This is a genomic window from Paenibacillus roseus (assembly GCF_016424485.1).
Classification (GTDB): Bacteria; Bacillota; Bacilli; order Paenibacillales; family Paenibacillaceae; genus Paenibacillus_D; species Paenibacillus_D roseus.
This window is the reverse complement of sequence record NZ_JAELUP010000103.1, coordinates 580,686-638,356: the sequence shown is the minus strand read 5'-3', so window position 1 is coordinate 638,356 and position 57,671 is coordinate 580,686. Positions and strand designations below refer to the sequence as shown.

General features: G+C 49.9%; 55 protein-coding genes and 1 riboswitch (1 of these 56 only partly in view). Of the genes, 2 read left to right on the top strand and 53 right to left on the bottom strand.

Going from position 1 to position 57,671, the window contains the following annotated elements:
- The 15 genes from ribD to ald form a co-directional block, all read right to left on the bottom strand.
- A protein-coding gene (ribD, locus tag JFN88_RS19880) for a bifunctional diaminohydroxyphosphoribosylaminopyrimidine deaminase/5-amino-6-(5-phosphoribosylamino)uracil reductase RibD (protein WP_233168211.1) crosses the window boundary here: on the bottom strand, positions 1 to 737 show its 5' portion. The gene continues 376 nt to the left of window position 1, outside the view; 737 of the gene's 1,113 nt are visible here — the first part of the coding sequence; the start codon lies at positions 735 to 737; its stop codon lies off the left edge, out of view.
- Positions 738 to 875: 138 nt separating this feature from the next.
- Positions 876 to 1,039: riboswitch (FMN riboswitch) on the bottom strand.
- A 271-nt stretch (positions 1,040 to 1,310) separates the two neighbouring features.
- Positions 1,311 to 1,742 (bottom strand): peptidylprolyl isomerase, encoded by a 432-nt coding sequence (locus JFN88_RS19875; protein ID WP_199021012.1) that lies wholly within the window; start codon positions 1,740 to 1,742, stop codon positions 1,311 to 1,313.
- A 154-nt stretch (positions 1,743 to 1,896) separates the two neighbouring features.
- Positions 1,897 to 3,228 (bottom strand): diaminopimelate decarboxylase, encoded by a 1,332-nt coding sequence (gene lysA, locus JFN88_RS19870; protein WP_199021011.1) that lies wholly within the window; start codon positions 3,226 to 3,228, stop codon positions 1,897 to 1,899.
- Between the two features lie 115 nt (positions 3,229 to 3,343).
- Positions 3,344 to 5,083 (bottom strand): spore germination protein, encoded by a 1,740-nt coding sequence (locus tag JFN88_RS19865; RefSeq protein WP_199021010.1) that lies wholly within the window; start codon positions 5,081 to 5,083, stop codon positions 3,344 to 3,346.
- 34 nt (positions 5,084 to 5,117) lie between these two features.
- Positions 5,118 to 5,549, bottom strand: coding sequence for a stage V sporulation protein AB (locus JFN88_RS19860; protein WP_199021009.1), 432 nt, complete (start codon positions 5,547 to 5,549; stop codon positions 5,118 to 5,120).
- Positions 5,542 to 6,189 (bottom strand): stage V sporulation protein AA, encoded by a 648-nt coding sequence (locus JFN88_RS19855; protein WP_199021008.1) that lies wholly within the window; start codon positions 6,187 to 6,189, stop codon positions 5,542 to 5,544. Before JFN88_RS19855 ends, JFN88_RS19860 begins: the two co-directional genes overlap by 8 nt.
- A gap of 131 nt (positions 6,190 to 6,320) precedes the next feature.
- On the bottom strand, positions 6,321 to 7,076 hold the full coding sequence (sigF, locus tag JFN88_RS19850) for an RNA polymerase sporulation sigma factor SigF (RefSeq protein WP_199021007.1): 756 nt from the start codon (positions 7,074 to 7,076) through the stop codon (positions 6,321 to 6,323).
- A gap of 21 nt (positions 7,077 to 7,097) precedes the next feature.
- A complete protein-coding gene (spoIIAB, locus tag JFN88_RS19845; protein WP_199021006.1) occupies positions 7,098 to 7,544 on the bottom strand; it encodes an anti-sigma F factor in 447 nt (148 codons plus the stop codon).
- Complete coding sequence (spoIIAA, locus tag JFN88_RS19840) at positions 7,541 to 7,894, bottom strand: anti-sigma F factor antagonist (RefSeq protein WP_199021005.1); 354 nt, start codon at positions 7,892 to 7,894, stop codon at positions 7,541 to 7,543. The genes spoIIAB and spoIIAA overlap by 4 nt, the downstream gene beginning before the upstream one ends.
- 149 nt (positions 7,895 to 8,043) lie before the next feature.
- Positions 8,044 to 9,219, bottom strand: coding sequence for a D-alanyl-D-alanine carboxypeptidase family protein (locus JFN88_RS19835; RefSeq protein ID WP_199021004.1), 1,176 nt, complete (start codon positions 9,217 to 9,219; stop codon positions 8,044 to 8,046).
- Between the two features lie 468 nt (positions 9,220 to 9,687).
- On the bottom strand, positions 9,688 to 9,903 hold the full coding sequence (locus tag JFN88_RS19830; RefSeq protein ID WP_199021003.1) for an aspartyl-phosphate phosphatase Spo0E family protein: 216 nt from the start codon (positions 9,901 to 9,903) through the stop codon (positions 9,688 to 9,690).
- Positions 9,904 to 10,067: 164 nt separating this feature from the next.
- The gene (locus tag JFN88_RS19825; protein ID WP_199021002.1) at positions 10,068 to 10,892 is read right to left on the bottom strand and encodes a purine-nucleoside phosphorylase; all 825 of its coding nucleotides are present in this window, start codon (positions 10,890 to 10,892) and stop codon (positions 10,068 to 10,070) included.
- 47 nt (positions 10,893 to 10,939) lie between these two features.
- Positions 10,940 to 11,854, bottom strand: a complete 915-nt coding sequence (gene xerD / locus JFN88_RS19820; RefSeq protein WP_199021001.1) for a site-specific tyrosine recombinase XerD — start codon at positions 11,852 to 11,854, stop codon at positions 10,940 to 10,942.
- A gap of 113 nt (positions 11,855 to 11,967) precedes the next feature.
- A complete protein-coding gene (locus JFN88_RS19815; RefSeq protein WP_199021000.1) occupies positions 11,968 to 12,201 on the bottom strand; it encodes a DUF4227 family protein in 234 nt (77 codons plus the stop codon).
- A gap of 73 nt (positions 12,202 to 12,274) precedes the next feature.
- Positions 12,275 to 13,438: an alanine dehydrogenase gene (ald, locus tag JFN88_RS19810; protein WP_199020999.1), complete on the bottom strand. Its 1,164-nt coding sequence runs from the start codon at positions 13,436 to 13,438 to the stop codon at positions 12,275 to 12,277.
- Positions 13,439 to 13,593: 155 nt separating this feature from the next.
- Here ald and JFN88_RS19805 point away from each other — a divergent pair, with 155 nt between their 5' ends.
- A complete protein-coding gene (locus tag JFN88_RS19805) occupies positions 13,594 to 14,784 on the top strand; it encodes a S8 family peptidase (RefSeq protein WP_199020998.1) in 1,191 nt (396 codons plus the stop codon).
- A gap of 51 nt (positions 14,785 to 14,835) precedes the next feature.
- Here the strand turns inward: JFN88_RS19805 and fur are convergent, their stop codons facing one another.
- The 4 genes from fur to JFN88_RS19785 form a co-directional block, all read right to left on the bottom strand.
- Positions 14,836 to 15,294, bottom strand: a complete 459-nt coding sequence (fur, locus tag JFN88_RS19800) for a ferric iron uptake transcriptional regulator (RefSeq protein ID WP_199020997.1) — start codon at positions 15,292 to 15,294, stop codon at positions 14,836 to 14,838.
- Between the two features lie 125 nt (positions 15,295 to 15,419).
- Positions 15,420 to 16,043: a stage II sporulation protein M gene (gene spoIIM / locus JFN88_RS19795; protein ID WP_199020996.1), complete on the bottom strand. Its 624-nt coding sequence runs from the start codon at positions 16,041 to 16,043 to the stop codon at positions 15,420 to 15,422.
- A gap of 53 nt (positions 16,044 to 16,096) precedes the next feature.
- Positions 16,097 to 17,275: an endonuclease Q family protein gene (locus tag JFN88_RS19790; protein WP_233168065.1), complete on the bottom strand. Its 1,179-nt coding sequence runs from the start codon at positions 17,273 to 17,275 to the stop codon at positions 16,097 to 16,099.
- 27 nt (positions 17,276 to 17,302) lie between these two features.
- Positions 17,303 to 17,875 carry an NUDIX domain-containing protein gene (locus JFN88_RS19785; RefSeq protein WP_199020994.1) on the bottom strand — a complete coding sequence of 191 codons (573 nt, stop codon included), beginning with the start codon at positions 17,873 to 17,875 and terminating at the stop codon, positions 17,303 to 17,305.
- 342 nt (positions 17,876 to 18,217) lie between these two features.
- Between JFN88_RS19785 and mciZ the strand changes: the two genes are divergently transcribed.
- On the top strand, positions 18,218 to 18,364 hold the full coding sequence (gene mciZ / locus JFN88_RS19780; RefSeq protein ID WP_199020993.1) for a Z-ring formation inhibitor MciZ: 147 nt from the start codon (positions 18,218 to 18,220) through the stop codon (positions 18,362 to 18,364).
- Positions 18,365 to 18,428: 64 nt separating this feature from the next.
- Here the strand turns inward: mciZ and JFN88_RS19775 are convergent, their stop codons facing one another.
- The 34 genes from JFN88_RS19775 to JFN88_RS19610 all read right to left on the bottom strand — a co-directional run bounded on the left by JFN88_RS19775 (position 18,429) and on the right by JFN88_RS19610 (position 57,460).
- Positions 18,429 to 19,700, bottom strand: a complete 1,272-nt coding sequence (locus JFN88_RS19775; protein WP_199020992.1) for a competence/damage-inducible protein A — start codon at positions 19,698 to 19,700, stop codon at positions 18,429 to 18,431.
- A gap of 161 nt (positions 19,701 to 19,861) precedes the next feature.
- Positions 19,862 to 20,440, bottom strand: coding sequence for a CDP-diacylglycerol--glycerol-3-phosphate 3-phosphatidyltransferase (gene pgsA / locus JFN88_RS19770; RefSeq protein WP_199020991.1), 579 nt, complete (start codon positions 20,438 to 20,440; stop codon positions 19,862 to 19,864).
- Complete coding sequence (rimO, locus tag JFN88_RS19765; RefSeq protein WP_199020990.1) at positions 20,437 to 21,765, bottom strand: 30S ribosomal protein S12 methylthiotransferase RimO; 1,329 nt, start codon at positions 21,763 to 21,765, stop codon at positions 20,437 to 20,439. The genes pgsA and rimO overlap by 4 nt, the downstream gene beginning before the upstream one ends.
- A gap of 129 nt (positions 21,766 to 21,894) precedes the next feature.
- On the bottom strand, positions 21,895 to 22,383 hold the full coding sequence (locus tag JFN88_RS19760) for a YajQ family cyclic di-GMP-binding protein (protein WP_199020989.1): 489 nt from the start codon (positions 22,381 to 22,383) through the stop codon (positions 21,895 to 21,897).
- Between the two features lie 14 nt (positions 22,384 to 22,397).
- Positions 22,398 to 23,312: a RodZ domain-containing protein gene (locus tag JFN88_RS19755; RefSeq protein WP_199020988.1), complete on the bottom strand. Its 915-nt coding sequence runs from the start codon at positions 23,310 to 23,312 to the stop codon at positions 22,398 to 22,400.
- Between the two features lie 14 nt (positions 23,313 to 23,326).
- Positions 23,327 to 24,085, bottom strand: a complete 759-nt coding sequence (locus JFN88_RS19750; RefSeq protein ID WP_199020987.1) for a YmfK family protein — start codon at positions 24,083 to 24,085, stop codon at positions 23,327 to 23,329.
- Positions 24,086 to 24,246: 161 nt separating this feature from the next.
- Positions 24,247 to 24,495 (bottom strand): DUF3243 domain-containing protein, encoded by a 249-nt coding sequence (locus JFN88_RS19745; RefSeq protein ID WP_199020986.1) that lies wholly within the window; start codon positions 24,493 to 24,495, stop codon positions 24,247 to 24,249.
- 104 nt (positions 24,496 to 24,599) lie between these two features.
- A complete protein-coding gene (gene ymfI / locus JFN88_RS19740) occupies positions 24,600 to 25,346 on the bottom strand; it encodes an elongation factor P 5-aminopentanone reductase (protein WP_199020985.1) in 747 nt (248 codons plus the stop codon).
- Positions 25,343 to 26,629 carry an EF-P 5-aminopentanol modification-associated protein YfmH gene (gene yfmH / locus JFN88_RS19735; protein WP_199020984.1) on the bottom strand — a complete coding sequence of 429 codons (1,287 nt, stop codon included), beginning with the start codon at positions 26,627 to 26,629 and terminating at the stop codon, positions 25,343 to 25,345. The genes ymfI and yfmH overlap by 4 nt, the downstream gene beginning before the upstream one ends.
- Positions 26,630 to 26,634: 5 nt before the next feature.
- Positions 26,635 to 27,918, bottom strand: coding sequence for an EF-P 5-aminopentanol modification-associated protein YfmF (gene yfmF, locus JFN88_RS19730; protein ID WP_199020983.1), 1,284 nt, complete (start codon positions 27,916 to 27,918; stop codon positions 26,635 to 26,637).
- A 142-nt stretch (positions 27,919 to 28,060) separates the two neighbouring features.
- A complete protein-coding gene (gene sleB / locus JFN88_RS19725) occupies positions 28,061 to 28,834 on the bottom strand; it encodes a spore cortex-lytic enzyme (protein ID WP_199021331.1) in 774 nt (257 codons plus the stop codon).
- Between the two features lie 167 nt (positions 28,835 to 29,001).
- A complete protein-coding gene (locus JFN88_RS19720) occupies positions 29,002 to 31,680 on the bottom strand; it encodes an FtsK/SpoIIIE family DNA translocase (RefSeq protein WP_199021330.1) in 2,679 nt (892 codons plus the stop codon).
- Between the two features lie 24 nt (positions 31,681 to 31,704).
- Positions 31,705 to 31,938, bottom strand: coding sequence for a YlzJ-like family protein (locus tag JFN88_RS19715; RefSeq protein ID WP_199020981.1), 234 nt, complete (start codon positions 31,936 to 31,938; stop codon positions 31,705 to 31,707).
- Positions 31,935 to 32,675, bottom strand: coding sequence for a ClpP family protease (locus tag JFN88_RS19710; RefSeq protein WP_199020979.1), 741 nt, complete (start codon positions 32,673 to 32,675; stop codon positions 31,935 to 31,937). The genes JFN88_RS19715 and JFN88_RS19710 overlap by 4 nt, the downstream gene beginning before the upstream one ends.
- Before the next feature lie 134 nt (positions 32,676 to 32,809).
- Positions 32,810 to 34,489, bottom strand: coding sequence for a ribonuclease J (locus JFN88_RS19705; protein ID WP_199020978.1), 1,680 nt, complete (start codon positions 34,487 to 34,489; stop codon positions 32,810 to 32,812).
- Between the two features lie 344 nt (positions 34,490 to 34,833).
- Positions 34,834 to 35,697: a 4-hydroxy-tetrahydrodipicolinate synthase gene (gene dapA, locus JFN88_RS19700; RefSeq protein WP_199020976.1), complete on the bottom strand. Its 864-nt coding sequence runs from the start codon at positions 35,695 to 35,697 to the stop codon at positions 34,834 to 34,836.
- A 77-nt stretch (positions 35,698 to 35,774) separates the two neighbouring features.
- Positions 35,775 to 36,992, bottom strand: coding sequence for an aspartate kinase (dapG, locus tag JFN88_RS19695; RefSeq protein WP_199020975.1), 1,218 nt, complete (start codon positions 36,990 to 36,992; stop codon positions 35,775 to 35,777).
- Between the two features lie 371 nt (positions 36,993 to 37,363).
- On the bottom strand, positions 37,364 to 37,963 hold the full coding sequence (locus JFN88_RS19690) for a dipicolinate synthase subunit B (protein WP_199020974.1): 600 nt from the start codon (positions 37,961 to 37,963) through the stop codon (positions 37,364 to 37,366).
- Complete coding sequence (gene dpsA, locus JFN88_RS19685; protein ID WP_199020973.1) at positions 37,960 to 38,859, bottom strand: dipicolinate synthase subunit DpsA; 900 nt, start codon at positions 38,857 to 38,859, stop codon at positions 37,960 to 37,962. Before dpsA ends, JFN88_RS19690 begins: the two co-directional genes overlap by 4 nt.
- A gap of 165 nt (positions 38,860 to 39,024) precedes the next feature.
- Positions 39,025 to 39,468 (bottom strand): dUTP diphosphatase, encoded by a 444-nt coding sequence (gene dut, locus JFN88_RS19680; protein ID WP_199020972.1) that lies wholly within the window; start codon positions 39,466 to 39,468, stop codon positions 39,025 to 39,027.
- Positions 39,449 to 40,714, bottom strand: coding sequence for a M16 family metallopeptidase (locus JFN88_RS19675; protein WP_199020971.1), 1,266 nt, complete (start codon positions 40,712 to 40,714; stop codon positions 39,449 to 39,451). Before JFN88_RS19675 ends, dut begins: the two co-directional genes overlap by 20 nt.
- Before the next feature lie 49 nt (positions 40,715 to 40,763).
- The gene (locus JFN88_RS19670; RefSeq protein ID WP_233168063.1) at positions 40,764 to 41,762 is read right to left on the bottom strand and encodes a polysaccharide deacetylase family protein; all 999 of its coding nucleotides are present in this window, start codon (positions 41,760 to 41,762) and stop codon (positions 40,764 to 40,766) included.
- 197 nt (positions 41,763 to 41,959) lie between these two features.
- Complete coding sequence (gene pnp / locus JFN88_RS19665) at positions 41,960 to 44,068, bottom strand: polyribonucleotide nucleotidyltransferase (RefSeq protein WP_199020970.1); 2,109 nt, start codon at positions 44,066 to 44,068, stop codon at positions 41,960 to 41,962.
- A gap of 136 nt (positions 44,069 to 44,204) precedes the next feature.
- Positions 44,205 to 44,474: a 30S ribosomal protein S15 gene (rpsO, locus tag JFN88_RS19660; protein ID WP_199020968.1), complete on the bottom strand. Its 270-nt coding sequence runs from the start codon at positions 44,472 to 44,474 to the stop codon at positions 44,205 to 44,207.
- Between the two features lie 160 nt (positions 44,475 to 44,634).
- On the bottom strand, positions 44,635 to 45,624 hold the full coding sequence (locus JFN88_RS19655) for a bifunctional riboflavin kinase/FAD synthetase (protein ID WP_199020967.1): 990 nt from the start codon (positions 45,622 to 45,624) through the stop codon (positions 44,635 to 44,637).
- Between the two features lie 61 nt (positions 45,625 to 45,685).
- Positions 45,686 to 46,588 carry a tRNA pseudouridine(55) synthase TruB gene (gene truB / locus JFN88_RS19650; RefSeq protein ID WP_199020966.1) on the bottom strand — a complete coding sequence of 301 codons (903 nt, stop codon included), beginning with the start codon at positions 46,586 to 46,588 and terminating at the stop codon, positions 45,686 to 45,688.
- Positions 46,588 to 47,580, bottom strand: a complete 993-nt coding sequence (locus tag JFN88_RS19645) for a DHH family phosphoesterase (protein ID WP_199020965.1) — start codon at positions 47,578 to 47,580, stop codon at positions 46,588 to 46,590. The genes truB and JFN88_RS19645 overlap by 1 nt, the downstream gene beginning before the upstream one ends.
- A complete protein-coding gene (gene rbfA, locus JFN88_RS19640; protein ID WP_199020964.1) occupies positions 47,577 to 47,933 on the bottom strand; it encodes a 30S ribosome-binding factor RbfA in 357 nt (118 codons plus the stop codon). The genes JFN88_RS19645 and rbfA overlap by 4 nt, the downstream gene beginning before the upstream one ends.
- A 7-nt stretch (positions 47,934 to 47,940) precedes the next feature.
- Positions 47,941 to 50,520, bottom strand: a complete 2,580-nt coding sequence (infB, locus tag JFN88_RS19635; protein ID WP_199020963.1) for a translation initiation factor IF-2 — start codon at positions 50,518 to 50,520, stop codon at positions 47,941 to 47,943.
- Complete coding sequence (locus JFN88_RS19630; protein WP_199021328.1) at positions 50,513 to 50,836, bottom strand: L7Ae/L30e/S12e/Gadd45 family ribosomal protein; 324 nt, start codon at positions 50,834 to 50,836, stop codon at positions 50,513 to 50,515. Before JFN88_RS19630 ends, infB begins: the two co-directional genes overlap by 8 nt.
- A 2-nt stretch (positions 50,837 to 50,838) precedes the next feature.
- Entirely contained in the window at positions 50,839 to 51,141 is a 303-nt protein-coding gene (gene rnpM / locus JFN88_RS19625; RefSeq protein ID WP_199020962.1) for an RNase P modulator RnpM, read from the bottom strand.
- A gap of 84 nt (positions 51,142 to 51,225) precedes the next feature.
- Complete coding sequence (gene nusA / locus JFN88_RS19620; RefSeq protein ID WP_199020961.1) at positions 51,226 to 52,323, bottom strand: transcription termination factor NusA; 1,098 nt, start codon at positions 52,321 to 52,323, stop codon at positions 51,226 to 51,228.
- 182 nt (positions 52,324 to 52,505) lie between these two features.
- Positions 52,506 to 52,967, bottom strand: a complete 462-nt coding sequence (gene rimP / locus JFN88_RS19615; protein ID WP_199020960.1) for a ribosome maturation factor RimP — start codon at positions 52,965 to 52,967, stop codon at positions 52,506 to 52,508.
- Between the two features lie 179 nt (positions 52,968 to 53,146).
- Positions 53,147 to 57,460, bottom strand: coding sequence for a PolC-type DNA polymerase III (locus JFN88_RS19610; RefSeq protein WP_269846579.1), 4,314 nt, complete (start codon positions 57,458 to 57,460; stop codon positions 53,147 to 53,149).
- Between the last annotated feature and the right edge of the window lie 211 nt (positions 57,461 to 57,671).

Sequence of the window (57,671 nt, the reverse complement as noted above, 5' to 3'; positions counted from 1 at the left end):
AGAATAATCGTTTCCGCTTCCCTGTTATGGAGCATTTGCGAAGATAGCGGCATTCGAAGTTTGGAATCTGCAATAATTCGTACCGGATGAAGAGCTGGAACAGGGAGTCGGGTTGTCAGCTGGGGATCATCGGCCAGTACTGTAGAGACGCCAACCATAATGCCATCGTGTTGATGGCGCATTGTATGAACAAGCTCTCTGGCCTCAGGGCCTGTGACCCATTGGCTGTCACCGCTTTTGGCGGCTATTTTGCCATCGAGCGTACTGGCTGTTTTCAGGGTGACAAAAGGCATACCCGTGACAATATACTTCATGAATGCTTCATTGAGCTTCCTCGCTTCGGCTTCCAGCACACCTGCCTCAACCTCGATGCCCTGTTCACGCAGCCGGGAGACACCGCGGCCGGATACCTTCGGATTAGGGTCGACCATCGCAATTACGACCCGCGCCGCTCCTGACTGGATAATCCGTTCGCAGCATGGCGGCGTCAACCCGTGGTGGCTGCATGGCTCCAGAGTGACATAAACCGTAGCGCCCGCCGACTCGCTGCCTGCCATAGCAAGGGCATGCACCTCGGCATGTCCGGTGCCGCGCTTGAGATGTGTGCCAACGCCTATAATTCGTCCAGCCTTGACAACGACGCAGCCAACGATCGGATTAATGCCGGTCTGCCCTTTCGCTTTAGCTGCCAGTTCAAGAGCCAACCTCATATAGTATTCGTCATTGATACTGTCCAGCAACACAAAAACCCCCAATAGCGTCTTGACGCCTTCGGGGGGATGGTTTGATTGAAAAGAAACTAGAAAGCAAATTCAAACAAGCCTGCAATGTCATTGTAAAAAGACATACTTGCATACTAAAACTTGATCTCCAGCTTTTCCCTTCTCCCATCCAGACTATACTGTCGGTTCTGGAATTGCACCAGATCCACCGTCATCAAAAAGCAAAAGAATGACAACGGGTCACGGACTAACGCCATCAAAAAAATTGATTAGCGATCACCGCCGGTTGGGATTTTCACCCGACCCCGAAAGGAACTAGACTTATTTAATTTTGTGAAATTCATATCCATGCACTGGATCAAGATACTTACTAATCCTATCTGAATAATATCACCGCAATTTAAAAATTGCAAGCCGCTGAACCCGCCCATGTGTTATTTAGACAAATTCCGGGCTGTATACTTCGAATTAATCAAGTAGGGAAAATAACAAAAACGGAGACTATGCCAACCCAAGTCCCCGTTGCTAAATTGTTCACACCCACCAGTGCATGTCTTGCATTTATTATAGCAGTTGCTGGTCGGTCTCTTAGCTTTCGATAATTTCCACCTTTTCCATTTTGTCACGGCCCTGGAATGCATCTACAAACTCCAAGCCTTTAACAACTTTGCCGAACACCGTATGCTGCCCGTCGAGATGCGGCTGCGGTTGATAGCAGATATAAAACTGGCTGCCGCCTGTGTTGCGACCTGCGTGAGCCATAGCCAGTGTGCCGCGCTCATGCTTGTTCGGGTTGATTTCACAATCGATCTGGTAACCCGGGCCTCCGGTACCTGTCCCGTGCGGACAGCCGCCTTGCGCTACGAAGCCTGGAATGACACGGTGGAATACAAGTCCGTTATAGAAGCCTTCATTGGCAAGCTTCTCAAAATTGGCTACCGTGTTCGGTGCATCCTTCTCGAACAGATCAATCAGTACCTCGCCACCGTTTGCCATTGTAATTTTCGCTTGTTTTGCCATAATGATCTTCACTCCTTGTTCTATGCTTATGTACCTTTATCATCATACTACATCCTTGTTTGAGAAGCCAGTTTGCGGGTTTTGAGTTTTTGAAAAAAAAACAGGACGCTCCACTTCATATGGAGCAATCCTGCCATTTCATGCCCTGCGTATTTTATTTGCCTACCGCTGCTTTTTGCAGACGGGCTGGAATAACGTCATTGCCGACGATATCCTGGAAGGATTCGCGTTTTACGACCAAGTCAGCCTGTCCGTCCTTAACAAATACAACTGCCGGTCTGCGGATTCGATTGTAATTGCTTGCCATCGCATAGTTGTAAGCGCCTGTGCAGAATACTGCAAGAAGATCATCCTTCTCTACCTTTGGCAACTCCAAATCCCAAATCAGCATATCGCCGCTCTCACAGCATTTGCCCGCAACGGATACTGTCTCTTCCAGCGGCTCATTGGCACGGTTCGCCAAAATCGCATCATACTTGGACTCATACAGCGCAGGACGAGGGTTGTCGGTCATACCGCCGTCAACAGCGATATATTTGCGAACGCCAGGAATATCCTTGCTTGTTCCAACAGTGTAGAGGGTTGTGCCGGCATCGCCCACAATGCTGCGGCCCGGCTCTACCCAAATTTCAGGGAGCGAATAGCCGGCATTGGTGAAGTTGGTGATGATCGCATCCGTAATTGCCTTGACATATTCTGCCACTGGAAGCGGCTTGTCTTCATTGGTGTAGCGGATGCCAAAGCCGCCGCCCAGATTAATAACCTGGAACGTATAGCCCAGCTCCTCCTTGATTTGAACCGCAAAGCCAGCGACTTTGTCAACAGCCATACGGAATCCTTCAACTTCAAAAATCTGCGATCCGATGTGGGAGTGAACACCCAAAATTTCAACATTGTCGAGCTTCAAGCCTTCTACAATCGCACGGTAAGCGGAACCATTGCCAAGGTCAAAACCGAACTTGGAATCCTGCTGCCCGGTGGAAATGTAATCATGCGTATGCGCCTCGACGCCGGGGGTAATGCGTAACAGAATTTTAACCTTCTTGCCTTTGTCCGCAGCAAGCGCATTAAGCAGGTGCAGCTCTACGAAGTTATCAACTACGAAGCAACCAATATTCGCGTCGAGCGCCATATTGATCTCATCCGGCGTTTTGTTGTTGCCGTGGAAATGAATGCGCTCAACAGGAAAACCGGCTTTCAGCGCGGTATGCAGCTCGCCGTCGGATACTACATCCAATGACATATTTTCTTCCTCAGCCAAGGCGCACATTGCCATTACACAAAATGCTTTGCTTGCATAAGCAACCTGGAATTTCAAGCCGGAAGCCTTAAAAGCTTCCACATATTCACGAGCACGCTGGCGGACAAGCGTCTCGTCCACAATATAAAGCGGTGTACCGAATTCAGCAGCCAGTTCGGTCACATCCTTGCCGCCGATCTCCAGATGACCTTTGTCATTAATTTTGCTAGTTCCATGCAAGTACATGTAAGATTCCCTCCGTTTTCCATTTGCAACCCTAGATTAATTCTAGTTTACAGTATAACGGAAAGTGATCCGAATGCGAAATAGATTATCGCGAAAAACATTTGTATTTTTACGACTATTTTTTGGACGGTATTTTGTTAAGCTGCTGCGGGCGCAGGAAACTCGGGCGGGTTCGATTGTACAAAACCGGCGTTCGCAACATAATATTCCATATCCCCCGTGCGTCAAACGGTATCAGCGGCCACATATACGGGCGGTTGAAAGAACGCTCCATCACCAGTATGATGAACACGAGCGTCGACATCATCACCAAGCCGGGCAAGTGAAGCACAGCAACGGAAATAATAAGCAGCAGCCGTACAATCCGATTCGCAAGGCCCAGCTCATAGCTCGGAGTCGCAAACATCCCGATTGCCGCTACAGCCATATATAAGATCACTTCATTAATGAACAATCCGGTCTTGACGGCGATGTCCCCGATTAGAATTGCAGCAATCAGCGACATCGCCGTAGCCAGCGGCGTTGGGGTATGAACCGATGCCAAGCGCATGAGATCAACCCCGATTTCAGCCACCAGGAATTGCAGAACGAGCGGCAGTCTGCCAAGATCAGAAGGCCCGATAAAATCCAGGGCGGGCGGCTTCAATCCCGGCTCAAGCACATAGAGAAACCAGATCGGCAGCAAAAAAAGCGAGGCAAATATCCCGAGAAACCTCACCCATCGCAAAAAAGTTCCGATAAAGGGCGTCTGCCGATTCTCCTCCGCATGCTGAACCAAGTCAAAAAAAGTGGTCGGCAACAGCATAACGCTTGGCGATGTATCCACAAACACGGCGATATTGCCTTCCAGCAATTGCGCGGCCACGACATCCGGACGCTCGGAATAACGGACGAGCGGATACGGGTTCCAGCCCCGTTTGACTGTTGCCTCCTCCAGTTGCTTGTCCGCAAGCGGCAGACCGTCCAGTTCAACTTCTTCAAGCTTGGATTTAATTGAATCCAACAACTCTGGGTCTGCAATGTCGTTAATGTAGGCGATGCAGACATCCGTCTTGGTCCGCCTGCCAATCTTCATAATCTCGTAGCGCAGACCCGGATCGCGCAGCCTGCGACGAACGAGCGTAACATTGACCAGCATCGTCTCCACAAACCCGTCCCGGCTGCCCCGCACTACTCTTTCCAATGTTGGCTCCTCTGGGTTACGGGCCGGAAAGGCTTTGGCATCGATCAACAGGGCCGCTCCCTCATCTTCAATGAACAAGGCCGAGCTTCCTGCCAGCACCGCATCCACGACGAGATGGAAATCCGATTCCTGAACGACCTGAACAGCCGGTACGTACAGCTCAAAAAAGGAGTGCAGCGCATGAGGCGTTACTTCATCCGGATGCAAATAGGTCAACCGCTTCAATATTTCAGTCAGCACTGTATCCTTTACAAAGCCATTGATAAAAAACAGGGAAGTGCGCCGTTTGCCAAACGTCATCTCGCGGGCAATTACATCAAAACTTTCCCCTAGCCCGACCTCTTTTTCCAAAAGCGCCCGGAACTCCTCCAGTTTTTTAGGAATCGGCTGCTTGGTTTGACTGTTCGGGCCAAGGGCATGCTTGAGATCACCTGCACCCTTGTCGCCCGGATTCACTTCACCTAACTCATGCTCTGCTCCCTGCAGATCGCCATTTTGTTCTTGACCGGATGTTTGTTCTTGATCAGATGCCAGGCGCTCATCTTCCACTTGCCCGGAATCCTGCTCCGCAGCCGTTAAATCTTCTTCTCTCTCCAACAAGCTCTGTTGCAAAATTGCTGGATGCTTGAATTTTGGTTGTCCGTCCGAACCATCAGTACTCCAACCTCTCATTCGTCTTCCCCCCGGATGAATTCATATTGGCTTCTTACCATTGATATACCAGCCAGTCAAACAAGGAGCCAAGCACCTTGCCAAGTACCATAGCCATTACAAGAGCGTGGATAAATCCCCCGATCTTCAGTCGCTTGGCTAAGATCGGCAGAACGTTCATTACCTCGGTCAGCGCCGCGGCAAGCATGCCGATAAAAATGCCGTCCAGAACGCCCATTCCTGCCATTGGAATTTGATGCAGCGGTACAAAGAGCTTCCAATCCAGGAAATCAGCCATGGACCAGTATACGGAGCCGGCCACAAGCGCGGTCTCAAACCAGATTGAATTCCGATAGGCGCATGCAAGCTGGGCCAGTCTAGGAATCAAATCAAAGACAACTAGCAGCGCTACCATCCCGCTCCCGACAGCTACGCCGCCAGATAAACCCAGCAGCGCAACAAAAAACGTAAGGAGAATATCAACCATCCGTATTCGGTTTGTTGTTCCTGTTTTTTTGCTTTTTGCCCATTTCTTCTGCGATGACATACGTATTTACATTTTCCTGATACATATACATTTCCAATTCCAGCGGATTTGGCTCGTCATTTAGCCGTTTGCGAAACAAATGGTTGAAAAATAACAGCATTCCAAGTCCAATTCCCAGCGAATACGGAATCTGGAACCAAAGCGGATGCTCCTGTCGACGCCCGGTCACAAGTTCGGTGATCCGCTGATGAACTTCTCTCATGCTCACATCGGCATGAAAGTTCATAATTGCCAGTCCCGCCCCGAAAAACAGCATTAGCCATGAAAAAACAAGGACAACCTTTTTCGGCTGCCGTGGCTTCCCCGCGATCATAATCAGCACCTGCGGATCGCCATAAGGCTCGACTGTCAGCCCCGGGTATTGCTGCCGTATCGTGTGAATAATATGCAGGATGTCAATAACGTAACGATTCCCGTCCTCCGTCTTATGCTTGTAGAGCACAAGCTGACCGAGTTCCTTGTCCAGGGACGAATGCTGCAGCAGACGCGCGGCCTGACCCAGCGTTACCTCTTCCCCCGGGCGAACGGTGATTCGCTTTCGAAGTCGTAAATATAAGATAGGAGTAGCGATATTCTCCATTCTGCACCACCTTTTATCAACGGATGGTTGGATTGTCCGTTTTAGTATGAGAATGAACAGCGGCTCCTACTCATACCGCAGCAGGAAATTAACGGCATCTTAAAGGTGAAAAGAAAAAGGACCGAATCGCACTATTGCGCGATTTGGTCCTTAATGCACTGCAATATTTTTTTCTCCAGGCGCGACACCTGTACCTGGGAGATGCCAAGCCTTGACGCTACCTCGGACTGCGTCTGATCGCGGTAATACCGCAAATATACAATCAGCCGCTCCCGTTCGGAAAGCGTCCCGATAGCTTCGTTCAGCGCCAGCTTATCGAACCATTTTTCTTGCGAATCGTCCGAAATCTGGTCCATTAGCGTAATCGGATCACCGTCATTTTCAAATACCGTTTCATGAATGGACGTTGGCGGCTTGTTGGCTTCCTGCGCGAATACAACATCTTCGGGCGAAATGCCGAGCTGCTCCGCAACCTCCTTGATTGTAGGCTGCCTGCCGAGTACTTTTGACAGCTCGTCCTTGGTCTTTCTGACCTTGTTGGCTAATTCCTTAAGCGAGCGGCTCACCTTCAACGTTCCGTCATCCCGTAAGAAGCGCTGAATTTCCCCTATAATCATCGGAACGGCATAGGTTGAAAATTTCACATCGTAGGACAAATCAAATTTATCCACGGATTTGAGCAAGCCTATGCAGCCGATTTGGAACAAATCCTCCGGGTCATAGCCCCGGTTCATAAACCGCTGCACTACGGACCAGACCAGACGGATATTGCACTGTACAAGGGTGTCCCTGGCAATCGTGTCTCCGGATTGACTTAGCAAAATAAGCCGCTTGACTTCCGTATCATTCAGATAGGTTTGCGATGCTTGCTTCATATCGACTTCCATGAGGCTCAACCCCTAGACGCTCTAATTATAGAGCGCTTTTTTCGATTCAATTCGCTTTATCATTGAAATGCGGGTACCATGCTCCCTGGAACTTGACACTTCAAAGCGGTCCATGAAATTTTCCATAATCGTAAAGCCCATCCCTGACCGCTCCAGCTCCGGCTTCGACGTGTACAGTGGTTGTCTGGCCAATTCCAAATCTTCTATTCCGTTGCCCTTGTCCTGTACAGTGATGGACACCGTATCGCCTTCAATTGAGGCTTCAATCGTAACAACGCCGGACGGGTCACTGTCATAGCCATGAATAATAGAGTTCGTGACAGCCTCCGATACGACGGTTTTCAAATCATTGAGTTCTTCTATCGTCGGGTCCAACTGGGAGACAAATGCCGCAACCGCAACACGCGCAAATGCTTCATTCTCCGAACGGCTGGCAAACGACAGCGTCATAAAGTTCGTTCCCATCATGATACGACCTCCAGACTTGAGAGCGCCAGTCGCTCATTATCATGAATTGTTAGAATCTTGAACAGTCCTGACAATTCAAGCAGCCGGTATACGCTCGCATTAACGTCACAGACGACCATTTTGCCACCTCTGCTCTTGAGCAGCTTGTAACGGCCCAGTATGACCCCAAGCCCTGAGCTGTCCATAAAAGCGAGATCCTTCAAACTGAGAATGACATGGTCGCTGGTCCCTCTGATAATTGCATCCTCCATTTTTTGTTTCACCGTTTCCGCCGTATGGTGATCGAGCTCTCCCCGCAAGCGGACGATCAATACATTGCGGTAATGCTCCAGCTCAACTTGAAGACTCATAATGTGTTCACTCCTTCCGTTGTTAGATCAGAGTGTTCTACACCGGTCTTGTGCATTCCTGCTTCACGACAAAACTAGAAGAAGCCCGCTAGAAGGTGACAAAAAATGCTATCCAAGTCCGAGCCTAACTGTCAATTCTCCCCTTTGTTTCAAGAGAACAGTTGCGTGCTCGCCCGCTTGAACAGCGTCCACCAACCAGCCTTGTCAACATTGACCGGCGATTCCACATCAAATTGGGCCATTATTTTATCACCCTGATAGACGGTGAGCTTGCCGAGCGTTTGTCCGGCCTTGATCGGCGCCTTCAGTGAACCTTCAACGGTCAGTTCATGACGGATATTATCCGTCTGGCTTCCTTTTTTGAGCAATACGCTGTATGGATGCTTGGCCGTAATCGGAAGCTCGGTAAGACTGCCTTTCTCCACCTTTACATTGCCAAGCGACTCGCCAGCCTTGAAGATCGGATGATTCATGTATTGAGCGAAGGAATAGTCGAACATTTTGCTAACCTCCGCATTGCGGGTCTTCGTATTCGGCTCCCCCATAACGACTCCCACTACACGGAGCGAGTCTCTCACAGCAGTTGCCGTCAGGCAGAATTTCGCTTCGCTGGTATACCCGGTTTTCAGACCGTCAGCTCCGGCATAGAAGCGTACCAACTTGTTCGTATTGACAAGCCAGAACGGTTTTTCCGAATCTTTACGCAAATAATCCTGGTACTGTCCGGTGAACTTCGTAATTTCAGGATGCTTCAGCAATTCTCTGGACATGATGGCAATATCATGAGCCGAGGAATAGTGATTCTCTGCAGGAAGTCCGTTGCAATTGACAAAATGGGTGTTTTTCATTCCCAACTCTTGTGCCCGTTCATTCATTCGTTTGACAAACGCCTCTTCCGTCCCGGAGATTTTCTCGGCCATCGCAACTGAAGCATCATTTCCCGAAGCCAGCGCAATGCCTTTAAGCATCTCCTCCACAGTCATTTCCTCACCAGGCTCCAGAAAAATTTGGGAACCTCCCATTGAAGCGGCATATTCGCTCGTTGGCACTTTATCCGTCCATTTCAATTGGCCTTGGTCCAGCGCTTCCATAATAAGCAGCATTGTCATTACCTTCGTAATACTCGCCGGCGGCAGCCTGTCATGACTGTTCTTCTCATAAATGACTGTGCCGCTGTCGGCATCCAGCAGAATCGCTGACCGGGCAGACGGCGCTAGATCCGGCGCTGCCTCCTTTCCGCCTTCCTTGGCAAGCACGAATGACGGGAATAACAGCATCGCTGCCACCCATAAAGTCAAACCTTTGAGAACATACGATTTCTTCATTACGGTCTCCTCCTGTATAAATGTCGGGGAGAGGCGCCTTCTTGTCGGCATCCTGCTCCGCCGCATCGGACTGGATTCTCTTCAACAGTGTCGACCGGATCAATGAAATATATTCCATTTTTTTGAAATATAAAAAAACCACAAAGTAATACCAGCATCCGGCAGCATTCGCAGCAAAGTTCCTTTTACAGCATAACTGACCAAAGTTGTCCCATTTGATCTCTTTTTGCTAGTGAAAGTCGCTTTTTGAATGATGTATGATTCTGATATTATTCGTAGTTTAATAAAAGTTCGGCATCAAATGCCATGATAGATGTGGAATTTAGCCAACGTGCGAGGGAGTATCGAGGTAATCCGTGAAGAGACGCCCTTCTTCGTGCCAAAGCCTTTCGATCAGCTACGCGATAACGGGGTACGTAGCGAAGCAACAAGCGGCCCAGGTGATGTCTGGCTGCAAAGTTCCTGTTCTTAACGCACAGCCGCTTCCTCGGGCTCTCTGGCATAATGTTGCTTCAAGCCCGATTTGCGCTTGGCACACTTTTCTCTTTGCACGTTAATAATCATCTGATCGAGCATCTCGCTTAAATGAAGCACTTCCCGGTGAAGCAGCGATTGCTCCTGATTGGCAGTTTCTACCATTTTCCGCCGCAGCATTTCAAGCTGCGCAGTTTTAAGCTTGTCCATTTTTGTCACTCCATTAATTGATTGTCATGGACAGTATACGACGATTTCGATACAAATGTTGTCACAATGGGTCGAATCAATTTTTACAATTTTGTAACAAATTCCGACTCTATTGCCACCACCGAAACTTTCCTCGCACGCGCTTTGAAACTGTATTAAAACGGCTATACAGCGGGAATCACAGCGAGAATCAAGCTTAAAAATTGCGCTTGAGCTTTATCGGTTGTCTCTATAACCTCCTGGTGAGACAGCGGCTGGTCAAGAATTCCGGAGGCCATATTGCTTATGCAGGAAATGCCCAGCACCTCGATTCCGCTATGACGGGCGGCAATCACTTCAGCGACCGTTGACATGCCTACAGCATCAGCCCCCATTGTCCGCATCATCCGGATTTCCGCGGGTGTCTCATAAGACGGTCCAAGCACGCCCACATACACGCCCTCACGAAGCCCAAAGCCAAGTTTGGCCGCTTCGTCCTTCGCAATGGCCCCCAGCCTTCTGCTGTATGCCTGAGACATATCTGGAAAGCGGTCTCCCAGTTCTTCATCATTGCGGCCGACAAGCGGATTGCGTCCAGTCAGATTAATATGGTCGGTTATCACCATCAAATCGCCCGGCTTGAATTCGATATTAATGCCGCCCGCTGCGTTGGTTACGATCAAATGCTTGACTCCAAGCGCCTTCATCACTCGCACGGGAAATGCCGTCAGCTCCGGGCCGTAACCCTCATACATATGAAAGCGCCCGCTCATCAGGACGACGGTTCTTCCAGCGAGTTTGCCGATGAGCAGTTCTCCCGCATGGCCTACTACCGTTGAAATTGGAAAATGAGGGATTTGATGATATGGAATAATGGTTGCATCTTCAATATAATCACTAAGAATGCCAAGACCGGAACCCATAATGAGCCCGATCTCAGGCTGATCGGATGTCAAAGATGTAATGTATCCAGCAGCTTCTTGAATATGAGATGCTGTAATTTCATGCATATGTATTTCCTCCGTACCGGTTAAATTATAGTCTTACAGGCTGCCGCTCAGTTCTCCGCTTCCGCCACGCTGCCTGCGCGGGGATGAGCGCGCTCATACACTTCTTTCATCGGTGACTTGTGAAAACGCAAGTAAACCTGAGTGGTGGAAATGTCCGAATGGCCCAGCATCTCTTGAACAGAACGCAAATCCGCCCCGTTGTCGAGCAGATGAACGGCAAAAGAGTGACGCAGTGTATGCGGGGTAATAGCTTTCGTAATCCCAGCTTCACGGGCATATTTTTTAATGATTTTCCAAAAGCCCTGACGGCTCATGCCAAACCCCTGATGATTCAGAAAAAGCGTATCCTCGGGCTTGTCCGGTTTGACAAGCTCTTGCCGAGCGCCTGACAAATAGTTTTCCAGCGCTTCAGATGAAATTTTACCCAGCGGGATAATTCGCTCCTTGCCTCCCTGGCTGATACATCTTACAAAACCAAGCGCCAGATTCAAATGATCGATCTGAAGGGCAATCAGCTCAGAAACCCGAATTCCGGTTGCATACAGCACTTCCAGCATCGCTCTATCGCGAATGCCGCCCGGCGTTCCTGACAGCGGAGCCTCAAGCAGACACATTGTCTCTTCGACGGTCAGCACCTCCGGCAGTCGTTTCTCCGGTCTTGGCGCCTCAAGCCCCAGCGTCGGATCTTTGGCTATTGCGCCTTCCTGTACAAGAAATTGAAAAAATGCCCGCAACGAAACATGACAGCGGGAAATCGTGGCGGCTGCCCGGCCCTTTTGCTTCAGAGAGCGGAAATAGAGCGATAGCTGATGCTTCTGCACGTCTTCCAGCCGATCGATTCCCTGCTCTGTTGCATAGTCCAAAAAAGCTTCAAGGTCTCTTCTATAAGAATCGAGCGTACTGGCGGACAAGCCGCGTTCGTAAGTTAAATGCTGAATAAAGGATAACAGGTGTGACTTCATAACCGCTCCCTTTCTTTTGCCGGGCAGATGCGTCAAAAGCGCATTCATTCCGGCATATAGAAGCTATATTCCACACCGGGTCCTTGTAATCCTGCATCCTTCTCCAAAATTCGTCATTCCCCGTATAAATAAAACCAGCGCAGACGATCGGAGATTGATGCTTTCTCCGGTTCCCCTCCGTTCGGCTGAAATACTTTAAGCGCCTGCCCATGCGGAGCCTCATAAGGGTCTACGAGCATAAGCTTTGTCATAAAGAAACGATAGCCTCCAAAAACCAGAACCGTCAGCAGGACGAACAATATGAGAAAAGCAAATCGGGACAGCCATTTACGCAGTGAAAAAACCATAGCCTGCTCCCTCCCATCCTATGCAACGGCTGTCAGTTGCCGCCCCTTTATATGTATGAAGCACAAAAGGGCTTTATGACAAGCCCCCCTGTGCTATCGTAGTTGGATCATAAGGAACGGAATGGAGCAGATGCTCAACAGGCGTATAGGGCAGCCCGGCCGCTTCTGCCACCTGCGGATGCGTAATATGACCCCGATAGGTGTTCACTCCCTTGCCTAGCGGTTTATTGCCAGCAATCGCGCCTGACAGCCCTTTGTCCGCCAATTCAAGCACATAAGGCAACGTAACATTGGTCAAGGCAAAGGTCGAGGTTCTGGGAACAGCCCCCGGCATGTTGGCCACCGCATAGTGGAGAACGCCGTACTTCTCATAGACCGGCTGCTGATGCGTCGTGACGCGGTCAATGGTCGCTATGGAGCCTCCCTGGTCTACCGCTACGTCGACGATGACGGCCCCCTTCTTCATCGTCTGCACCATCTCCTCCGTTACCAGCCGCGGTGCGCGGGCCCCTGGAATCAGCACAGCCCCGATCAGCAAATCTGCTTTGCGGACGGCCTGAGCAATATTGTACGGGTTGGACATCAATGTGCGTATTTGCCCGTGGAACAAGTCATCAATTTGCCTCATCCTGTCGGCGCTGCGCTCCAGAATAACGACGCTCGCTCCCATTCCGAGCGCAATTCGCGCCGCATTCGTGCCGACAATGCCACCACCCAAAATAATAACCTCTGCAGGCGGGACACCTGGCACACCTCCAAGCAATATTCCTTTTCCTCCGTAAAAAGCCTCAAGGAATTGTGCTCCAACTTGCACCGCCATCCGACCTGCCACTTCACTCATTGGGGTCAAAAGCGGCAAAGCGCCATTTGGCAATTGAATCGTTTCATAGGCGAGAGCGCTCACCCCCTGATCAATCAGCGCCCTTGTAAGCCCAGGGGCAGCGGCCAGGTGAAGATAGGTGAAGAGCAGCAGTCCGTTGCGAAAATAGCCGAATTCTTCCGGGAGCGGCTCCTTGACTTTCAATATCATTTCCGCTCCGAGCCAGACCTTGTCTGCCCCTTCAATAATTCGCGCTCCTTCCTCGACATACTGCTCATCTGTAAATCCGCTGCCTTCTCCCGCCCCTTGCTGTACAAGAACTTCATGACCAGCCGCACGCAACATGCCTGCGCCTGCAGGAGTCAAAGCGACACGATACTCACTGCTTTTAATTTCCTTCGGTACGCCAATTATCATTCGAATTTCCCTCCCCGATACGGATAAAGATGAATCTTCCTCTAGCGATACCTTGTCCTTCGACAGGAATAAATATGTATCTGAACGGCGAATACCCAAACATACAACGCGCCTTCTCCATACAATTAAGTAAATTACGGGCAGGAGGCCACCTCATGAAATATGTGAATGAATTGCTTTCTCATTATACTTGCCGCAAACCGAACCCATACTCCCGTCGTATGCTGATTGGCCTGAAGAACCGCTCCCTTCATGAAAGCTGCTGCCGCTATCTACGGCAACAGGGTATTGAACCGGTTAAAAACATTGGCGAGTTGGCCCTTGTATGCTGCCATCTCGATACTCGAAAAAACATCGAAGCGCTGAAGCGTCATCCTCATGTCGCTTTTGTGGAAAAAGACATCAAGATCCGCGCTCATGCAAGCAAACGCCACAAACCTGCTTCTACTTCCGGCGGCAGTAAAAAAAGTAGCCAGCGCATCATCCCCTGGAACATCAATCGAATCCAAGCTCCGCAAATATGGAAGACCACCCAGGGTCGTCCCGTGCGTCTTGCAATTCTGGATACCGGTATTGCCAAGCATCCGGACCTGAAAGTCCGTGGTGGGACCAACACGCTCGGAGGCGCCTCATACCGGGATAACAATGGACACGGCACGCATGTCGCAGGCATTGCCGCAGCTCTTGGTATTAAAGGCCTCATCGCCGGCACGGCCCCTCAGGTTCGCCTTTATGCCGTCAAGGCGCTGGATCGTCAGGGCCTGGGGTATCTATCGGATATTATTGAGGGTCTTGTATGGTGTGTGAAACATAAAATGAATGTTGTAAATATGAGCCTTGGCATTCCTCATCAAGTTCGCAGCCGTGTCTTTGAAAAAGCGGTCGCTCTGGCTGCCAGAAACGGAATTGTCCTTGTGTGCTCAGCGGGAAATGACGGCAACTACTCGGGCGGGATTGATGCGCCTGCTAGTTATCCGGGAACGATCAGCGTCGCCGCTTCCACTCGAAGCAACCGAATCGCATCGTTCAGCAGCCGTGGACGGGGCATTGATATTACAGCGCCGGGGAATGAAATACGCTCCACATGGCTGCGTGGAAAATATGCCTACCTATCGGGCACCAGCATGGCCTCGCCACACGTTGCCGGAGGGGCAGCCCTGCTCATCTCCTACTTCCCTGGACTTACACCGGCAGCTGTTCTGCGGGCAATAAAGAATGGGGCGCTTAAGCTAAAAGGCATCTCCAGCCTCGCACAAGGCAGCGGCCTGCTGCAGCTTGAACGCTCGGTACGCAGGCTGAGCAAGCTTCCTATCGGCAAGGCGAGAGCTGTCAAGATCTCTCGCTAAAATTAAATGCGGCTCGTCCCTGTAAAAGCAGGTAGCGAGCCGCATGTTGTATTATTCTTTTGGTGGATCATTCTTGTCCCGGCATCGATGGCAGATACCTTGGAAGTCGAGTCGATGATCAATAACGGTAAATCCAAATTCCTCGTCCAGCCGTTCTTCAAGCGATCCCAGCCAGTCATCCATAATTTCATCCATCGACCCGCACTGGACACAAATCAGATGATGATGGTGATGCTTGCTGGAATCTGTGCGGAGATCGTAACGGGCCACCCCGTCACCAAAATTCAGTTTCTCGACAACATGCATCTCGCTGAGCAGCTCAAGCGTTCTGTAAACGGTCGCCAGGCCAATCTCGGGAGCCTTATCCTTGACAAGCATGAATACGTCTTCCGCACTTAGATGATCTTCTTCATTCTCAAGCAGTACAGACACCGTAGCTTCACGTTGAGGAGTCAACTTATAGCCCTGTGACTGCAGCTGCTGTTTAATTTTATCGATCCGGGCTTCCATGATTTCCCCCCTTACGCCGACACCGCGCCCATTGTCTAATACTTTGCTTTCATTATATGGGGAAAAGAAGAAGAAAGTCAAACCTTTTGGAGGAAAATAGCAACAGGCGCACCCAAGGCAGATCCTTACAAAAATCGCGAGGCCCATCCCATAATCAGCGGGGAGACATAAGCTTCAAACCAAGCGGCGGCCCATAAAACGGCAAGCATACAGACGGCCGTCAGCGTGTGGGCAATCAGCGGACGAGCCAGAGAACCGTTTTTTTGCAGCAGTCTGACCTTCACAAAATGAGCGGCGAACGACAGGCCCGCCACGCTGGCAATTAACAGAGCCGGTACAACCAATACATTTTGCGGAGCTACTGCGATCAACCAGAATAATACGCCGCTCCAGGCATGCTGGCCAATGAGCAGACCCATTGAGAACCCTACCAGAGCGCCCTTGAGAAAATCCAGCACAAGCAGCAGCGGCGTCCCGATGACAGTCAGGCCGAGCAGCCAAATGAGCAGCACCCATTTTGTATGAAACCACGCCCGGTCCCAAAAGGAAGCTGTCTTGTCCGGTCCCAGCCCGGCATTGAGCAGCTTGACAAAATGCTCCACATCCCCGGTCAAATCCTGCTGCTGTTCCAGCGTGAGCGCCCCTGCCATCACGACCCCGAATACAACGCCGACTATAAACAATACCCCAACAAAAATATAAAGCGCGAGCTGATCCTTTACCAGCGGCTGCAGAAAGGGCGATTTCACCCGCTTCTCCCCCTCTTGTCCGAATAGTAAAGTCTATGATCAAGCTGTCTACTCTATGACCTTATCTTGCCGTATGTGCCGCCCCCGCCCGATTGCAGGGCAAGCTTACCTTCTCTGGCTCCGCATATAAGCGAAGCCAGCCGACTCCCCGCCTCATCGGCCAATGCCTCATAGGACGCCTCATGCAAAATATTCATCTCCGTCCCGAACCTGCCGATCAGACGATCCAGCAGCCTGGGGCCAAGGCCTGGCATAAAATCAAGCGGAACCTGATACAGATAGGGCGGTCTGGAGGATGCAACCGGCTGCTCCCTGCCGGCTGCATCGGCGAGTTGCTCGATCCGGTCCATCACGCCGCTTACCAGCTTTCCGCTGCCGCAAACCGGGCAGCTATCCAACACAGTGGACTTGTCAGCCAGCGCTCCGCAGGCTTTGCAGTAAGTTCGGTGATATTTGCCAAGCAGCGGATTGAGACCGTAATTGGCAAGTATGCCCCTGCCTTCAAGTCCCTGAAGTGCGAGCTTCAGCTCCGCAAAAGAAGGCTCCAGCATACTCAGGGCATTATACTCCCGACCAATCTTGCTTAAGGAATGCGCATCGGAATTCGTCAGGAACGGATACTGATCCAGGTCGGGAATCCAGCCTGCCATTGTACTATCGGCGCTAAGGCCAAGTTCCACCGCGTCAATAAGCTCAGGGTCAAGCACATCCTGGATTCGCATGGCTGCACTGCCAAGCAGGCTCTTATGGGGAGTAAAAATATGCGCTGGGATGAACAAGCCTCCCCGCTTCCTTGTTTCCTCCTGCAGATGCCGCCCGGTTACATAAATCCGCTGGGAGCTGAGCTGAACATTTTTCATATATCCGCTCATCCACTCTGTAAATGACTGCATCGCATCGAAGCTTGGCATATAACATAAATAATGGGCTGGACCCGTCATCTCCCGATCACGCACCTCAATTTCCGCCCCGAGCAGCAGAGTTACATCCCGGTAACGGATTCCCCCTGAAGCCAGTTCCGCCATTTCCCCACTGTCCAGCAACGCGGCAATGTCCTGCTGTACCCCTGGGGAATGGGCGTCAATAACACCCAGCAGACTAATCCCTTTGCGGGCAGCCGCTTCGTGGGCAATATTGCGGAAGGTCAAGTCCTTGCTGCCGCTGATTTTGACTGGAAGCCCGCTCCCTGTGCGTCCGATATGCAGATGCAAATCGGCATATATTCTTTGCATGACAGCTATCTGCTGGAGAGCTTTCATCTACAATTCGCCTGTCAGCTTGTACAACCGCCAGGCATAGACAGCCACTATCGTCTTGGCGTCGCTGATTCTTTCCTCTTGGATATATTGCAAGGCCTCTTCCAATGAAATGGTTCTGACTTCAAGAAACTCCTCGTCATCCAGTTGCATCCGTCCCGGCTCCAACTCATCGGCAAAATACAGAAACAGCCTCTCATCCGCAAAACCGGGGGAGGTGTAAAAGCTGCTCACCGGACGCAGCGATTTGGCCTTATAACCGGTCTCCTCTTCCAGCTCACGGAAGGCCGCCTCCATCGGGTCCTCACCGCCGTCCAGCTTTCCAGCCGGGATTTCGACCTGAAGTTTCCCTAGCGGCTTACGGTACTGCTCCACGACAAGCAGCTTGCCGTCCAGCAGCGCCATAACCGCCGCTGCGCCGGGGTGCCGGACAATCTCTCTTGTTGCAGTCTTCCCGTCCGGGAGCTGTACGGTGTCTACTTGCAGCGAGATAACCCGCCCTGTAAAGATCGGCTCCGAATGAATGGTCGGCTCTGTTAAACTTGCCTCTTCGTGCTGCTTGGACTGCTCGGTCATGCTGACACTCTCCTTTATTTTCCATAATAAAATTTAGGCTCCAAACCAAAATTAGTGCTTGACCTCCAGGAGGCGAGGAACGCTGCGGGGCAGAGGATTCTTCCGATCGCTGTTAAAGCCAGATTCCTTTATAGGATAGAGGTTAGCAGGGGGAATCGGGCTTTAATAGGCGACCACGTTCGTTTCTCCACAATTCCTCTGCCCCTTCGCTGCTTTCTCCTGTTTGTCAAGCACTGATTTTAAGGCTGAGTCAAAATGTATAAAGTTTGCTTCATACGGGGATAACTTGTCCTTCTCTTGCATATGTTTCATTATATCAAATTCGAAAGGCGGCGCCTCAACATGATTAAAGTGATGGATAACAAGCAGCTAATGATGTCCGGGAAAGCCTGGGAGATCCGTTATATGCTAAGACAAATGAAAAAAACGGCTAGTGCCCAAAGCACGCTCGGCGATTACCTTAAACATAAAGGCGGCACTCGCTCTTAAACCCTTATTTAAAAAAAGCTGTCAGTCCCTCGAAGGAACATGACAGCTTCTCATTCAACTTATATCATTTTGCGGCATTGGGCAGTTCATTTTCATTGAGCAGCTGCCATAGCCGGTAAAAGGCCGCCTTCGCCGCCCGCAGACGGATTATGCTGCGGTTGCCGCTTAAATTAAGCGTATAGCTTAAGGTAGCCGCACCTTTTGGCGCGATGGCGATATAGACAAGGCCAACAGGCTTGCCCTCGCTTTCAGCCGGACCGGCAACCCCTGTCAGAGCGACGCCGATGTCGCTTTCGGACAAATCCCTCACTCGTTCAGCCATCAGGCAAGCCGTCGACTCGCTGACCGCTCCCGGCGCCTGCGGTCCTTCCAACTGGTTCAGCGGGATACCCAGCAAGCGGTGCTTCATTTCATTCGTATAGGTTACGATGCCGCCATTGAACTCACTGCTGCTTCCAGGTACACTTGTCAGCAGTTCGGCGAACAATCCTCCTGTCAAACTTTCAGCTGCAGCAATTTTTTTCATTGATTTTCTCAGCAGTCTGACGACCGCCTCCTCAATCGGAATATCTTCCTTCGCGTACAAATATTGACCTACTCGCGGCTCAATGAGCGCGATCACCTCATCAATTTTGGAGTAGGCTTCCGCCTCATAATCCGCCTTCGTGGAAATTCGCAGCGCGACTTCTCCCTCCTTGGCATACGGAGCAATGGTAGGGTCGGTCTGGGCATCGATCAAATCAATCAAAGCCGCCTCCAGATTGGATTCTCCAATTCCGGCAAACCGCAGTTGTTTGGAATACAACGGTTTTCCTATCGTCAGAACCGATCGGAGCCATTGTTTCACCGGACCGTCAAACATCGGTTTCATCTCCCGCGGCGGCCCGGGCATCAAAATATAATGGGTACTATCCTCGATCAATGCGTTTCCGACAGCAAGCCCAGTCTCATTATGAAGTGGATCGCTATGCTCCAGCATCAACGCCTGCCGGCGATTACTTTCCACCATATGAACGCCGCGGGAAACAAACAAAGCTTCGATTTTGTCCATAGACGGCTGATGGATGATCAGTTGTCTCCCTAACATGGCGGCAAGTGCATCTTTAGTCAAATCGTCCTGGGTCGGTCCAAGTCCGCCGGTAAACAAAATAATATCCGCTCTGCCTTTGGCAATGCGAATGGCATCCTGGAGCCTGTGCGTGTTGTCGCCCACAACTGTTTGAAAGTAAACATCAATCCCTAGATCGGCAAGCCCTTGGGCTATGTATTGCGCATTTGTATTTACGATTTGTCCGAGCAAAAGCTCAGTGCCTACTGCAATAATTTCAGCTCTCATCGTTACATCCCCTTTGAAATACGTTCTGCGTAAACGTCACTCTCTGGCCGCTTATCGAGACAGAGAGTTCTTTCGACCGCTGTGAAAGTAACAATTCTGTTTCTTGCTGCAAAAACATCATCCCAAATTGGGATGATGTTCATAGGCTTGTTTCTATTCAGCTACTCCGAGATCGGTATCAAATCTTTGTTTTTTACAAAATAATCGATACCCGAGTAAACCGTAATAATTGCCGCTGCCCACGTAACAATCAGATCAAAACGCAAATCGATCAACGCAAATGGGAAATTGTTCAACAGCAGGGCAATGATCATTGTAATTTGCACAGCGGTTTTCCATTTCCCCCATGTGCTTGCGGCAAGCACCTTGCCTTCCAGCAGGGCGATCTGGCGCAGGCCTGTAATCGCGAACTCACGGCTAATAATAATGACGGCAATAACCGCATCCAGTCTACTCATTTCGACGAGCGAAATGAGTACGGCAGCGACAAGCAGCTTGTCGGCAAGCGGGTCAAGCAGCTTCCCGAGGTTGGTCACCGTCTTGTTCTTCCGTGCGATATAGCCGTCAAGCCCGTCCGTGCTTGCTGCGATAATAAAAATCAAGGTAGCAACAATTTGATTATAGGTGATCGAGAAATCCTGAAACGTTATGGGTTCCACATTTAGGTTTACCAAGAGGAAAAACATAATGATCGGGACTAAAAAAATTCTCGCCATCGTTATCCGATTGGCCAGATTCATGCAATTCCCTCCCCGGATAAGTCAAACTCGTAAGCATGGGTAACCCGTACTTTTTGAATCTCGCCAATTTGTGATGAACATTTGGAAATATAGACTTCCCCGTCAATTTCCGGAGCATCGTATTGAGAACGTCCAATATAGACATCGCTGCGTCCGTCATAGCGCTCGACCAGCACTTCAATCTCGCGGCCGACATATTTGCTGCCGTTGTCCTTGGATACCTCGCGCTGAATTTCCATCAGCGTGTTCGCTCTCCATTGCTTGACATCATCCGGAATATGGTTCGGCAGACGCGATGCCGGTGTGTCCTCCTCGTTGGAGTACGTAAATACGCCAAGACGGTCAAACTTGATTTCACGGATGAAATCACACAGCCGCTCGAAATCCTCCTCGGTTTCACCCGGGAAGCCAACGATAATTGAAGTCCTTAACGCGGCTTCAGGAATACGGTCGCGGATTTTGCGGATCAACTCGCGCGCGTCGCGCTGTCTGCCAGGTCTGCGCATCCGTTTCAGAATGGTGTCCTCACTATGCTGCAATGGCATATCGATATATTTGCAAACCTTCGGATTGGCTGCAATAACCTCCAGCAACTCATCGGTAAAGAAGCCCGGATACGCATAATGCAGCCTTACCCATGAAATGCCCGGAATCTCGCTCACCTTATTGAGCAGTTCCGGCAACGCAAAATAATCGTATAAATCGGTGCCGTAGTTGGTCGAGTCCTGCGCGATCAGGCTGACCTCCTTGACTCCTTGCGAGGCCAGATTCTCTACTTCGGCAATAATCGATGCAATTGAGCGGCTGCGGAATTTACCCCGCATAATCGGAATGCTGCAAAACGTACAAGCATTGTCACAGCCCTCGGCGATTTTCACAAAGGCGGTATAACGCGGCGTCGATACCTGCCGCGGCAGCGCCTGCTCGTAGTCGAATACCGGATTGCCGACCTTGACTGGCTTCTTCCCGCGCAGTGCTTCGTCTACAATTTCATTAATATGATGGAAATCGCCTGTCCCGACAATCCCGTCAATCTCCGGCATCTCCTGCATAAGCTGTTCCTTGTATCGCTGTGTAAGGCAGCCGGACACGATCAGCGCCTTCAAACGCGCGGTCTCCTTGAGCTCGGCCATGTCGAGAATCGTATTAACCGATTCCTCCTTCGCCGCGTCAATAAAGCCGCATGTATTCACAATAATAACGGTAGCCTCCTCGGCTTCCTCGACCAGCTCATAGCCGCGGCCATGAATCAGGCCGGACATAATCTCAGAGTCAACCAGGTTTTTCTCGCAGCCTAGCGTGACTACCTTCACTCGTTCTGTCATAAGTATGAATTCCCCCAGATCTCTAACCGTAAAACTATTTAGTCAAGTATAATACAACCTGCTTTCACGTGTCAAAAATATGAAAATCCCTTTTAGCGCCCGGTCAAGCGATAAAAGGGATTGCTCCATTTATCGGAAATTCGTGAATTGAAGCTCAATCGGAAGGTCTGCGCCGCGAAGAAGCTGCATAACGGCCTGCAAATCATCTTTGCTTTTGCCTGTCACACGAAGCTGGTCCCCTTGAATCTGACTTTTGACCTTCATCTTGGAATCGCGAATCAGAATGTTTATTTTTTTGCTGACATCCTGTTCAATCCCTTGTCTGAGCTTAATCCGCTGCCTGACAGTGCCGCCGGAAGCCGACTCGATCTTGCCGTAATCCAGGTTTTTAATCGGCACGCCGCGCTTGATCATTTTGGATTGCAAAATATCGATGACACTGTTTAACTTATAATCATCATCGGAACCCACGACAACATCCTCTTTCTCAAGTTGAATGCTGCTTTTGCTGCCCTTGAAGTCAAAGCGCGTCTCAATTTCCCGCTCCGCCTGAGAAATCGCATTCACCAGTTCCTGCATATCTACCTTCGATACAATATCAAATGAATATTCACTCATTGTTCTCTCTCCCTTTACTGCTGCGTACCTGTCTGACCTGTGGCTTCATTCGTTGCAACATCAATTTGTATTTTGCGGGTTGTGCTCTTCGTCGGCTCAAACTCCAGCACTTGCCCGTTCACTGTGATTTCGACATAATCCGAACGGCCAAGGCTAAAATAGATGCCTCCATTTACATCGAAGCTGTACTCCGCGCCTGAATCGTCAATTCCGGAGCGCAGCACTTTACCACTCTGGCTTCCTTCATTAATTTGGCTCCACGCTCTGTTGTTTACTTTAAAAGTGTACTTGGCTGTGCCAGTAGTATTGATGGTATAGTACTCGGTCTTGCCCTTCTTCTCGACAAAAGTCAGCTTCAGATCGCTGTTGTTTTGCGGAGGCTTGGTTGGCTGATCGGTCTGCCCCGTACCAGATTGGCCTGTAGGGTTCCCCGTATCCGTTGCTCCATTATTTGGCGTGCCCGGTTTGTTATCTGCAGGAGGCTTGCTCTCATTCGTAATATTCGTGTCCTGATCAGCTGTTTTATTGGCATTGTCTTCTGGCGTCCTAAGCACAAAAATATAAAAGATCACCACGATTAAAATAAAGAACAGCCACATCATCAATGTAAAGCCCCATTTATTGAACCGGTCCGCTGTACGCGAAGCCGCCCGACGCGGCATCATTACAGGGTCTGGAGTAGGCTCTATCGTAATTGACGGAACTTCTTTCTTGAACAATTCAAGCATATCCTCGGTGTTCAGCCCGACGGCTTCGGCATAGTTCTTGATAAAGGCGCGAACATAGAAATTGCCGGGCAGCACCTTGTAATTTCCTTCTTCAATCGCTTCGAGATAACGTTTTTGAATTTTCGTCAAATTCTGTATATCATCAAGTGTAAAACCTTTTTGCTCTCTCGACTTTCTAAGCAATGCTCCCAGTTCCGACATCTTTTCACCTCCAATCAAAAATCATAGCTGGTAAATGTCTCATACGTAATTTCTTCTTCAGGGTTGTTGCGAAGCTCGATAATACAATCAAAATGACTATAGTCAAAATGAGATTCCTGTATGAAAATATCGGGATGTTCAATGACCTTCGTAGAAGGCATGGACATAATTTGCTGAAGCAGCATATGGTGCTTTTCATTGGAACGTATCGTACTGACAATTCCGTCAATAATGAAAATATTATTCGCATTCATTTCTTCATCCGAGAGCTGGCTGCGAACCGTTTGACGTAGCAGCGTGGAGGAAACAAATGTCCACCTTTTATTCGAGCAGACGCTTCCGGCAATAATCGATTCGGTCTTCCCGACACGAGGCATTCCTCTCAGTCCGATAACCTGATTGCCATCCCTTTTGAATAATTCACCCAAAAAGTCTACAAGTAAACCAAGCTCATCTCGGGTAAAGCGAAACGTTTTAAGATCATCCGAAGCGCGTTCAATATAACGGCCATGCCGAACAGCCAAAATATCAACCAGTTTTGACGGGCGAAGCGCATTAACGGTTATGTTATGGACTTTTTTAAGCATTTTGCCTAACAACTCGATTTTCTCATCATCATTGGTTTGCAGCAGCATTCCGCGAGTTCTGTCTTCTACCCCATTAATGGTAATAATGTTAACCTCAAGCATACCAAGCAGGGAAGCAATATCACCCAGCAATCCGGGACGGTTATTATGTATTTTGTACTCCATATACCATTGTTTTTGTTCCATATGTATTATACCTCGAAGAAGGAGATTGGAAATCATTAAATTATGGCAGCAAACATTGCGTTCTAATATAAATAATTCTACAAATTTCGCCAGTCTCCTGCATCCAATGTTTAAAAACATTACAGAAAGCCTCCATAATGGAGGCTCCCTGTAATGAACGCTTACTTCTGTACAAGCTTTACCATGAGTCTGGCAATTGTTTTGCGTTCTTCTTCGTCACCGACATCCCAAATTTCCTTGAGCGCACGCTGCTCGTCGTTTTTCGGATCAACCCGCTCTTCGAGGAAACTTCCAATCTCGTAAGCAAGCTTCGAGATCGTATCTTCGCTCAAACCGATTTTTTGGGCCTGTTCTATCCGCTCAGCTAGAAATTGCTTCCACGTATCAAAATTAGTCAGTACAGTTGACATGCCATGTCGCCTCCTTTGGAATTTGAAACAAGGGAATGATCAACCATACTTATTGTTAGCGTGGGAAGGGGTTGTTATGCAAAGAGAACGTCAAGGTAAAAATGTCAGGTAACCCAGCCTCCGTTCGGGCTAATAATTTGTCCGGTAATATAGCCGGATTCAGGAAGCGACAAAAAATAAACAAGGGAAGCGACTTCATCCGGCTTGCCGAAGCGACCGATCGGTATTTCTTCTGCAAGCGCCGCTTTTTCATGCTCATTCAAGTTGTTGTTCATTTCAGTATCAACAGCGCCCGGAGCGACCGCATTGACGGTAATTCCCGAAGGGGCAAGCTCCTTGGCCAATGCTTTCGTGAAGGCATTCATTCCGCCTTTCGTTGTCGAATACAGAACCTCGCAGGATGCGCCCGACATGCCCCATACCGAGGAAACATTGATGATTCGCCCGTATTTGCGTGAGATCATGGATGGCATAAATAATTGGCAGCAAAGGAACATGCCCTTCAAATTTATCGCCATTACATGATCCCATTCTTCATCCGTTACATCCGAAAGCATTCCATAATGCGCAATTCCTGCATTATTAACGAGAATGTCCGGCATCATATCATGAATTTCCAGTTTTTCTCTCATCCGTTCCAATTGCTCGCGCGAACGCAAATCTGCGCTAATCGTCATCACATTGGCGCCAACTGCCATACATTGACGAGCTGTTTCATTTGCTTCTTCATGGGATTGCAAATAATGGAGTACCAAGTTCATGCCTTCAGAGGCGAATCGCTTGGCAATTGAAGCTCCAATTCCCCGGCTCGAGCCGGTTATAAGTACGGTCATTTTGTTAAAAGGCTTCATTCCTGCTCCTTGCTTACAATGGATACCGCCGCCTGCTCCCAGTCAAAATGCTGGCGCAATCTGGCATTTATTTCTTCAAGCGTCACCGTTTCATAAATTTCCAGCAATTCAAACAAGTCTCCGCCGCGGAACTTATGACGTGTAAATTCATTGGCAATGGATTCCGGAGAATTCAGCATTCTTAAATATCCGCCAATGCGCTTCCTTCTTGTCCGCTCAAATGCGTCGGATTCAATTCCTTGCTGCAGCAGGTCATTAACAGCCTTTTGAATACGGCCAAGCAACTCATCAGGACTACGGGTCTCGCCCCCAATAATGGAGAACGCATATCCCGAACCCGAATTGAATTCATAGCCAAAGGAGTCAGAAATAAGCTGGTCATCATAGAGCGACTGGTATAGTACAGAGCTTGGTCCGAATATCGCATCGAGCATAAGCTTTGTTACAATATCGCGCCGCTGCAGCTCATCAGGTTTTTCCGATAATTCTTTATCCTTGATCCCAATCAGGCATTTGGGCAAAGATACGGGCAGCGAAATTTGTTTTTTTCTTAATTTCACACTTGTTGGCTCGGCCTCGAAAAAACGATTGATTTCCCCCAACTGTTCGAAGCTTTTCCGCTGCTGATTTTCCCGGACCAATCCCATAATCTGCTCTGGATCAATACCACCGACAACAAACAAAATCATATTGCTCGGATGGTAAAAAGTGTTATAGCATGCATAAAGGCTTTCCTTGTCGATCTGCATAATGGAATCAACGGAGCCGGCAATATCAATATGAACCGGGTGCTTATGATAAAGCGCATCAATAAGCCCAGTGTAAACCTGCCAATCCGGATTATCCTTGTACATATTGATTTCCTGCTCGATTATTCCCTTTTCCTTATTGACATTTTCGTCTGTGAAATAAGGATGCTGCACAAAATCAAGCAAGGTTTGCAAATTTTCAGGAACTTTCTCTGTAGCCGAAAACAAATAAACGGTCCGGTCAAAGCTGGTAAATGCGTTGGCAGAGGCTCCCTGAGAGGCAAACGTAGCAAATATATCGCCAGTAGGCTCCTCGAACATTTTATGCTCCAAAAAATGAGCTATGCCATCCAGCACTTGATTGACAGGTCCGTCGCCAACCGAGAAACGATTGTCAATTGAGCCGAAGCGGGTGGAGAACGTCGCGTATGTCTTCTGAAATTCTTCCTTTGGCAAAATATAAACCTGTAATCCACTCGGCATGACCTCATAATGCAACGTTTCCTTAATATGGGGATAGTAAAGCTGCTGCATATTTATTATGCCTCCTTCCGGTCGCTCAAGAAATAGATGGTGTCCAGCTCTACTTTTTGAGCGGCTTGCACCACATCCTGCGGCGTTACAGCTTGAATGTCGCTCATTAATTCGGCATTGGAGCGAACTCGTCCTGTGAGAATTGAATTAAAATCATAAGCAATCATCTCAAAGGCTGAATCCTGCAATTCCCGAAGATGGTTCAAAATCATCGCTTTGGTCTGATTTATTTCAAGCTCAGACAATTCTCCTGCCCGCATACTGTCAAGCTGCTTGCGGATAATTTCCGCAGCGCGTTCGAAATTTTTAATTTCGATCCCGGACTGAATGGTGCACAAACCTTTGATGCCGTCCAGTCTGGACGCTGCATAGTAGGCAAGCGACGCCTTTTCCCGTACGTTCATAAACAGCTTGGAATGGGGGTAGCCGCCAAGAATGCCGTTATACATCAACATGCTTGCATAATCGTCATCCGCGTAGCCTGTATTTGTCCGCAATCCCATATTGAGCTTGCCTTGATTGACATCCATCTTTTCGATTACAGTTTTGACATCGGATACATGGCGGCCACCGGATGGCTTAGCATACGTGCCAGGCTTGCCTTCGCCGGTCTGGAATGCCTTCGCCGCAATCGCTTGTACTTCTTCAAGACTCGTATCGCCAACAACATACAAATCAAAGCAAGCATTGCTTAGCCATTGCCGATAGGATTGATAAAGCGATCTCTCATCAATCGCTGCCAAATCGGAAATTTGTCCGAGCGCATGAAAACGAAAGGGGTCTCCGGCGTACATTTCTTCAACACAACGTTCAGCCGCATAACGAATTTTATCATTAATAATCGCTTCCAGACGCTGCTTGAGCGTCGTCTTCTCGGCAGCAACATATTTGGCTCGAAGCGCGTCCTCGTTCTCTTGCGCCGGAGAGGTCAATACTTCCCCAAGCAGTTGCAAAGCAGCTTCCAGCAAGGACGCCGATGAGGAAACAAACTGGTCGTGGATGACATCCAGACGAAACTGCACAATCTGGGAATCGCCCCGTTTATAAATATCAAAACCAAAGCCGGCCCCATACATGTTGTCCAAACGCTCGCGAAAAGCAATGGTTTCCGGAGTTGCATAGGTCCCTCTTCTTAATACAAAAGGAGTCAGAGCTGTAGCAGTAACGGTATCTTCAGCCAAGGGCACGCCTGCATATAGCGATATTGCAAACGTCTTGAACCGTTTCGTAGGCAGAACATGCAGCCTGACCCGATCAAACAAGCTTCTTTCAAAAGGCGTTACTGTCACTTGTGCATAGCCCCTTCCATCCTTAAATTACGTAGTCAATTTATTCCAACTTGACGATTTCTATACCATTTTAACCCACTCGAAATGCAAGAAGCAACCCGCATTCCGGGATGGGCGCGGGTCACTTCTTCATAGGTGCATATTAGATACAGAAAATATGTTTGCCGATGGTTTTGACTTGCTGTCGAGTCCAAATCCATTTGGAAGTCGCGGTCACCGGATTGAAGTAATAGAGGCAACCGTCGCTTGGGTCCCAACCGTTAATCGCATCCTGAACGGCCTGACGGGCACGCTCATTCGGCTCCAGCCAAATCTGGCCATCAGCTACAGCCGTGAAGGCTCCCGGTTGAAAAATAACACCGGAGGCTGAATTCGGAAAGCTAGGGGATTTGACCCGATTCAAAATCACCGCGGCCACCGCTACTTGTCCTTCATAAGGCTCGCCGCGCGCTTCACCATATACAGCATTTGCCATAATTTTTAAATCATTGGCAGACAGACCCAAGCGATTGGATTGCGCCAGATTGGATGTACCGCCTTGATTGCCGGAGGTGCCGGAGGATGTGTTACCCCCTGTATTCTCATTGCCGGGCTTCCAGCTTTTTGTCGCTTCCCAAAGCTTCAGCTTTGTCTTGGCGCCTACGACTCCATCTGATTTCAATCCGAATTTCCATTGAAACCAAGTGACGGCGTTCTTAGTCTTCGAACCAAACTGACCGTCTATCTTGCCGTCGTAATACCCTAAAAATTTCAAACGCCCCTGAAGCTCATTTACATCCTGACCTGTAGCGCCAACCGTCAGGGTCGCATTGCTGAACGTTTCAGTTGTCGTCTGATCCCCTGCCTGCTTCAACGCAAAAGCTCCAAAGAGCATGCATACGATGACGGCAGTCATTATAACCAATCGTTTCTTCATGCGTTCCAATCAGCCCTTCTCATCCTTTAGTCATTCGCAAGGAATGCGAATGCCGCTACAGGTAGTATGAGAAAGTGCCAATCCTTCTATGCATATCTTTTCCCCTATTGGAGGAAGGCGTTAGCGCTGGGAGGAACACCTTTAGGCCAGCAACGAGACGCTAACGGCTACGATGTGATTTTGCTGGCTTGGTACTGCTCCAGCGTAGTCAATACCTCGCGAGGCTTGCTGCCCTCATAAGGACCAACAATGTTGCGGGCCTCCATCTGGTCAACGAGCCTTGCCGCACGCGTGTAGCCTACGCGCATTCTCCGCTGAAGCAGTGAAACGGAAGCTTGCTTGGACTCCAGGACAATTTGAACAGCCTGCTCAAACAGTTCGTCCAGGTCATGGTTATCGGCTTCTGCCGTTTCCTCAATTTCCGGCACCAAATCTTCCTTATACTCCGCTTCCGCCTGACCTCTGACATGATTGACAATGAACTCGACCTCTTGATCGGACAGGAACGCGCCCTGAACGCGAATCGGCTTGGACATGCCGACCGGAAGGAACAGCATATCTCCGCGGCCAAGCAGCTTCTCGGCCCCGACCATATCCAGTATCGTACGGGAGTCTACCTGAGAGGAGACGCCAAAAGCAATCCTTGACGGAATATTAGCCTTGATTACACCTGTAATAACGTCAACTGAAGGGCGCTGAGTCGCGATAATCAGATGGATACCGGCGGCGCGGGCCATTTGTGCCAGCCGGGTAATCGCATCCTCTACATCACCCGCCGCGACCATCATCAAATCCGCAAGCTCATCAACAATAACGACAATATAAGGCAGAATAGCTGCCGGATTATCCTTCATCAGCGTGTTATAGCCTTCAATATTTCGTGTCCCGGATTTGGAAAACAGCTCATAACGCTTTTCCATCTCCACTACAATTTTCTTGAGTGCAAGAGAGGCGCGGCGCGGGTCCGTAACAACAGGTGCGAGCAAATGCGGAATGCCGTTATATACATTCAGCTCAACCATTTTTGGGTCAATCATTAAAAACCGCACCTCATCCGGCTTCGCCTTGTAGAGAATGCTTGTAATAATTCCGTTAATACAAACCGATTTCCCCGAACCGGTTGCACCCGCAACAAGCAAATGCGGCATCTTGGCCAAGTTCCCGACAATAGGCTGCCCAGAAATATCACGTCCAAAGGCAATCGACAATTTGGAAGGTGCATGCTGGAAGGCTGTCGTTTCCATAACCTCGCGCATCGTAACCACCGATACTTCCATGTTCGGCACTTCGATTCCAATCGCCGACTTGCCGGGAATCGGCGCTTCCATCCGGATATCCTTTGCGGCAAGCGCAAGCGCAATATCATCGGTAAGGGCAACGATTCGGCTAACCTTTACCCCTACGCCAGGCTGAACCTCGTAACGGGTTACCGCCGGCCCTCTTACAACATCCAGCACCTTCGCTTCAACGTTAAAGCTTTTGAGCGTCTCGGTCAGGACATTGCGTAGATTGGCATCTGACAGCCCCTCCGGTCCACGGTTCTTCGGCTTGGACAGAAGCGCCAGACTTGGCAGCACATAAGGTTTAATGACCTCAGTAGGCGGAGTTGCAGCCGTATGGCCATCCTGATTTGCAGCTTCCGCAGCGCGCCCCGTTTCCTCCGTTCCTTCTTCCAGGCCGTCTTGAACACCTGAATCCACACCCATATCATGTTGGTCTGCCAGAGAATCAAGCACATTCGGCAGTTCCTCATCAAATGCAGGCTCCGCAAGCGATTCCGGCCAGGAATCTACTTTATGCGGCTCTCCATCTGTCGACAACCCGGACTCAGGAGGCCATGCATCAACAGCGGCAGCGGCGTCAGAAACCTCGTACGGCGCTTGCGAGACAGACCAGCCCTTTACGGGCTCCAGCGGAGAAAGCGGCTGCTCGATCTCCTGATTTGGCAAATTCGGTTCATGATTTACTGGAGGACCTTCACCCTTGTTTCTTCCCCAGCTAAACAAATTAAGCAGTTTCTTTTCCCTCTTGTCCGCCGATGCTGAGGGAAGGTCTTCTATGTAGTCCGGCTCGCCATCCTCAAAGTAATCCTCGTCATCATCGCCTTCTATAACAGGAGCCGGGGCTGCTTTCGCAGGCTTAGGCTTTTGCTGCTTGACCTTCTGGGCAAGCATTTTGGCGCGCGCCTGCATAGCCGCTTTCCATTTTTGTTTGAGAAGCACATACAGCCTTCGGCCTCGCTTAACAATAATCCTGATAAACTCGACATACGATTTGCCTGTTATAAGCATGATGGATATGGCAAACATAACAATCAAAATAAACTGTGAGACCGTCAAACCAAACAGCATATGGAGCAATGATAATTGAATCGCACCGAGGTAGCCGCCGCTAATCGCTTTTGAAAACATTGGCGTATCCTGGGTACCCATTACGTCCAGCTCACTGCGAATGTTCGAACCAAGCACAGACAGAATCGAAGCCGAATCCGCGGAAGGCATCCCGGCCAGCTTCAGTTTGATTTCATTAATGGCACTCAACAGCGTCAACGCCATAATAAGAAGCAAAATACCGCTCTTGCGTCTGGACCAGCCTGACGGCCATTCCCGCTTTACCATAACCGCCAGACCGACACAAATAAAGATAAGCGGCAACACAAAATAAAACTTTCCTAATATTAATGCAAACAGTTTGGAAAGTGCGCGTCCTACTGTCGCTTCTCCTGATAGCGCAATCACAGATATCGTAATGATAAGTATCCCGTAGACTTCATATTTCAAGCTTGTGCCTACCGATTTTTTCTTGCGTTTTCGTTTTGCCACATCAGTCACCTCTTGGTAAAACATTATACCATAGGTGGACAAATGTTCCTACGTGTTTGGGGAATGGATATTCGCATATATAATTGTTCGACCGGGGCTGAGCTCCGGACGTAAATAATCGTCGAGAGATCCGTTGACAATGCGGATAATTTTACCGATACCGTGGCCGATCGGCTCTATCTGCATCATGACGCCGTCCATCTGTATTTCAATCCAAGGCTCGCGTTCCTGATCATACCCTGACAGCACCAGTTCGAGCGGCATGCTTGTATATAGAGTCATTGGATTGTCCCTCCGGGAATTTCCGCTTTACGGCGCTCAATTGCCGTGTTTAGCTCCCTGATTGCCTCTCCGACACCGCCTACAGCATCAATCAAGCCATGGCGGACCGCATCCGCGCCGATGACGGTAGTACCGATATCCCGAGTCAATTCGCCTGTCTTGAACATCAGCTCCTTGAATTTCTGATCGGTTACATTCGAATGGGCGGTTACGAATCGAACAACCCGCTCTTGCATTTTGTCCAAGTATTCGAAGGTTTGCGGGACACCAATGACAAGCCCGTTCATACGAATGGGGTGGATGGTCATCGTCGCCGTTTCCGCTATGAAGGATTTGTTGCCGGCTACCGCAATAGGCACGCCAATGGAGTGGCCTCCGCCAAGGACAAGCGTTACTGTCGGCTTCGACAACGATGAAATCATCTCCGCGATAGCAAGCCCAGCCTCGACATCTCCGCCTACCGTATTGAGTACAATCAGAATGCCTTCAATTTTGGCACTTTGTTCGGCTGCAACCAGTTGAGGAATAAGATGCTCATATTTAGTCGTCTTGTTTTGCGGCGGCAGGACCAGATGCCCCTCGATTTGTCCGATAATGGTCATGCAGAAAATATTGGATTCCGCAGTTGGCGCAGGCAGAGCGCCGAATTGCTGAATGGACTCATTAACAGCTATTTTCTTCCGTTCATCCTGTACCTCCGGCTCCTCCTGCTTCTGAATCAGATTGTCATGAAACATGATTTAACCCTCCCTTGGCATAAGCTTGTCATAGTATGGGTTACCTAGCTGCTTTTATACAGTCAAAGCCCATGCCGGGCGCAGAAGCAAAAAGCCTCCGGTTCTCGGCAGAGAACTGAAGGCTTTAAAGTTCATTAAACTTCCATAATAATTGGCAGAATCATTGGACGACGGCGAGTTTGCTCATAAAGGAAGCGTCCGAGCGCATCTTTTACATTGGTCTTCAGCGACGCCCACTCATTCACTTTATCATTCATCAACTTGTGGAGCGTCGAAGTAACAATACGATTCGCTTCCTCCAGCAAGCCTTCCGATTCTCTAACGTATACGAAACCGCGTGAGATAATATCCGGGCCGGACAGAATTGTTCCATCCTGTTTGCTCAAGGTGACCACAACAACCAAAATACCGTCTTGGGACAACAGCTTACGGTCGCGCAGTACAATATTGCCTACGTCCCCTACGCCAAGTCCATCAATTAGCACATTACCGGCTGCCACTTTGTTTCCTTTGCGGGCAGTTCCGCCCTGGAACTCAACGGTATCTCCGTTGTCGAGCAGGAAGATATTTTCCTTCTCTACGCCGACAGACTCACCAAGCAGCGCGTGGTGACGAAGCATCCGGTACTCACCATGGATCGGGATGAAATACTTCGGCTTAATCAGATTAAGCATCAGCTTGAGCTCTTCCTGGCTGCCGTGACCGGAAACGTGAACACCCGATACAGAACCTGGACCGTAGATCACGTTGGCGCCTAGACGGAACAGTTCATCGACTGTGCGTCCTACATATTTTTCATTTCCGGGTATTGGTGTCGCGGCAATGATCACCGTATCCCCTGGCAAAATATCAACCTTGCGGTGAGTGGATCTGGCCATGCGCGTCAGCGCTGACATAGGCTCACCTTGACTCCCGGTTGACAGAACGACAACACGGTCTGCAGCCATCTTATTCACTTCATCCGGCTCGATGATCATTCCCTCAGGAATTTCAAGGTAACCGAGATCTGAAGCAATGCTGACGACGTTCACCATACTCCGTCCAATAACTGCAATTTTCCGTTTTGTCGCCATCGCGGCATTGATGACTTGTTGAATACGATGCACATTGGAAGCAAAAGTAGCAACAACGATGCGCTGGGAAGCTTTGCGGAAAATATCCTCAAAGTTCGCTCCAATCATGCTCTCCGATGGCGTAAAACCCGGACGCTCTGCATTTGTGCTGTCAGACAGCAATGCCAGTACGCCTTGGGAGCCAATTTCAGCGATACGCTGCAGGTCGGCATACTGATCGTTCACAGGAGTGTGGTCAAATTTAAAGTCTCCCGTATGCACAACCCGGCCTTCCGGCGTATCCAGGCAGACTCCTACAGAGTCCGGAATACTGTGATTGGTCTTGAAAAAGCTTGCTTTGATCGAGCCAAGCTGGACCTCAGAATCGGCGTTGATCAGAATCCGCTTCGTCTCGCCCAACAAGCCTGCTTCCTTCAGCTTGCCTTCAATCAGTCCAAGTGTTAGTTTCGTACTGTACACAGGGACATTCAGATGCTTGAGGACATACGGAAGAGCACCAATGTGGTCTTCATGCCCGTGGGTAACGAGAATGCCTCTCACTTTATCCCTGTTCTCCGTGAGATAGCTGATGTCCGGGATGACAATATCAATGCCGAGCATGTCCTCTTCCGGGAACTTCAAGCCCGCATCTACAACAACAATGTCATTTCCGTGCTGGACAACGTACATATTCTTACCAATTTCACCGACGCCGCCCAGTGCAAAAATAATTAATTTATCCTGGTTGTTCTTCTTTGACAAGTGTATCTATACCTCCTAAAGTTGTTCAACGTCGATCCAAACGTTTATTCAATTTTCAATATTTTTTATTTGCCGCACTCAGTCACTTGAAATCATTATACATGATAAAATTGTCAAAACACAAGTCAAGTCATTCAAGAATTAGAAGCCGCCTCTATGGCCCTTATATAAATAAGGACAACCAAGGGCAGTTCCATCTTTCGCAGCCGGACTTTCCTTTATATATAAACTGAGGTAACCCGTTAAAATTTATACCTCATGCAAGGGAATTCTCTGCCAAAAAAAACGGCTGCGATCGTCCATTGAAAAGGACAGCAGCCGTTTTCACAGGTCTTTTTGCAAGTTTAAAAAACTTGCTTCAGAGCGTTTGCCTCTTCTTCATTCACCCATACCAGCGGCAGTCTCACACCACCGACAGTAACGCCTCGCGACTCCAGCGCAAATTTAATTCCAACCGGGTTCGGCACTGTAGAGAACAAAGCTTTGAAGATTGGATGAAGCTGCTGATGTTGTTTGGCTGCTGCCTTCACATCCCCGCTCAGATAAGCGTTTAGCATGTGCTTCATTTCCTTGCCGACGATATGGCTGGCTACGCTGATAACCCCATGTCCGCCCACTGCGAGAACCGGCAGAGCGGCGCCGTCATCACCGGAGTATACGTGGAAGCCTTCCGGAGCGCCGTGAACAATTTGCGTCACTACTTCAAGAGACGCGCATTCTTTGGTACCTACCACATTGTCCAGCTCAGCGAGCCGCAAAGTGGTCTCCGGGGTTAAGCTGATGCCGGTTCTAGCCGGTACATTGTATAGAACTACAGGAAGCTTCGTGGATTCGGCAACAGCCTTGAAATGCTGATACAATCCGTCCTGGTTCGGACGATTATAGTAAGGCGCTACCAGCAGCAAAGCATCCACGCCCGTCTCTTCAGCTGCCTGCGTCAAATGGATGGAATCGGCCGTATTGTTGCTGCCCGTTCCCGCAATGATCTTGCATCTGCCCGCTGCACGCTGCACGCCAAATCGGAATAGCTCCAGCTTCTCCTCATCAGAAAGTGTAGGCGATTCACCTGTTGTTCCGGCAAGGACGATACCATCATTTTGCTGCTCATCTATTAAGTAATCAATTAATCGTCCTGTTGCTTCCCAATCAATTTGACCTTTCGTGTCGAACGGGGTTACCATTGCGGTCACTAATCTTCCAAAATCCATATTGACGTCCTCCGATTATTAAATATGATAATGAGGAAAAAACCTCACCGTTTATGAATAGTGCAACTTCTATAATTTTATAAATGAAGTTCGAACTTGGCGTGCAGCGCCCTCAGCGCCGGAACCATATCATTTTGCCGCACCAATACCCAGATCGTGCTGTTGGAATCCGCCGATTGAAGAATCGGAATATCTTTCTCCGCCAGCGCCTCTACAATCCGGGCCATAATTCCGGGGACACCGTTCATGCCGCCGCCAATAACCGATACTTTCGCGCAGCCTGTTACTGCTTTCGGTTCATAGCCGATAGCTTGCAAAACAGCCATCGCCTGCTTGGCATCATGATCAAATACGGTATAGACTGCACCGCCTAGGTTGACGTTGATGAAGTCCACGCTGATCTGATGGCTCGCCATCGCCTGGAATACCTGCAATTGAACGTCAAAATCCTTATCCGGCTGTGCCTGTACGGATATTTGGGTGACCCCTTCAACATGGGCAATTCCGGTTACATGCCGATCTTTGACCGCTACATTGGGGGATCCGTCCATGTAGGTGACGAGCGTGCCTTCATCATTCGAGAAGGTGGATCGGACACGCAACGGCACCCCGGCCTGCTGTGCAATTTCTACTGCCCGAGGATGTATAACCTTTGCTCCCTGTCGAGCCATATTGCAAATCTCTCCGTATCCGACGACGGATAGCGGCTTCGCATTCTCCACAATTCTCGGATCGGCGGTCAATATGCCGTTCACATCCGTATAAATATCCACCCGCTCTGCCAACAAAGCTGCCCCTAGAGCGGTGGCGGAAGTGTCGCTGCCGCCGCGCCCAAGCGTTGTCAGTTCCCCATCTGCTGTTCGTCCTTGAAATCCGGCAACAATGACGACGGATTGCTCGGCCAAATGCTTCAGGATTGCTTGCGGCTTCAACTCGACAATTTTTGCTTGGCCAAACTTGGCATCGGTAATGATCCCGGCCTGACCTCCGGTTAGCACCACAGCAGGAATCCCCCGCTCATGTAAAAGTGAGCACATCATGACAGCCGATATGATCTCTCCACAGCCCATCAACAAATCCCTTTCGCGTGTAGGAATCTGCGCCTGTCCGCTTCCGGCCGCCAGATTAAGCAAAGTATCCGTTGCGTAAGGCTCGCCCTTGCGTCCCATTGCCGATACAACGACAACAAGCTGATAGGCAGCCTGTCTCTCTCTCTCAATATGAGCAAGAACCCTCTCTCTTGCAGAAGCTGTCGAAAGAGAGGTGCCGCCAAATTTTTGAACCAGAATCGCCATGTGGCTGTTTCCTCCGTAACGTAAAAGAAGCTTTTATCCACTTTACGCTACTGCAAGCCAGAGGTGTACCCGCTGGCAATGTGCTCTGCATGCCGAAGCCGCTTCCGGCCGACTTCTTGAGCAAAAAACGTCGGATATGATCCATTCCTTCAGTCCGAGTCCGTTGTCCAGTTCGCAGCACATACAGCCGGCAAGCGCTTCAAGTTTGCCGGCTGGTTCGATAGCCGGAGGTATGCGAACATGATGACCATATACGACAAGACTACGCACGCAACACGCAAGTTGCAGTAACGTCGATGAACAAGACTTTCGTGTCAGACCGCTGAAAGGTTCTTCCTATCGCAGTCGTTGCCGGATTTGCATGATGTTGTTCAGCTTATATCATTAAAACGCTCTACCAGCATCGGTTGAAGCTGTCTGCCTTCCAGAGCGGCTTCACATGCTTCAACTATTAACTCCATTCTGGCCACCAGGGAATTAGGCTTGCGGACAGGATCGTCCTGGCCGAATGGCACGAAATAAATATGCTTTGCAGCAAGCAGCTTTGCGATATTCGCCGCATTGAGTCCAAGACCATCATTGGTCGACACCGCCAGCACAACCGGCCGCTGGTTTCTCATTTGCGCCTTCGCAGCCATCAGTACGGCGCCATCGGTCATGGCATTGGCAAGTTTGCTTATCGTATTGCCCGTACATGGGGCAATAACAAACACATCAATCAGTTTGGATGGTCCTAGCGGTTCCGCCTGGACGATCGTAGAAATCAGATCATTGCCGGTCAACTGCTTGAGTTGCTCCTGCCAATCCTCCGATTTGCCGAATCTAGTATCGGTGGTCATGATTGTATTTGAAACAATCGGAATGACGTTTGCGCCTGCCTCAATAAATCGTTTGATTTGCGGCATTACTTCCGCAAACGTACAATGGGAGCCCGATAAAGCGTACCCGACCGTTTTTCCCTGCCAACTCATTGTCCATCCCCCCGTAATCGTACATCATCCAAAATCAACCGACTTAAACAGTCCGCAAGTATGCGTCCAGCAGTTTTGGGAGCGACGATGCCCGGGAGTCCGGGGGCCAGCAGCGCTTTGATTCCACGTTTTTCAGCAAAACGGAAATCCGTACCGCCCGGCTTGGAAGCCAGGTCGATAATAACAGCGCGTGAAGGCATTTTCGCAATAATTTGTGCTGTGACTATCATAGTCGGAATTGTATTAAAAAGCAAGTCAATGTTGCCAACATGCAGCTGCAAATCCTTGATATAGAAAGGATTTAACCCCATCTCCTCAGAACGTGCAAAGTGCTCCACACGCCTTACTCCAACCTGAACTTTTGCCCCTAATCCCTGCAACGTCCTTGCCATCGTAAAGCCGGTCCTTCCGATTCCGAGCACGACCGAATTTGACCCGTGGATGGTGATGTCCGTATTTTGAATGGCCATCATTATCGCGCCCTCTGCCGTCGGTATCGAATTGTAAATGGCCACATCATCGCGCTCCAGCAACTCGACTAGCTCAAGCCCGTGCTTGCTGCACAACTGGCGCAGATACGGCTTTGCCATCCCGGTATAAACCTTGCAGTGCTTGGGCAGGCGCGATACATGCGCATCAGTCAGCTTTAACTCCCTATCGCTGAATACAGCCGTTATTTCCCCATTGTCATCCGTCCCGACAACAGGCAGTATAAGAGCATCGACCCGCTCAAACAGCTCCTCCGTTAGTTCCGCATGCACGGCGCCATCGAACGGCGTATGCAAACCGTCGAATCCTGCCAAAGTAACAGCCGCATCAAGCTCAGCCAGCTTGCGGATAACCTCCAGCGCTCTCGCATCCCCGCCGAGCAACAGAACATGAGTCCCCGTCAGCATATCGCTTCACTCCTTTCTCGCGCACCAAATATACGTTATCCTATGCCGCAGCCCAAAGGAGGGTGAAAAACAAAAAAAGGCAAAGCAGGAAACAAATCTGCCTTGCCTTGCTTATTTAAAGGGATTATTGCCTATAATTGCGGGAGAACGCTGCACGCCAGCGGCTTATACGCCCGTATGACCGAAGCCGCCGCTGCCGCGTACCGTATCGGACAATTCTTCTCTTTCTTCCAGTTGAACCTGCGGCACTGTCTGGAAGACCATCTGGGCAATCCGCTCGCCGCGGTTAATGACGAACGGCTCCTGACCCAAATTAATGAGCAATACCTTCACTTCACCGCGATAATCGGCATCAATCGTCCCCGGTGAGTTCAGGCACGTAATGCCATGCTTGTACGCCAGGCCGCTGCGCGGCCGAATTTGCGCTTCCAGCTCTATTGGCATGGCTAACGCAAATCCGGTCGGGATCAATATGCGCTGACCGGGAGCCAGTGTGACAGGCTCTTCGACAGCAGCTTGCAAGTCAAAACCGCTGGCTGCCTGTGACATTTTGCGAGGCAGGTCAAGACCGTTGCTTCCGGGAAGTCGTTTAATTTGAACTTGAAACAAGTGAATCTCTCCTTAATCCCGCCGCTGCATCATCACTCGCGCCTACCATTGCCACAGCAAACGGAACAGACAGCATCCGGCTTGTAATTTCACGTATATCGGCATCCGTAACCTGATCAATCCGCTCCAGCATTTGATCCAGTGTATAATGTCTTCCGAGCATCAACTCGTTCTTGCCAATTCGGTTCATACGGCTGCTCGTACTCTCCAGACTTAAGATCAGACTTCCCTTGAGCTGCTCCTTGCCGCGATGAAGCTCAGCGGCCGACAGCCCGTTAACCGCCAGGTCACCCATCATCTCTACAGTCAGATCGAGCACATCTTTGGTCTGCTTCGGCGCAGTCCCCGCATAGATTGTGAAGAGGCCTGTATCGGCATACGAGGTATGGTAGGAGTACACAGAGTATGCTAGACCGCGCTTCTCGCGAATCTCCTGGAACAGGCGCGAGCTCATGCCGCCGCCAATGGCGTTATTCAGCAAAATCATCGCGTAAAGCTTCTCGTCCGAAATGGAACAGCCCGGGAATGAGATGCAAATATGATTCTGTTCCGTTTGTTTCGAATGGAACAAATAATCGCTCTGGAACACGGGTAATGTAGTCGACTCGGCAGCTCCAGTGTTATCGAATGCGCCGAAATAGCGGGTAAGCAGCTCGAGCACAGCCGGATCCTCTACATTGCCTGCTACACTGATGACGGTATTGTCGACGCGGTAGCAGGATTTCATATGATTGATTAAATCTGAGGAACTCATGTCCAGCAGACGTTCCTCCAGCCCGAGAATGGAATAGGCAAGAGAATGGACACCGAACGCCGCTCTGGACGCCTCGTCATGCACCTTGTCATCTGGCGTATCCTCATACATCGAGATTTCTTCCAGAATGACATTTTTCTCTTTGGCGAGTTCCTCTGCATCAAATTGCGACTCGAAGAACATATCGGCAAGCGCTTCTACTGCAAGCGGCAAATGCTGATCCAGCACTTTCGCAAAATAGCAGGTGTACTCCTTGGATGTAAATGCATTCACATTGCCTCCGATACCATCGAACAAATCGGCGATATCCTTGGCGCTGCGCTGGCTTGTGCCCTTAAACAGCATATGCTCTATAAAATGTGAAATCCCGTTGTTATCAGGTGTTTCGTTACGTGATCCCGTTTTTACCCATATGCCAAAGGAAACCGATCTGCAGGTCGGGATATTTTCCACAACCACACGCAGTCCATTCTTTAATGTATATTTCTTCATCAGGTCCCCTCCTCAAATCAATGATACCACTATATCAGAATTATGGTGCTCACTCAACTTCGGGTACCCGCTTCTCGGAGAGAGTTTCGCTTACTGTGCCGATCGTCAGCCCCTTCTTGCGTATCTCGCGGATCATGCCCGGCAGCGCCTCGCTGGAGGATGCCGTCGGATGCATCAATATCAGTCCCCCCGGCTCTATGCGCAGCCGGATTTTTTGTACAATGCTTGAGGCCGGCGGCTTCTTCCAGTCTACAGTATCCAGCGTCCACAATACCGTTTTCAGACCTTGCTCAGCGGCTACTTTCACAGTCATCTGATTGAAATCGCCCGAAGGAGGGGCAAACCACTTGTTGGCTACATTCAGCTCGCTTTTTAGCAGCGCTTCCGTCTTGGAAATCTGCTGATAGGCCGCCTCCCTTCCCAACCGGCTCATATCCGGGTGGGAATACGCATGATTGGACAGCTCATGCTCTTCCAACTGGATACGCCGGGCAAGCTCGACGTTCTTCTTCAGCCAGCTGCCATCCAAGAAAAAAGTTGCCTTTACCTTCTCTTCCTTGAGCGTCTTTAGAATGGGTTCCAAAAATTCATTGCCCCATGCCACATTAATCATAAAAGAGACCATTGGCTTATTCGGATTGCCTTTGTAGATCGGGTGCTCGCCCAAATTTTCAAGCTTGACCTTTGGCTCAACCTCGTAATACTGATATCGGATTGGCGCTTCCGGCGACGCTTTGGCCAGACGATAGGTCTCCTCAACGTCAACTTCCAGCCCATTATAACCGGGAATCGCCTTCCATACCCGATCGACAGTTGCATTCACCGGGGCCACTCTGCGCTTGATTGCTTCTCTGCTGATTTGTTCGTACAGGGAATCCAGCTCTCCCTTTGCTTTTCCGGCCTCCGCAGGCGCGTCCGCATACGCCGTCTCGATTCTATTGCCGTTCTTTAATTGTTGAATATAATCAGCGATACCGCCTTGAAAAGCTGCCGCAAATCCGAATAGCAGCAGCGTTGCCGCCATAGCCGTCCATTTTTTATCGACCATTGTCCTTTCGCTCCTCTCATTCATTTCCATCCTATGAACAGGAGGACGAGATTATGAGGACAAACAAAAAGAGACAGACTGTATCTGACTCTTTGTGGGGTCATAAAATATAACCAGGCATCCGCCATATGCGCCCTATGTCCGAAACTGGGAGAACCCAGTGTAAGGGAACATGGAAGATGGCCTGTTCGTTTAACTTAATTTTCGGCTTTGTCGGTAACTTGAGCAGCCAGCACGGCTTTTCTCGACAGATTAACGCGGCCCTGCTGATCGATCTCCGTAACCTTAACGGTAATCTGATCACCTACTTTGACGACATCTTCAGTCTTGGCAACACGCTCGGCGGCCAATTGGGAAATGTGTACAAGGCCTTCTTTATTCGGCAAAATTTCAACGAACGCCCCGAACTTCTCAACGCGTTTTACCGTTCCAAGATAGATTTCGCCAACAACGACTTCTTTCACGATACCTTCAATAATTTGTCTGGCCTTCAGATTCATCTCTTCATTGGAAGAAGCGATAAATACGGTGCCATCCTGCTCGATATCGATTTTTACGCCGGTTTCCTCAATAATTTTGTTGATGATTTTCCCGCCCGCACCGATAACATCACGAATTTTATCCGGGTTAATGTGCAGAATGAGAATTTTAGGCGCATATTGTGACAGACTGGCGCGCGGCTGTTGAATGATCTCCAGCATTTTACCCAGAATGATCATGCGGCCTTCACGAGCTTGCTCAAGCGCTTGAGTCAAGATACTGCGGTTAATACCGTCGATCTTGATATCCATCTGAATAGCAGTTACTCCCGCTGCAGTACCGGCAACTTTGAAGTCCATATCACCCAGATGGTCTTCCAGACCTTGGATATCAGTCAAGATTGAGAAATGCTCGCCTTCCTTGATCAATCCCATTGCTACACCAGCTACAGGCGCTTTAATTGGAACCCCTGCATCCATCATAGCCAGCGTACTCGCGCAGATGCTCGCCTGTGAAGAGGAACCATTCGATTCCAGAACCTCGGATACAAGGCGGATCGTATACGGGAACTCATTTTCCGGCGGAATTACTTTGGACAATGCGCGCTCACCAAGTGCGCCATGCCCGATTTCACGGCGTCCAGGAGCGCGAAGCGGTCTTGCTTCACCTACGCTGAACGGAGGGAAATTGTAATGATGCATAAAGCGCTTGGATTCCTCAGGGCTGATACCGTCCAAAATTTGCACGTCTCCCAACGCCCCAAGCGTACATACGCTAAGCGCTTGTGTCTGCCCTCTTGTAAACAGACCGGAACCATGGGTGCGCGGCAGCAGTGAAATATCACAATCGATCGGTCTGATCTCATCGAGCGCACGACCATCAGGACGGACCTTGTCCACTGTAATCAAGCGTCTGACTTCTTCTTTTACAATATCATGAAGCACTTCTTTGACATCATCCAGAAGAGACTTGTCCTCTGCATAAATTTCGTCAAAGTGTGCTACAGCTTCAGCCTCAATCGCATCGATAGCATCTTGTCTGGCATGCTTTTCCGGAATCCGAATGGCTTCCACCAGACGGGCTTCAGCATATTCGCGCACAGCCTGATTGACATCCGGGTTGACCGCATGAAGTTTAACTTCCATCTTCGGTTTCCCTGCAATGGCAACCAGTTCCTCCTGCTTGGCAACGATAAGCTTGATTTCGTCATGTCCGAACATGATCGCTTCCAGCATCACTTCCTCGGAAACCTCATCAGCCTCCGCCTCTACCATCATGATGGCATCCTTGGTGCCGGCTACAACGACATGAATATCACTCTTTTCTTCTTCTTCCACGGTCGGGTTGACAATGAACTTGCCATCCACACGGCCAACAATAACACCGCCGACAGGACCGTTGAAAGGCACATCTGAAATCGACAACGCAGCGGAAGTACCGATCATTGCCGCGATTTCAGGCGAGCAGTTCTGGTCCACACTCATAACCAGGTCCAAAATCTGCACGTCATTTCTGAAGCCCTCAGGGAACAACGGACGAATCGGGCGGTCAGTCAAGCGGCTAGCCAGAATCGCTTTTTCACTTGGACGTCCTTCACGCTTAATGAAGCCACCCGGAATTTTACCAACTGCATAGAGGCGTTCCTCATAGTTGACAGTCAGCGGAAAAAAATCCAGATTCTTCGGTTCAGAGGAAACTGTGACTGTACACAATACGACTGTATCTCCATATCGAACCGTGACAGCAGCATTTGCCTGCTTGGCTAAACGACCGGTTTCAAGTACAAGCGGACGTCCGCCCAATTGCATTTCTACACGTTGAAGCATAGGATTTCCCTCCTTATCTAAAATAGTTTAGACAACCTTACGAACATTCCGCAAAGCTTATGTATCCAATACTTAAAAGCCTGAATATTTTAAAAAGCAACCCGGCTTGTACAACCAGGTTGCTTTTTTCCCCGTATTAACGGCGAAGACCGAGTTTTTCGATCAATGCGCTGTAACGTTTAACATCTTTGTTTTTCAGGTAAGCAAGCAACTTACGGCGCTGACCTACCATTTTGAGCAAGCCACGACGGGAATGATGATCTTTCTTGTGCTCCCGAAGATGCTGCGTCAAATTAACGATGTTCTCAGTCAGGATAGCGATTTGCACTTCCGGTGAACCGGTATCACTTGCGTGAGTCTTGTGCGTGTCGATCAGTTCGTTCTTGCGTTGTTGAGTAATTGCCATCCTAGTTTCACCTCCTTGAATAGAAATCGCCAGCAGCCTCGCCGCCGATGGTGAGAGCGGTCGACCAAGCTACGGTTCTGTCGCAGACACTTTTTCAGCCCACAACATTATCCATTATAACACATATGAAACCGGAAAGTAAATCTTCGCTGCCCGGAACTTATTTTCCCTCTGTTGGGCTGCCTGCCCGCTCTTTAGCGAGTACAGGCTCCACCAACTTGCGGGCGTTATCGGAATCGGTCTTGATTCGATCAATAAGTTCCTGCACAGAGTTGAAACGCTGCTCAGGACGAAGAAAGGACAGCAAATCCACTTGCACCTTCATCCCGTAAATATCCCGGTTAAAATCAAAAATATGAATTTCATAGGTTGGCTCAGCTAGGTCGGTCTCGAACGTCGGTTTGACGCCAACATTCATTACCCCACCGAACACTTCGCCTCCGGTATGAAACAAGACCGCATATACACCCAATTTCGGCAGGGCGTAGTTGCTGCCAGGAGTTACGTTCGCGGTAGGGAATCCGATCGTTCTCCCGCGTCCGTCCCCATGCTCTACCGTGCCGACGATGCTGTAAGGTCTGCCCAGCAGAAGCGCAGCCTGATCCACGCCCCCGGCTGCAATGTACTCGCGAATGCGCGTACTGCTTACTTTCGTCTCTTGAATCAGGAATGGCTCTACAATATCAACCTGCATAAAGGAAGCCCCCAGCTTGCTTAACAACTCAGGCGTGCCCGAGCCGAGATGACCGAAGGAGAAATCGAAGCCGACAACAGCCCGTTTCACCTGCAACTCGCGCAATACTTCCTCAACAAACTGCTCGGGAGAAATTGTCGCAAATCTGGAATCAAAATGAAAAATATAAGCTGTATCAATACCCAGGCGTTCAAACTGCTCCAACTTGTCATGAAGCGAGGTCAAACACGAAATATTCTGTCCTGCCTGCCCGAGCACATCACGAGGATGCGGATCAAAGGTCATGACGGCCGCCTTTAGCCCGGCTTCGCGCGCCTCGGCAACGGCAACGGAAATCACCTGCTGATGTCCGAGATGTACGCCGTCAAACTGGCCGATCGCCAGCACTTGCGGCTGGATTGCGCCCGGAAGCCCTGACTCTGCGGATAGCGGGTATTTTAATGAAATAATCTCCACTGCTGTCCCACCTGCAATTCTATATGAACTTGAGCTTGCAAAGCCTTAAAATTCCGTTTCATTAGGAGAACACCTTGACAGGCTTAACAATTCCGTCTTCCGGTATCGTCTGGAATATGCCTAGAAACAAGCCAGATTCATTATACAGTCTGCATAGTCCATGTTCCAAAGCCACTGGCAGCAGCACATCCAGCTTCACCTTCTGGCCTTGAAGCAGCCGGTCCCCCGAAGACGAGTCTACCGTAAAAGCCGGCATATGGGCAAGCGCCCTATCCGCCGGGAGCAGCCGATCACCGATTGTTCCCTGTTCCTGCAGTAGCTCAATTTCATCGAGCGTAAGGCAATCCTGCTCATGCAGCCCGGCGGAACTGGTCCGTGTGAGCTTCGCCATCGCTGCTGGAACACCGAGCGCTTTACCCAGATCGACACATAATGTGCGGATATAGGTTCCGCTGGAACACGTAACAGAAAACGTAATTTGGGGATACGGACGCTCAAGCTCGGCAGCCAACAATACCGTTTCAAAAATTGTTACTTTGCGTGCCTTGCGCTCAACCACTTTGCCCTCACGGGCAAGCTCGTATAGCCGCTTGCCGTTGACTTTTACAGCAGAGTACATTGGAGGCGTCTGCTCGATTTCTCCGGCAAAGGAAGCCAAAGCCTCCCGGATGCATTCAAGAGAGAGCGACACAGGCCCTGCATCCTCAATGACTTGACCGCTTAAATCCTCCGTGTCTGTCGCGATTCCGAATTGCAGCACCGCTTCATAGCTTTTAGGCTGATGCTGCATATATTCCACAACTCGCGTAGAACGTCCGATACAAAGCGGCAGAACGCCTGTCACATCCGGGTCCAATGTGCCCGCATGACCGATTCTGCGGGTCCGCAGCAACCGTCTTGCCTTGGCAACAACATCATGGGATGTCCACCCTGCAGGCTTCCATACCGCCAAAATTCCATCCATTATACCAATACCCTTCTCACAGCATCCACGACCTTAGGCATTGCCTCGGGCAACCCGAGTTCCAGCCGGCAGCCCGCCGCCCGCACATGGCCGCCGCCCCCAAAAGATTGCGCGACGGCCGCCACATCAATTCGTCCGGCAGAACGCAGGCTTACTTTGGTCTGGCCGTCCTGTGTACCCTTGAATAGCATCCCGACTTCTGTGCCATCGATGTTGCGGGCGTAATTCACAAGGCCTTCCAGATCTTCTGGATCAGCTCCGGTTTCTTCCAGGTCAGCAGGCGTAATATAGAGCCAGCCAATTTTGCCATCCTCCGAGAAGGACAATCTGGACAAACCGCGTTGCAGCAGCATCAACTGCGGGCGGGTCATTTTCTCCAGCAGATGGTCTGCCAAATCATTTCCCTTGACCCCGAGCTTCAACAGTTCCGCAGCAATTGACATGACATGCGGTGTCGTATTTGCATAGCGAAACCCGCCCGTATCGGTCATCAGCCCGGTATAGATGGCAGTCGCTGCGTCTCTATCCAGAGCAATGCCTGCATGTTCAATCAAATCATATAAAATCTCAACGGTTGCCGCAGCATCCGAGCGGATGACATTCACGCTGCCAAAGCTGTCGTTCGTCGGATGATGATCAATATTAAGAAGTTTCGTACCCGGTGGGAACGAGGAAGAAACCGTTCCAATTCGCTTGTAATCCGCGCAATCAATGCTGATTACACGGGTAAATTCGAATGGGGGCGCCTGTTCATCGAAGTGTTGAATCGTATCTGCCAATGTTAAAAAACGAAGACGTGACGGCAGGTCGCTCTCATTTAGTAGAACATAGCGCTTGCCAAGCTTGCCAAGCAGCCAGCCGACAACCACTGTAGAACTGATCGCATCCCCGTCAGGCTGAACGTGGGAGACGACTAGAAAGTCATCCCCTTCATTCATGAAAGCCAGTGCCGCTTCCAGCTGTTTCCTGTAAGCAGATCCCGGCTCTGTCATACAGAGCCGCCTTTGCTGTTAATCTGCTCCAGCAGCGCTTCAATATGGCTGCCGTATTCAATGCTGCCGTCAAAATTGAAAATAAGCTCAGGAGTGTGGCGGAGCTTCACCCGTTTGCCAAGCTCGGAACGCAGAAAACCCGTCCCTCTGCCCAGCGCCTTGAGCGTTTCTTCTTTTTGCTCCTCAGAGCCAAGGACGCTCAAATACACTTTTGCCTGGGACAAATCGCTGGTCACTTCAACACCGGTTACAGTGATAAAGCCGATGCGCGGGTCTTTCAACTCTTGTTGGATAATAAGACTCAGCTCTTTTTTAATCTGCTCCCCAACGCGTCCTACCCGGAAATTCGCCATTCTTGAATCACCTCTCTACCGTTTCCATAACGAAGGCTTCGATAACGTCCCCTTCTTTCAGATCGTTGAAACGATCCAGGGTAATTCCGCACTCATAGCCTTGCGCAACTTCCTTCGCATCATCTTTGAACCGCTTGAGGGTTTCAATTTTACCTTCGAATACAACAACCCCTGCTCGAATGAGACGGGCTTCGGCATTGCGGGCAATTTTACCCGACGTTACCATACAGCCGGCGATTGTTCCCACCTTGCTCACTTTAAAGATGTTGCGGACTTCGGCATGCCCGATTACGCTCTCCTTGTAGATCGGATCCAGCATCCCTTTCATAGCTTGCTCAATTTCGTCGATTACACTATAAATGACACGGTGCAGACGAATATCAACCTTCTCCTGCTCTGCCGTTGACATCGCTTGCGGCTCAGGACGGACGTTAAAGCCGATTACAATGGCATTGGATGCAACAGCCAGATTGATATCGGATTCGGTAATCGCGCCGACACCGTTATGAATGATTTTAACGCGTACGCCTTCAATATCAATCTTGTTCAGCGAGCCTTTAAGCGCTTCGAGCGAGCCTTGAACGTCTGCTTTGATGATGACGAACAAGTCTTTGATCTCTCCGTCTTTAATATGCTGATACAAGTCGTCAAGGGTAACGCGGGTATTCGAGCCAAGCTCGCTTTGACGATGCTTGATTGCACGGCGCTCCGCGATCGCGCGCGCCTTGCGCTCGTCCTCAAATACTAGGAACGGATCGCCTGCTTGCGGAACCTCGGTCAAACCTGTAATTTCAACCGGCGTAGACGGCCCGGCTTCTTTCATACGGCGGCCTTTGTCATTGACCATTGCACGAACACGTCCGAAGCAGTTGCCCGCTACAAACGCATCGCCGACGCTAAGGGAACCATGCTGTACCAGTATACGGGCTACCGGACCTTTACCTTTATCCAGTTCCGCTTCCAGTACAGTACCTCTGGCGCGCTTGTTCGGGTTCGCTTTGTAATCGTTCACTTCTGCGACAAGCAGAATCATTTCCAGCAAGTCTTCCAGACCGATCCGCTGCTTCGCGGACAGGTTGACGAAAATCGTATCGCCGCCCCACTCTTCCGGAACCAGTTCATACTCAGTGAGCTCTTGCTTGATTTTGTCCGGATTCGCTTCCGGCTTATCGATTTTGTTGACAGCTACGATAATCGGAACGCCTGCCGCTTTGGCATGGTTGATCGCCTCCACAGTCTGTGGCATAACACCATCATCCGCTGCAACAACAAGAATCGTAATATCGGTTACCTGAGCGCCGCGCGCGCGCATCGTCGTAAACGCTTCGTGGCCCGGCGTATCCAGGAAAGTAATTTTCTTATGGTTGATTTCAACCTGGTAGGCGCCGATATGCTGCGTAATTCCGCCAGCTTCGCCGCCGGTTACATTCGTATGCCGGATAGCGTCGAGCAATGTGGTTTTACCGTGGTCAACGTGCCCCATGATTGTAACAACCGGCGGGCGAGTCTCCAAATCCACCTCTTCATCTTTTTCCTCGATGGTCTCGAACTGATCCTCTTCTACCGGAATCTTGATCTCAACTTCTACTCCGAATTCGGTAGCTACCAATTGGATCGCATCCAGATCAAGCTCCTGGTTGATCGTTGCCATTACCCCGAGGAAAATCAGCTTCTTGATAACTTCGGAAGCATCCTTGTGCAAAAGCTTGGCCAAATCGCCAACCGTCATACTGCCGCGGACAATGATTTTCTTCGGCGTATTATCGATTTTTTCACGACGTTCCGGCGCAGACGCCTGACCGCCCCGTCCGCGGTTGTTTTTGCCGCCGCGGTTGTTCGAACCGCGGAAATTGCCGCCTCCGCCTTTGCCATCCTCAAAGCGCTTCTGGCCCTGGTTTTGGGTGGGTTTATTTTTGTTCTTGTTATTATTGTTGTTGTTGTTGAATCTGCCTTGCTGGCCTCCAGCGTTGCTGCTTCTGGAATCGCCGCCTGTTGCTGCTGGACGGTTGTCATTGGAGCGTGGCGGCTGCTGGGAGCGACCTGCTTCGGGACGCTGGCCCTGAGCTGCGCCTGGGCCGCCTTGTCCTGGGCGTCTTCCACCTTGCTGGCCTCCGCCTTGTCCGCCTCCGCGCGGCGCATTGTTGGAGCGGGGTGCTCCACCCTGTCCGGAACGTTGTCCTTGACCGTTATTACCGTTATTATGGGAACGCTGTTGTCCTTGTGACTGACCTGACGGCCGTTGTGATTGGGTTGAGTTGGTTTTGTTTTCTGTAGAATTCATAGGCTCCTGTGTATCTGCTTTATTTTTATTTTTTTGCTGGTTCGAGCCGCCCTGCTGCCCAGAGGTTGACGCAGCGGGAACAGAGGAAATCGTCGCTTCCTGAGCGCGTTTGGCGGCCGCATTAGATTTAATATCCTTGAAGAAACCTTCCACCTTGCTAACCATTTCATTCTCCATGACACTCATATGGTTGTTGACCGGAAGGTTTAGCCTTTTTAAAATCGTGATGATTTCCTTGCTGCTCATGTTGAGCGATTTGGCATATTCATAAACACGTAACTTGTCTTTGTTGTCCTGTTTAGTCAATATACTCCACCTCCGTTATAGACTTTAGCCCGCCTTCGATCATCGATGCAAAGCCCTGGTCGGTTACGGCAACGAGCACTCTCTCAGATTTGCCAATGGCGCCTCCAATCGATTCTCTATCCAAAGCAACTACTATAGCAACGTTATAAGAATTGCACTTATCACGGAATTTTTTTTTCGTATTATCTGAAGCGTCGCCTGCTACAAGAACCAGCTTCGCTTTGCCGCCTCGCACAGCCTTAAGCACAGTTTCATCGCCGGTAACCAGCTTCCCGGCGCGCATCGCCATTCCCAGACTGGATAACACTTTATTCACGGTCACTCCAAAGTCCCCCTGCCAGAGAGAAATTCATCCTGAACACGAATAAAATCCTGCTCAAGCTGGTCATAGATTTCAGGCTGGACGCTTACTTTCAACGCACGGTCAAGCGCCTTGCTTTTCTTTGCTAGCTTAAAGCAATCCACTTTCCCGCACAGGTAAGCGCCACGGCCGGCTTTTTTGCCAGTGAGGTCGATCAGGGTTTCCTCGGAAGGCGTGCGGACAACGCGAATGAGCTCTTTCTTGGGCTTCATCTCTTGACAGGCCACACATTTGCGAAGCGGTATTTTTCTCTGCTTCATCGTTCATTCCCCCTGACATTACGAAGTTGAGCACCGGCATGCATAACGGCTAATACCGAATTAAACCGGAAGCTTGCCGCAAGATCAATCGATCGATACGGAATCCTGATGCATAGCGTCGCCTTCCGTCCGTGGACGTCCGAACTCCTGCTCTGCCTGGGTCTCGCTTTTAATATCAATCTTCCAACCTGTCAGCTTCGCTGCCAGTCGGGCGTTCTGTCCCTTGATGCCGATTGCCAGCGACAATTGATAATCCGGGACAATTACACGAGCCATCTTTTCCTGTTCAAATACGATAACCTCCAGCACCTTGGACGGGCTGAGTGCATTGGCCACATAATCTTCCACCGCTTCGGACCAGCGGACGATATCGATTTTCTCTCCCTTAAGCTCCGTAACAATTGTCTGAACCCGAAGTCCCTTCGGCCCTACGCAGGAGCCTACCGGATCGACTTCTTCATTGCGGGAATAGACTGCAATTTTGGAGCGGAAGCCTGCCTCGCGCGCTACCGAGCGGATTTCCACGACGCCGTCATAAATTTCGGGAACCTCAAGCTCAAACAAGCGTTTGAGCAAGCCAGGATGCGTTCTGGACAAAATAATTTGCGGGCCCTTGGTCGTGTTCTCCACCTTGGTAATGAAAGATTTGACACGGTCGCCGTGCTTGAATTTATCTGTCGGCATTAATTCGGTCAGTGGAAGCACTGCTTCCACTTTGCCGAGGTCAACGAACAAATTGCGCGTGTCCTGCCGCTGCACAATACCGTTTACGATGTCTTCTTCCTTGTCGATAAAGGCATTGTAGATCAAACCGCGCTCCGCTTCACGAATCCGCTGCGTTACAACCTGCTTGGCCGTCTGAGCTGCGATCCGGCCGAAGTCCCGCGGCGTCACCTCAATCTCAGCGATGTCATCCAGATGATAGTGCGGGTTGATTTCACGGGCCGCCTCGACGGAAATTTCCAATCTCGGGTCCAGAACCTCATCCACCACATTTTTGCGGGCGTACACCTTGATTACCCCCGTATGACGGTTAATATCCACCCTGACGTTTTGCGCCGTGTTAAAATTGCGTTTGTAACTGGAAATCAGGGCCGCTTCAATCGCTTCAATCAGCACATCCTTGCTGATTCCCTTCTCCCTTTCAATTTCCGATAACGCTTCAATAAAATCCATGCTCATTGGAAATGAGTTCCTCCTCATAGACGGTCAAGTGTAAAACGAGACAAGCGGCGGCGGATGTCTTGGGACCTCGCTAACGCTTGCATCCTGAAATATACAAGGATCATATCCGCGTACGATCTGATAGAACCCTTATATTTCAAGAAGAGCAGGCATAATGCCTGCGCCTTCTCTAGTAAACGTTAGAATTGGATAGCCAGTCTTGCGCTAGCTACCTTGGCATAAGGTATCGCATGCTTCTTCCTGCCTACCTCAATAACCACCTCTTCCCCGTCAAACGAGCGAAGCCAACCTTCAAACTCCTTCGTCTTGTCAATCGGTTCATAAGTGGTGAAAAAAACGTATTCTCCAACCGCTGCGCGAACATCGTCCGCTTTTTTTAGCGGCCGCTCAGCGCCTGGCGAGGAAACCTCAAGGAAATAAGCTTCAGAAATCGGGTCATTCTGATCAAGCTGCTCGCTTAAATATTCGCTGATTTTGCCGCATTCATCAATATCAATGCCGCCTTCCTTGTCTGCAAAGACACGTAGGAACCAGCTTCCGCCTTCCTTGACGTATTCGATATCGACCAGTTCAAAGCCATGTTCGTCCAAATATGGTTGAAGCATACCTTCGACAACGGTTTTAATTTCGGTTGTGTTCAAACGTAGAAACCTCCCGGTTGTAATGCAAATTTAAGTGGACAAAAGGTAAAGAGTGGGTTGCCCCACTCTTCTGCGCATTACTCTATCATCATCAGGATTACCAGAAAAATTATACCATAATCATGTTCAAGTGACAAGAAGGGAATGAAAATGAGCACTCATTTTCATAAAGCTCACAATTAAAACAACGACAGCTGGTTCGATTCCGGCAACCCTCTAAAACAGCCCATCGATCCGAGCATCTCCACAATCGTTTTGCTGGCTTTGGATTTTTGCTGAAAATCCTCGATGGATAAAAATTCCCCGTGCTCTCGGGCTGCAGCAATGTTGCGAGCCGCATTGTCCCCGATACCGCCGATAGCGGCAAATGGAGGTATCAGAGAATCCCCGTCGATTTGAAATTTCACCGCGTCTGAACGGTACAAGTCAATCGGCTTGAAGGAAAAGCCGCGTGCTGTCATTTCCAGCGCCATCTCCAGAATCGAGATCATCGCCTTCTCCTTCGGCAGCGCCTGAAAACCTTTGTTTTCGATTTCGACAAGCCGTTTCAATATCGCATCATATCCTTGACAAAGCAATTCGAGCTCAAAGTCCTCTGCGCGGACCGAGAAATACGTTGCATAGTATGCGATCGGATAATAAAGCTTGAAGTACGCGGTGCGGACAGCTGAAATAACGTATGCGGCGGCATGCGCCTTCGGGAACATGTACTCGATTTTCAGACAGGAGTCAATGTACCATTGCGGCACCTTGCACCGCTTCATCTCCTCGATCCATTCCGGGGTAAGACCCTTCCCTTTACGCACGCTTTCGGTAATTTTGAATGCCAGCCCCGCGTCCATGCCCGCCTTGTATATGAGATAAAGCATAATATCGTCACGACAGCCGATAACCGTCTTGATGTTGCAGGTATTGTTTTTGATCAACTCTTGCGCGTTGCCCAGCCAAACCCCGGTTCCGTGTGACAGCCCGGAAATTTGGAGCAAATCGGCAAAAGAAGATGGCTGCGTTTCCTGAAGCATCTGACGAACGAACTTGGTTCCCATCTCTGGCACGCCATAAGTAGCTACCGGAGTGCGAATCTGTTCAGACAGTACCCCGAGCGCTTCCGTCGAGTTGAACATGCTCATGACTTTTGTATCGTTCATCGGAATTGACGTCGGGTCCACCGCGGTCAAATCCTGAAGCATGCGCATCATCGTCGGATCATCATGCCCCAAAATATCGAGCTTCAGCAGGTTCGCATCGAAGGCGTGATAATCAAAATGCGTTGTCTTCCATTCTGCCGAGGTATCGTCGGCCGGGTATTGGACCGGTGTAATGTCCTCAACTTCCATGTAATCCGGTACAACAACAATCCCTCCCGGATGCTGGCCCGTACTGCGCTTTACCCCTGTGCAACCATTCGCAAGCCGGTTCAGTTCGGCGCCGCGCCATTTGCGCCCTTCGCTCTCCTCATATTTCTTGGCAAAGCCGAACGCTGTCTTCTCGGCAACTGTACCAATCGTCCCTGCACGAAATACACATTTCTCGCTGAAAAGAACCTTTGTATAGTTATGCGCATGGGGCTGATATTCCCCTGAGAAGTTAAGATCAATATCCGGAACTTTATCCCCTTTAAAGCCAAGAAACGTCTCGAACGGAATATCTTGACCGTCACCCTTCATTTTCTGACCGCAATTTGGACAATTTTTATCCGGCAGGTCGAAGCCGCTTGGGATGCTGCCATCCAGGAACCATTCACTGTGCAAGCATTCCGAATTTCTGCACATATAATGTGCAGGCATAGGGTTAACCTCGGAAATCCCAAGGAAAAGCGCGACGACAGATGATCCTACAGATCCCCGCGAGCCGACCAGATAGCCGTCTTCATTGGACTTTTTAACAAGCCGTTCCGAAATCAGATAGTTCGCCGAGAAACCGTACTTGATAATAGGTACAAGTTCCTTCTCCAGACGCTGCACAACAACTTCCGGCAATTCCTCGCCATACATCGACTTGGCGGTGCTGTAGCAGGTATTGCGAATTTCCTCGTCCGCCCCTTCGATAATCGGCGTGAACAGCTTGTCCGGGAACATCTCATAAGGCTCGAATCGCTCAGCAAGCTGAACCGTATTCGTGACCACCACTTCATACGCCGTCTGCTCGCCGAGGAAAGCGAATTCCTCCAGCATTTCCTTTGTCGTCCGAAAATGGGCGTCCGGCTTGCGCATATCCTTGAGCGGGCTAAAGCCGGTGATGCCATGAATCGTGATGTCACGGAATATTTTGTCCCTTGGATTCAAGTAATGAACATTTCCCGTTGCGATGACCGGCTTGTTCAGCTTTTTGCCAATATCAAGAATACGACGATGCGCCTGCTCAATTTCGGCACGGCTTCCCACAAGCCCCTTTTCGACAAGGTGCATGTAGAAGCCGATCGGCTGAATTTCCAGGACATCGTAGAATTCCGCAACCTCTTCGGCTTCTTCTACCGTCTTGTTTAGCACCGTCTCGAAAAACTCGCCCTTTTCGCACCCGGAGATGACCAGCAGTCCTTCCCGCATCTCGCTCAGCTTGCTCTTGGGAATGCAAGCAACCCTCTTGAAATGCTCAGTATGAGAGAGTGATATCAGCTTGAACAGATTCTTTTTCCCCACCGAATTTAGAGCATAAACACTGCAATGGAAGGGACGCGTGTTTGACAAGTCCAGTCCGACATAATCATTAAGTTGATGAAGCCCTGAAATACTGCGGGCAGCCGCATCCTTGATCAGGCCGAACAAAATGCCGCCCAGCGCCAGCGAGTCGTCTACAGCTCGGTGATGGTTTTCCAGCGTAATTTTATATTTATCAGCCAGCGTATTCAGCCGGTGGTTTTTCATCGTCGGATGAAGGAAACGGGCCAGTTCCAGCGTATCCAGGACCGGATTGGTCACTTCGGAAAGTCCGATGTTTTTGCATGCTGCTTGAATAAATCCGATATCGAACCTTGCATTATGGGCCACCAGCACCGAATTGCCGATAAACTCGATAAATTCGCGGAGCTTCGGCTCAAGCTCAGGGGCATCTGCAACCATATCATCGGTAATGCTGGTCAATTGCTGGATATGATACGGAATTTTCTCATGCGGATTAATAAAAGTTTCGAAACGGTCGATTTCCTTGCCGTCGACCATCTTGACGCCAGCCAGCTCAATAATTTTGTTGTTAATGATCGACAAGCCGGTCGTCTCAATATCGAAGACGATATATTCGACTTCTTCCAGCGATTGCTCGCGCGGGTTCAGCACCATGGGGACGGCGTCATTGACAACATTCGCTTCAACGCCGAACAATACTTTGATGCCGTTCTTCTTGCCTGCCTTGAAGGCTTCGGGATAGCATTGCACATTGCTGTGATCGGTCACGGCAACCGCCTTATGCCCCCACTTGGCGGCGGTCTTGATATACGTATCAATCGGAGTAACTGCGTCCATCGTACTCATCGTAGAGTGCAAATGGAATTCCACCCGCTTCTCATCGGCGTCATCCGTCCGTTCGCGCGGCGACTTAACCTCATGCAGATCGCTCGGCATCATAACCAGTTCCGGCTCCTGCATAAAGCGGTCATATTCTACCCGTCCGCGCGCCTTGACCCATTTGCCATTGGCCAGCAGACTGAGCACCTTAACATCTTCCTTCGTCTTCGCGAACATCTTCATCGCCAGCGAGTCAGAGAAGTCGGTCAGATTGAACGTGAACAGCGTGCTGCCGTTGCGCAGTTCCTTGACATCCAGTCCGAAGATCGTCCCCTGTACGGTGATTTTCTTTTCTTCCTCCTGGATTTGCATGATCGGCGTCGCTTCCTCCCGGATATCGTAACCGACTACCAGGCGCACTTCCTCGCCATTGTCTGCCGACTCCTCCTCCGGAACACTCGCCATCATCTGTTCGATGATTTCACGCTCTTCCTGCTCCTTGCGCTGGGCAAACATTTCCAGCTCTTCTGCACTCGTTTCAGCCTCCGCAACACGCAGCTTAAGCGGGAATTGACGGCGAAAATGATGCATGAAATAACCTGAAGCGGCCTCATCAATTTTCTTCATGCGGGCCATCTGCAGGACAGCATCATCCCGGAGTTCCAGCCATAAGCCGCCATTGCCATACTCCAGCTTCGCCCTGCCTAGCCAGCCGTTGACAGATGCCATTTCCTGCTGGGCATAGGCGACGAACAACGGCCAGTAGGTCTCCACCAGTTCATGTGTTGCAACCTGTTCATCATAGTTGGTAATGAAGGCGACATCGGCAATATGGGCGAATTTATCTTTAATCGTCTGTGTAAACCGGATATAAGCCTCTAAAGGAACTAAAGACGTCTTGCGGATGCAAAACGTCCATGCCCGGTTGTTCTGGCTTACAATGACCTTCTCAAGCTCCCCGTCGGAGTAAAACGATTCGATGAACGCCTGTGGCAGCTCCGCCTGCTTCATCATCAGCTCAAAGCGAAGTCTTTGTTCCCCTGGTTTGTTCAATGTTTCCTCCCCCAATTCAAAAAAACATAAACCTTGTTCAAGCGTAAACGGCTGTTCCGTCTTTTGTCGGACAAAAACTTAGTTTTTCATAAAAGGCTCAAAACCAAAATTAGTGGTTGCCCTCTAGTAAGGAGGGAACGCTGCGTGGCAGAGGATTCTTCCGATCGCTGTTAAAGCCCGATTCCTTTATAGGATAGAAACTAGCAGGGGA

What these genes read in the sequence shown, in the direction of transcription:
- JFN88_RS19865 (WP_199021010.1), bottom strand. Translation starts at nt 5,083, where the DNA reads ATGAGAGGTTGGAGTACTGATGGTTCGGACGGACAACCAAAATTCAAG.
- JFN88_RS19755 (WP_199020988.1), bottom strand. Translation starts at nt 23,312, where the DNA reads ATGTCGGAACTGGGAGCATTGCTTAGAAAGTCGAGAGAGCAAAAAGGT.
- JFN88_RS19815 (WP_199021000.1), bottom strand. Translation starts at nt 12,201, where the DNA reads ATGGTTTTTTCACTGCGTAAATGGCTGTCCCGATTTGCTTTTCTCATA.
- JFN88_RS19860 (WP_199021009.1), bottom strand. Translation starts at nt 5,549, where the DNA reads ATGGTTGATATTCTCCTTACGTTTTTTGTTGCGCTGCTGGGTTTATCT.
- JFN88_RS19785 (WP_199020994.1), bottom strand. Translation starts at nt 17,875, where the DNA reads ATGACCGAGCAGTCCAAGCAGCACGAAGAGGCAAGTTTAACAGAGCCG.
- rnpM (WP_199020962.1), bottom strand. Translation starts at nt 51,141, where the DNA reads ATGAAGCAGAGAAAAATACCGCTTCGCAAATGTGTGGCCTGTCAAGAG.
- JFN88_RS19710 (WP_199020979.1), bottom strand. Translation starts at nt 32,675, where the DNA reads ATGTTTCATGACAATCTGATTCAGAAGCAGGAGGAGCCGGAGGTACAG.
- rbfA (WP_199020964.1), bottom strand. Translation starts at nt 47,933, where the DNA reads ATGGCGAATTTCCGGGTAGGACGCGTTGGGGAGCAGATTAAAAAAGAG.
- JFN88_RS19760 (WP_199020989.1), bottom strand. Translation starts at nt 22,383, where the DNA reads ATGAGTGAATATTCATTTGATATTGTATCGAAGGTAGATATGCAGGAA.
- xerD (WP_199021001.1), bottom strand. Translation starts at nt 11,854, where the DNA reads ATGAAGTCACACCTGTTATCCTTTATTCAGCATTTAACTTACGAACGC.
- ald (WP_199020999.1), bottom strand. Translation starts at nt 13,438, where the DNA reads ATGATAATTGGCGTACCGAAGGAAATTAAAAGCAGTGAGTATCGTGTC.
- mciZ (WP_199020993.1), top strand. Translation starts at nt 18,218, where the DNA reads ATGATTAAAGTGATGGATAACAAGCAGCTAATGATGTCCGGGAAAGCC.
- JFN88_RS19690 (WP_199020974.1), bottom strand. Translation starts at nt 37,963, where the DNA reads ATGAGTTGGCAGGGAAAAACGGTCGGGTACGCTTTATCGGGCTCCCAT.
- JFN88_RS19645 (WP_199020965.1), bottom strand. Translation starts at nt 47,580, where the DNA reads ATGACAGAGCCGGGATCTGCTTACAGGAAACAGCTGGAAGCGGCACTG.
- JFN88_RS19750 (WP_199020987.1), bottom strand. Translation starts at nt 24,085, where the DNA reads ATGGAACAAAAACAATGGTATATGGAGTACAAAATACATAATAACCGT.
- JFN88_RS19790 (WP_233168065.1), bottom strand. Translation starts at nt 17,275, where the DNA reads ATGCAAAGAATATATGCCGATTTGCATCTGCATATCGGACGCACAGGG.
- fur (WP_199020997.1), bottom strand. Translation starts at nt 15,294, where the DNA reads ATGGAAGCCCGGATCGATAAAATTAAACAGCAGCTGCAGTCACAGGGC.
- spoIIAA (WP_199021005.1), bottom strand. Translation starts at nt 7,894, where the DNA reads ATGAGTCTTCAAGTTGAGCTGGAGCATTACCGCAATGTATTGATCGTC.
- JFN88_RS19675 (WP_199020971.1), bottom strand. Translation starts at nt 40,714, where the DNA reads ATGAAGAAATATACATTAAAGAATGGACTGCGTGTGGTTGTGGAAAAT.
- yfmH (WP_199020984.1), bottom strand. Translation starts at nt 26,629, where the DNA reads ATGCAGCAGCTTTACTATCCCCATATTAAGGAAACGTTGCATTATGAG.
- truB (WP_199020966.1), bottom strand. Translation starts at nt 46,588, where the DNA reads ATGGATGGAATTTTGGCGGTATGGAAGCCTGCAGGGTGGACATCCCAT.
- dapA (WP_199020976.1), bottom strand. Translation starts at nt 35,697, where the DNA reads ATGGATTTTGGAAGATTAGTGACCGCAATGGTAACCCCGTTCGACACG.
- rpsO (WP_199020968.1), bottom strand. Translation starts at nt 44,474, where the DNA reads ATGGCAATTACTCAACAACGCAAGAACGAACTGATCGACACGCACAAG.
- ymfI (WP_199020985.1), bottom strand. Translation starts at nt 25,346, where the DNA reads ATGAAGCCTTTTAACAAAATGACCGTACTTATAACCGGCTCGAGCCGG.
- JFN88_RS19875 (WP_199021012.1), bottom strand. Translation starts at nt 1,742, where the DNA reads ATGGCAAAACAAGCGAAAATTACAATGGCAAACGGTGGCGAGGTACTG.
- JFN88_RS19745 (WP_199020986.1), bottom strand. Translation starts at nt 24,495, where the DNA reads ATGTCAACTGTACTGACTAATTTTGATACGTGGAAGCAATTTCTAGCT.
- JFN88_RS19830 (WP_199021003.1), bottom strand. Translation starts at nt 9,903, where the DNA reads ATGGACAAGCTTAAAACTGCGCAGCTTGAAATGCTGCGGCGGAAAATG.
- nusA (WP_199020961.1), bottom strand. Translation starts at nt 52,323, where the DNA reads ATGAGCATGGATTTTATTGAAGCGTTATCGGAAATTGAAAGGGAGAAG.
- pnp (WP_199020970.1), bottom strand. Translation starts at nt 44,068, where the DNA reads ATGCTTCAACGTGTAGAAATGCAATTGGGCGGACGTCCGCTTGTACTT.
- sigF (WP_199021007.1), bottom strand. Translation starts at nt 7,076, where the DNA reads ATGGAAGTCGATATGAAGCAAGCATCGCAAACCTATCTGAATGATACG.
- spoIIAB (WP_199021006.1), bottom strand. Translation starts at nt 7,544, where the DNA reads ATGATGGGAACGAACTTTATGACGCTGTCGTTTGCCAGCCGTTCGGAG.
- JFN88_RS19825 (WP_199021002.1), bottom strand. Translation starts at nt 10,892, where the DNA reads ATGCATGAAATTACAGCATCTCATATTCAAGAAGCTGCTGGATACATT.
- dapG (WP_199020975.1), bottom strand. Translation starts at nt 36,992, where the DNA reads ATGGCGATTCTGGTTCAAAAATTTGGCGGCACCTCTCTTTCGACAGCT.
- sleB (WP_199021331.1), bottom strand. Translation starts at nt 28,834, where the DNA reads ATGAAGAAACGATTGGTTATAATGACTGCCGTCATCGTATGCATGCTC.
- JFN88_RS19670 (WP_233168063.1), bottom strand. Translation starts at nt 41,762, where the DNA reads ATGGTCGATAAAAAATGGACGGCTATGGCGGCAACGCTGCTGCTATTC.
- dpsA (WP_199020973.1), bottom strand. Translation starts at nt 38,859, where the DNA reads ATGCTGACGGGGACTCATGTTCTGTTGCTCGGCGGGGATGCGAGAGCG.
- JFN88_RS19805 (WP_199020998.1), top strand. Translation starts at nt 13,594, where the DNA reads ATGAAATATGTGAATGAATTGCTTTCTCATTATACTTGCCGCAAACCG.
- lysA (WP_199021011.1), bottom strand. Translation starts at nt 3,228, where the DNA reads ATGTACTTGCATGGAACTAGCAAAATTAATGACAAAGGTCATCTGGAG.
- pgsA (WP_199020991.1), bottom strand. Translation starts at nt 20,440, where the DNA reads ATGAATCTGGCCAATCGGATAACGATGGCGAGAATTTTTTTAGTCCCG.
- JFN88_RS19835 (WP_199021004.1), bottom strand. Translation starts at nt 9,219, where the DNA reads ATGAAGAAATCGTATGTTCTCAAAGGTTTGACTTTATGGGTGGCAGCG.
- JFN88_RS19855 (WP_199021008.1), bottom strand. Translation starts at nt 6,189, where the DNA reads ATGGAGAATATCGCTACTCCTATCTTATATTTACGACTTCGAAAGCGA.
- JFN88_RS19720 (WP_199021330.1), bottom strand. Translation starts at nt 31,680, where the DNA reads ATGTTTTACCAAGAGGTGACTGATGTGGCAAAACGAAAACGCAAGAAA.
- JFN88_RS19715 (WP_199020981.1), bottom strand. Translation starts at nt 31,938, where the DNA reads ATGACTCTATATACAAGCATGCCGCTCGAACTGGTGCTGTCAGGGTAT.
- JFN88_RS19775 (WP_199020992.1), bottom strand. Translation starts at nt 19,700, where the DNA reads ATGAGAGCTGAAATTATTGCAGTAGGCACTGAGCTTTTGCTCGGACAA.
- rimO (WP_199020990.1), bottom strand. Translation starts at nt 21,765, where the DNA reads ATGACAGAACGAGTGAAGGTAGTCACGCTAGGCTGCGAGAAAAACCTG.